Below are 51,161 nucleotides of genomic sequence, written 5' to 3'. Positions count from 1 at the left end.
CCTCGTTGATGTAGGCTAACCGGGGGAGGGGGGGGGGGCCGATAACAACACCGAGATACCTCACGACAGCCTCGGCGGGCTCACGCCCGCCGAATTCCGCCAGTACCACGAACCGGAAACCTCTAATTTAGCCTGGCATTGAATTACGGAAAGTCGACACCAGCAGCAGGCGAGTAGCAAGGCTGATGCAGGGATCGTCATCGATGCACCAGACCAGGCATCCGGCCAGCCGGGAGTCCATCTGCGGCTCCTCCGGCGGACTGACCGGCAAGGAGCCGCAGCCGACATCGCCCGCACCAAGCGCTAAAGATGATGACCCCAGACGCGGCTTATGCCGCTACATTAGACGCGTGACCTGAGCAGGAATCGGTGGGTCATTACATGACTGCAGATCAAGGTATGCGACGAGGTCCGATACGTCGTTGCCCTGCTTCGTAGCGACTGGCTCCGGCTGCGACTCGAAGGATAAATTCTCTGTACACGGGCTCGGCGTCGAATCGGCGCGATATCTCAGCTTGGAATCCAGCCAACTCCAACGACGCGTTCATCCATCTGTCTTGAAGGGAAGAGCATTCAGATTCTTCCAGTAGTGGTGACGCCCACGCGGAGTGGTACATTTCTTGGGTTGCGCTGGCTAATGCTTCGGCCACGCCGTAATGGCGGCATAACTCGGAGTAGGCGCTGCCGAGGCTGCTACTTGGGGTGTACCGAAGTGGTTCATAGGTATCTTTCAAGATGGTTGATTCAGTGCGCTCTTCGGCTGCGGAGTCGGCTCGGAAGCGGATGATATGACTCTCAATGGGCCAATCCGTAGTGGAGCCAATGTTGATATCAACCCCCCCGCGGTGCTGTCGTCGGCTAAGCGCTTCGTGCGTATGGCCAGAAACATACGTCCACCCCGTTGGGCTGCGCGAGCTCATTAGGCGGACCAAGCGCGTGCGGTCTCTTCGCTTGATAGAGTCGAGCGGGAAGTGGCCGGCAACGATGACGTGTCGTGCACCGGGAATCTCCGACAGCAGTTTCTCTATGACGTCGATCTGCTCTGTGCCAATCATGCCGTGAGTGCCGGCGTTCGTGAGTGGAAACGACAGGCCGCCTCGTGCAATAGCTCGCACAGATGTATCTATCAGTACCAACGTATGGGTCGTGCCGATATCCACGGCCTGAACAGAGAAGGACTGCCAAGAACGCGCGTAGTTGGCACTAGCACCCTCATCTTTGGGGTAGGGCTTGTACCATACGCCTCTAGAGCGGTAGTTGAGGTTGGCTAGTGACGATCCTGGTACGGCGGTGCCGGAAAACGTAAGCCCATCATTAGTAGTTGGTCCTTCGAAATTCTCGATTAGCCCATGTTTGGATAAGCTGGCTGAGTAGCGGGCGAGCCACCGAACCTTATTCATGGGTGTTCCAGCTGGAGTGTTAGCAAGACGTGGCGCATAACAGGCGTCCAGCCAGTTGCGACCACGCAGGCTCGTGTCTTTAAAAACTGGGGTGGCGCTTGGAGTCCAAAAGGCTTCGTCGACGGGTAGGTTTGAGTTCATCATCGCGCCCGGTTTCCAAGCATGTTCGCCGATGGGGCCATATGAGTTCACTGTACCCATCAGGTAGCTGTCGTGGTTTCCGTGTGCCATGAGCCGGATCGTGTTCGGACCCGTCCGATCGAACTCGGAATCGAACTTATCGGCTTCTCCGCTGCATCCGATGTTGGTCCCGTCGCCAAGGACCACTGCTAGTTGAGTGCGATCTCCGAGATTCGAGATTCCTCGTTCCAAAGACTGACGGAGAGTGAAGGGGGCGAGGATGTTGACTTCGGGTGGTCGAATTGCAACTTTCGAAACCCAGTCTGCTGTCCCAGTCATCTGCTTTAGAGATGTGCCGTAGAGGTTGTGTATCTGGCTGTCGGCCAAAAAAAATATCGGCACATCGGACTCTGTTTGTGATGTCGTTGAGGCCATTGCTGGAAAGGGACCAAGAACCGCTAGGCCGAACAACGCGATCAGATGCTTATGCATTAATGCTCCTTGTTGTTATTTACGGCAGAGGGGGGCTATCAAGGTAGTCAACGATTGACTGGATGAGAGCGCCTCGAGGGAAGTCATTGTTGATTCCCAGTGGCTTCATCTCAGTGGCGGTGCTTTCGGCAAAGGGCAGAGCGATGGACCAGTGATCGGCCCGAAAAATTCCTAGTACTGTGCTGCGAGGGATAACTGCATCTTCAAGTAGAACTTGGCCGTCATTACGCTCATCAATTCGTGACAGTAGACTATGGAACGGCCGTAAGAAGGGGGTGACGGGTATGTCATCCGCGACCGCTGCGATGCTGTAGCTAGGGAAGGGTGGATGGTTTTCCAGAAATGCATCAGCAACATTTCGCGCTTCTGTGTACGTCAGACTTTGTACTCCTCCGCCATCTTGCGGCGAACATGCGCGGAATGGCGCTTTCCTTGCTAAGCGGCGGTAAGCAGTAGAGCCATGATTGGCTATCGGTGACCCACCAGCTGTTCCTGCAATGGAAACGAAGGCGGAAACTCGATTCCGCCAAGATACGGACTCGAGTCTGCTAGCTGCCAACATGAAGTCACTTGCACCTTTGGAGTAGGCGATCACTATTGCTCCACTTGCGATATCACCTAAGTCTTCAAATTTTTCTTGGATGATGCTCGCATTGAGAAGCGATGAGCCCCTTCCCGATACGGGAACCACATAGATCTGATGTCCCTGGGACCGCAGATCTGCGTAATCCGCGGAGAATGGGGTGACCCACGGTGCTACGCATTCGCTGAAGATCCCCGGAATGATGATGATTGTCTTGCTACTAGCGCGGGACGATGCATTGCGCGGAGGATCAAGGTGTTTCGTGGAGAGGGTTCCAGATCCTGACATGTTCCATAGCCATTTGTCGCAGTAATTGGGTGGGCTATGTTTTGTCTGGGAGAGGTTCGCGCAGAACAGCTCGGAAAATTCTCGGCGGTTATCAACCACGCCGGCATTGCCCCAGTTGCTCCGTATAGTGGGAGTGGATATGTCACGCACTCGAATGCCTGGATAAGAGCACGCGCTGGCAAGTAGTGAAACAACAGCTATTGCGGTGACCCTTGGTCGCCACATGTTTGAAAATAGCATGCCCCCCCCCTCCTGCCTTGGGTCGTCGCCTATCTGCAGTATCTTGGCGGATTCTGCACTGCCACTTTGTTTGCTGACAACTACTATTCTGGGTCGCTGCTCTCAGCGGGTTCCACTGCGGCCGGGTTACGATAATTGAGGGCTCTGGTGACCTGATTGGATATCAGGTTCTATATCAATAGCAATGCTGTTGCGGCTCAGTGGCAGTGCTGTGGCGTTTTACCTTTCAACATTAAAGGTCCGCGACTTCTGGCCGATAACGCCTAAGGCTTTCCGTGCGCCTGGAGCTTCACTGACATGCAAGTCGTCGTCATCCTGATTGTGGTGATCATCGCCCTTTTGCTACTCGCTGGCCTGCTTTATATTGCTGCAAAAGGTGCACGCTTCCTCGGCAAGCTCCTGCTAATGACCGCCATAGGCATTCCCATGTTGGCTGGAAAAAGCAGTCACGCTGTTTCCGGTTGGATGGGCGCCAGCTGGCTTGCCGATCCGATTCTCTTCATTGCTGCCTCGCTTTCCGCGGGCATTCTGGCAGTCACTGGCCTCTACATTCAGTCCGCCGGCTTCGCTGTGATAGCCCTAATGGGGCTAGGTGTGGCCATTGTTCGTCAGCGTACCAGTAGCAGCACGCGAAGGCTGGCTTGGCAGGATGTACTACGCAGCCAGCGCATTCGGTACGACGTGGCATCCCACGTGGGGTTGTGGCTTACGATGCTCACCATAGGCCTTACGGTCGCCGCTCCCGCCGCAGGACAGGAAGGATTTTGGCTGCACGCTGCCGCGTTGACCTGTTGGCTCGTTACGATTGCCACGCTTGTCTTCACCATGACGCGCTACAGTCAGCTGTCAGCTCTAGCTAACCAGCTTGAGCGGACAGTCCGCAATCACCGCGGGGTTCCTCTGGATGGACTAATTGCACAGATGGGGCGGACTTACACGACGCTAGGTGATGAGTTGCCTCGGCTCGTGCGGCAGCATGTAGCCTTTGCCACGCTCAACGGGCGTATGGTTGAGGTTGAACTCAATGGTCGCCGTTTTCTGTTTTGTGCAGTGCAGTACAGCGGTTGTCGCGATGCCGTGGAAGCGGCATTTATCCAAGGCGTACGTTATCCGAGGGCAGCGCTGCAAAGCATCGTGAAGGCGCATCTTGCACTCGAGCACGATGATGGTGCTGACCTGCTTGTCCATCATTTGCGTTTGGGCGAGATGCATCAATTCGAAGATGGCAGGGCCTTCGTGCCGTACGTGAGCAACGAACACTTGCTGCGGTGCAGTGGTTGTGGCTCGTCCCGGTGGTTGGATAGGCCTGCCGCAAACGACGACGGAGTGGATTGGTTTTGCAGTCGTATCTGTCAACAGACTGACCGTGCCTGCCTGGAGATCCATCAGCAAGAACCGGCAAGCTTCCTCAACGATGCTGTTGTCAATGGTTTTGTGCTGATGGGAGGCACCGATGCTTGGGTGGCCAATCACAAACTATTTGCTGCAGGCGGGCAGGGGCATGGCCACGCTGCTGAGGTGGCAAATACCTATCTGGATAGGTTAAAGGGGCGCTTTGCCAAGGTCGTTGGCAACAATAATGCCAAGAACGGTGCTGACCGTTTGGTTGACGGTGAGCTGCTGCAGACAAAGTACTGTCGAAGCGCGGCAAAAAGCGTAAATCAGGCTTTTGATAACAAAAATACGGGCGACTATCGCTACTACGCGGCTGACGGGACGCCGATGAAGCTGGAGGTCCCGGCAGACCAATATCAGGCCGCTGTGAAGCATATGGAGGCTAAGATCCAGGCCGGTAAGGTGCCGGGGGTCGACGATCCTGCTGCGGCAAAGGAACTGGTGGTCCAGGGAGGGACTACTTACGAGCAAGCGAAGAACATTGTGCGCTTCGGTAGGCTGGAGGGGCTAGCTTTCGATGTTGTCGATGGCGCGGTGGTTGGTATTAGTGCGGCATCGGTGAGCTTCTGTTTGAGCGCAGCGTTGATCTATTGGCGCAACGGCGATGGTAAGGCGGCGCTGCAAGCGGCTGGTTGGCAGGCGGCGAAGGTCGGGGCGACGACCATGGGATCCTATGTCGCCATTCAACAGTTGCACCGCGTGGCGCCTGTGCAGGCATTGCTGAAGACGATAGACGTAAGTGGCTTCCCGCCAACGTTGCAAGATATGCTTGCTACGGGCATGGGGGTGAAGAAGACAGCGTTGAATCGTGCCTTGGGTGGGGTGGCGGTGTCGTCCGTGGTTGCTATCGGCATGGCATCCGCTCCGGACATCTACCGAATGATGCGTAAAGAGATTACCGCGGCCCAGCTGAAACGCACTGTGGTTGGTGCAGCTGCGGGCACGGCGGGGGCGTTCGTAGGTTCGGTCATTGGCGGCGCTATCGGTGCACCGGTAGGCCCACTTGGTCTATTCATCGGCCGTGCTGGTGGCGGAATATTGGGCGGCATGGCGGGTAGCTTCACTGCGGATTGGTTCTTTGCTGAACAACGCGAGCGCGAGCAGGCCCAAGCTAATCAGCGCTTCCGCGCGCATCTGTCCTACATGGCGCTGACCTTCGCGCTCACAGAGGCAGAGCTGCAGGTCACCGTGCGCAATTTTATGTTGTTGTCGAACAAACAGACTCAGCAGCGCATTCTCTCGGGCGAGTACGAAGGTCGTGCTTACTTGAACTCCTTGCTCAAGCCGTTGGTGGTGGGGGTGGTGAAGCAGCGCGATAGCCTGAAGCTTGGTGCGCATGTGGTTGAGGCTGAGTTGGCCGGGCCATTAGGTATGCAGGAGCGTGAAGTGGCTGCTTGATGAAGTGACCCACCCCCGATTACCGGTGCATTTCAAAGTGGAAAATCCGGCGTTCTACGGCACCTTGGAGTTCGCTTGGGACCCGTGTTTCAGGGCGAATTCCTCCGGGGTTTTCCATCCTGGTGCACTGTGGGGACGTTCCTCGTTATAGAAGTGCCGCCACCCTTCGGTCCTGCTCCGCGCGTCGGCCAGTGACAAGAACCAATGCTCATTCAGGCATTCCTGCCGAAGCCGGCCGTTGAAGCTTTCTACAAGCGCGTTGTCGGTCGGCGTGCTGCGTCGTGAAAAATCCAGCTCGACGGCGTTCTCATATGCCCAACGATCCATTACCTGTCCGGCGAACTCGCTACCGTTGTCTACCTTTATTGCGCCTGGCGATCCTCGCTGGGCTGCCAGCCTTGTCATTGCCTCGGCTACATGTTCGCCACGTAGCGACTGGTCCACGACGATGGCCAGACACTCATGCGTGAAGTGATCCGCAACACTCCTGCTGCTTGGGCAGCTGTCTGTGTTTCATCGAACATATGAAACCGCCACCCAAAGCGGACATCACGGGCGCCGACTCAGCGCCATTTCGTCGGCGATCCGGGTGATTCATCGGCGGCTTCTGTGACTTGGTCGCAAACGGGTTGCCACGCCACCCCCGCGGATGGCAGCTTGCAGCGGCGGTCACGTCGACCTGGAGCCCCGCATGACCCCCGTTGCCCTGTATTCGTCCGATCCGGCCCGCGGTTGGCTGCCCTGGGCTTGGCTGACGCCGATCCTGATGATCATGTTCAACGCGGTACCGATGATCGCGCTGGACGGGTGGATGCAGTCGCAGTATTGGTCGACGCCGCGCGGCGATCCGATCGGCCTCCCTGGCTTGTATGCGCTGCTGTGGATCGGCTTCGCGCCGACGCTGGCGGTCGTGCTCGCCTGGGTACGCTTCGTCGAAGGGCGCTCGCTGGCGAGTATCGGGCTGACCGGTCCGGCGCCGCTGAAGACCTTCCTGGGCGGACTGGCCGTTGGATTCGGCACGATCGCGCTGGTCGCAGTCGCGATCTGGATGGCTGGTGGCATGCAGGCGGCGGGCTTTGGGCAGGCCTGGCAGTCGCCCGTCAGTCTGCTGCACATCGGTCTGCTGCTATTGAGTTTCATGTTCCAGGCGAGCGTGGAGGAAGTCATCTTCCGCGGCTGGATGCTGTCGGTGGTGGCGCGCAAGACCAATGTAGCGGTGGCAGTGCTGCTGGTGTCGCTCGTTTTCTGCTTCCTGCATTTCAGTCCGCACCAGCCGCCCCGGGTCATGCTCGGCACGTTCCTGTTCTCGCTGTTCGCCTGCGCCTGGGCGCTGCGAACCGGCAACATCTGGGGCGTGATGGGCTGGCACGCGGGGTGGAACTGGTTGCTCGCGACCGGCTTCGAACTGCCCGTCACCGGCATCGATGCGCACTTGCCGGCGCTGCTGGTGGCGCTGCGCCCGCAAGGCCTCGACACCCTGAGCGGTGGCGCGGAAGGGCCGGAGGGCAGTTACCTGTGCAGCGTCTTCTTCGTCGCCGCGATCGCGTGGATCCAGTGGCGAAAGACGCGCGGAGCTCAGGACTTCTCGCCGACCAGCAGGTGACGCCACTGCCGGGGCGGCATCGCTCCGTCGTGATGCAAGTGCCACTACCGGCTGGAACCGAGACTGCCTTTGCTGAAGTGTCAACAAAGGGTGATCTGGCTTCCTCGATAAAACTCGACTAGGCCCACCGTCGGCTTACGTTTCGCGACGACTGCTCCTGGCAGGCAGCGGACGCGCGCACTGCGCGAGTCTCCTTGGGAGTTTTTTACGCAAAATAGCGTTGCTTCAGTCGGAGCGCGACATTCACCAGGATGATCAGCACCGGTACTTCGATCAAAGGGCCAATGACGGCGGCGAATGCGACGGGTGAGCCAATACCGAATGCAGCTACCGCCACAGCGATCGCAAGCTCGAAGTTGTTGCCAGCAGCTGTGAACGCGATTGCAGTGGTGCGCGGATAGTCTTTGGCGATCAACTTGCCCATGAGGAAGCTCACGGTGAACTGGACCACGAAATAGATCGCCAGCGGAACAGCGATTCGCAAAACATCCCATGGGAGTTTGACCACATCGCCCCCCTTCATGGCGAACATCACCGTGATCGTGAACAACAGGGCGACCAGGGTTATTGGGCCAATGGCAGGCAGGAATGTCTGCTCATACCAATGAAGCCCCTTCGATTTGGTCAACGCCCGGCGTACCAGATACCCGGCAGCGAACGGGATGCCCAGGTAGATCAGGACGGCCTCAGCAACTGGCCAGAATCCAACATTGAGTACGACTCCCTGCAACCCCAACGCAGGCGGCAACCAGGAGAGAAAGAACCAGGCATAGACGCTGAACAGCGCGATCTGGAACAGTGAATTGAATGCGACCAGTCCGGCGACGTATTGGTTGTCACCTTTTGCCAGCTGGTTCCAGACCAGCACCATCGCGATGCAACGGGCCAGGCCGATGAGAATGAGACCGGTCATGTAACCCGGTTGGTCGCGCAGAAAGATGACCGCCAAGGCGAACATCAGCGCCGGGCCTATCACCCAATTCTGGACCAGGGATAGCGTCAGCACACGCCTGTCCTTGAACACAACGCCTAATTGCCCGTAATCCACTTTGGCGAGCGGCGGGAACATCATCAGGATCAGGCCGATGGCGATTGGCAAATTGGTGGTGCCGACGCTCAGTGCGTCTATTCGGTGCTGCAGGCCTGGGAAGGCGACGCCCAGGCTCACGCCGACCACCATTGCCAGGAATATCCAGACAGTCAGGAAGCGATCAGGGAGTGACAGGCGCTCGCCAGGCGCCTGTGCTTTATCGTTCATCAGCACCGCGGCGGAGTGCCACAGGTTTTGTCGCCCGCGCAGCAGTTCTCTGTCAGGTAGTCGACCAGGCTGGTCATCACGTCGAAATTGGCGCGATAGCAAACGGTGCGGCCACGCTGCTCGGAAGTGACCAAGCCAGCGCCGGCCAGCTCCTTCAAGTGGAAGGATAGGGTGGCGCCGGGAAGTGTCAGCGCCTGGGCGATCTCGCCGGCCAACTTGCCATCGCGACCTGCCTCTACCAACAGGCGGTAGATCGACAGCCTCGTTCCATGACCAAGAGCGGCCAGAGCTAGTGTTGCGGACTTATGTTCCATAAAACTAGAATAATGGAAATGATTACCTGGGGCAACCATGCTCGACCTTCCAAATATCCACCCCGCCTCCCTGCAGCAGCCCATCAGTTCCGACCTGGAGATCGTCAGCGTCAGCAAGCACCGGCTGCGCATCCTGATCCTCTACGGCTCGCTCCGTCCCCAGTCCTATAGCCGCAAGCTGGCCTTGGAGGCACAGCGCCTGCTGCAACAATTTGGTGCAGAGACCCGGTTGTTCGATCCCCATGACCTGCCGATGCTGGACGCGGTGCCGGCCGATCACCCCAAGGTGCGCGAACTGCGCGAGGCCTCTCTATGGTCCGAAGGACAGGTCTGGATCAGCCCGGAACGGCACGGGACATTGACCGCCGTCCTGAAGAACCAGATCGACTGGCTGCCGCTGGAGGAGGCCGGCATTCGCCCCACCCAAGGCCGCACGCTCGCGGTGATGCAGATCAGCGGCGGTTCGCAATCCTTCAATGTGGTGAACGCGTTGCGGGTGCTGGGGCGTTGGATGCGCATGATCACCATCCCCAACCAGTCGTCGGTACCGAAGGCCTGGCAGGAGTTTGATGAACAGGGACGGATGAAGCCATCGGCGTACTACGACCGGGTCGTCGATGTGATGGAGGAACTGGTGAAGTTCACGCTGCTGGTCAGGGATCGCAGTGACTATTTGGTTGATCGCTACAGTGAGCGCAAGGGTGACGCAGCGGCAGCGGCAGCGGCTCTTGCGGCGGCCTCCGGCGCCAACTCTCCTCAAGCGGCCGCAGGAGCCCGAGCATGAAGGCAACCATCTACCACAACCCCAGCTGCGGAACCTCCAGGAACGTGCTGGCTTTGATCAGGCATGCGGGCATCGAGCCAGTGATCGTCGACTATCTGACCGATACGCCGTCCAGGGCGCGATTGGCTGAGCTCATCGGCAAGGCTGGATTGACCGTTAGAGAAGCAATCCGGCAGAAAGGAACGCCCTACATTGAACTCGGCCTGGACGATGCGGACCTTGCCGACGATCAGTTGATCGACGCGATGCTGGCGCATCCTATCCTGATCAACAGACCGTTCGTGGAAACTGACCTGGGAGTGCGACTTGCTCGCCCGTCAGAGGTGGTCCTTGCAATCCTGCCGGCGGTAGTTGGTCCCTTCGTGAAGGAAGACGGCGAGCTGGTCATCGGTGAGCATGGGAACAGTCCCGCATCTTGATCTTCACTGATACGCGCAGCCGTTGCAGAGCAGACGATGAAAACTTTCAAGACAATTTCCGTGAACGTTGCTGTCTTGTCCTTGCTGAAGGACGCCGCGCTGCCCGTAACCGACCTTGAGGACAGTGTGCGTAGGGTTTTCGGTGGTCTCTACGAAGAAGATGAACTCATCGGTGTAGTGGGTGTAGAGCTGCATCCACCGGCAGGCTTGCTACGTTCCTTGGCGGTCGCGCAGGGCCATCGAGGACTTGGCTACGGCTCGGTGCTGGTGCGCCATGCAGAACAGCTAGCGACCAATGCTGGCATCACCGAGCTGTTTTTAATGACGACCACGGCAGTTGCCTTGTTCGAGCGCTGCGGCTACAGATGTCTGCCCCGGGCGGCAGCGCCGGAATCAATCCGCACGTCTCAGCAGTTCGCTGGCTTATGTCCTGGAACTGCGGAATTCATGATGAAGCACTTATAGCGTCGATGTCTCCTTATTGCCAGAAGCAGCCTTTCGTAGCAGGCACTCAGGGCGATTCATGGAGCAGCTTCGACCTGGAAGAGCTGCTACGCCTGGCCCGCATCGGGGTCTGCGACAAGCTGCTGAAGCTGATCTTTGCTATGAATCCCGACTTTCTTGAAAAGAAAAATCATGTCCTCGATCGCCGAAGGACTCAGAACAAAGTCAGGCTCATCTCTGGATGATGGGTCGATAACTCCGGTTTCTACTTGATTCCAAAGGCGTCGAGCGGCTCTTCTCGTACTGCAATAGCCGAAGTGGTTGCACGCCATCTCTCTAATACGTGCTGCAAGCAGTTCCTGGTAGTTCAACACTGCTGAGCATTCTTGAAAGTGGCGTGCAAGCCGTATTGCAGTGCCCTTGTGTCCCATCTCAATCGCAATCTTGAGCAGTTCCTCCGGCGTTGGTGTGCCTGACGCATGTCGATAGGCGAGACGTGTCGGAAGATGGGAGCTTGCGGGACCACATGTTGGCAGCTGCAAGAGCGAGTGCCTGGACTGAGTGAATCCGAGGAGCAGCCTTGCCGTCGCGCGATGGCGCAGTTGCTGGCTTGGCCAGTGCTTTTGTTTTCAGTGCGCTCCCCGCGATGACTTGCGCATGTATCGAACGTTTGGCTGGAGCGCCACCGTTTTGCTACGAAGATTCAGGTTTCGTTCTGTTTGTCACTCTCGCTCTTACGATAATGTGATGAGTGTCCCGTTTTTAACATTTCAGGGGTACAGCGCATATATGATGCAGCGGCGAACAAATCGGTACGCGTAGCCTCTGGGGGAGGGGTCTTGAGAATTCTGTCTGTTTTCGGCACTCGCCCTGAGGCGATCAAGATGGGGCCATTGGTGGGGGCTTTGGCGAAAGCACCCGGTATAGAGTCGATCGTGGCTACCACTGGTCAGCATCGTGCGATGTTGGATCAGGTGCTGGGGTTGTTCCAGATCACGCCGGATCATGATCTCGATGTCATGGTTGGCAATCAGACCTTGAACGGGCTGTGTGCACGCCTGTTCGAGCGTCTGGATGAACTCTATGCACGTGTCGAGCCTGATCTGGTGCTGGTGCACGGTGATACAACCACGGCCATGAGTGCGGCGATGGCCGCATTCCACCGTCGCATCCGTATCGGTCATGTCGAAGCGGGTTTGCGCACTGGAAACCTGCAACAGCCGTGGCCGGAAGAGCTCAATCGCCGCGTCGTTGATCTGGTCAGTGACCACCTGTTTGCGCCGACGCCTGAAGCGGCACGGAACCTTGCAGGCGAGCGGCCGTCTGGGCAGCTCATCGTGACCGGCAACACCGTGATAGATGCCTTGAAGCAGACCGTGGAACGCATTGAGCGCGATGCCGGGCTGCGTGGTGCGATCGACGCTGGGTTGCCGTTGCGCGAGGGCCGGCGCCTGCTTCTGGTCACCGGACACCGTCGCGAGAGTTTTGGCAATGGTTTTGCCGAGATCTGCGCGGCGTTGGCTGCATTGGCACGCGAGCCGGGATTGGACATCATCTACCCGGTGCACCTCAATCCGAATGTGCAGGGGCCGGTGCATGCGCAGTTGGCGGGGCTGGAAAATGTCCATCTGCTGCCGCCGCAGGATTACCTCAGTTTCGTAAGGCTGATGCAGCTTGCCGATGTGGTGCTGACCGATTCCGGTGGTGTCCAGGAAGAGGCGCCTGCACTGGGGCGACCGGTGCTGGTCATGCGCGATGTCACCGAGCGCCCGGAGGCGGTAGCGGCGGGTGCGGTAACGCTCGTCGGAACCTCCGCCATACGCATCATCGATGGTGTTCGCCAGGCGCTCGCTGCGCCGGCAAAACCCGCCATGTTCAATCCGCTTGCCAGCCCCTACGGCGATGGCAATGCGAGTGATCGCATCGTAGCGGCGCTGTTGGGGGCGTCGTATTCCGAGTTCATGCCACAGCTGTCGTTGCGGGCAGCGCGGGCGAACGCACCACATCTTATCGAGCACGCCGAATGAGCAATCACGCATACCGAGCTGGAAACTTGAGTACGTCGCTATCGTTGGTGGCGCTTTCCATGGCCGTTTCGCTGCAGGCCTTTGCCGCCGATTCGGTCAGTGGTCAGTTCCGCGAATGGGGCGCAAATACAGTTGTTTCACGCAGTATGACGCTGCGCGACCTCGGTTTTACCGAGCCGGTCAGCCTGCGCGGGCAGGACAACCAGCGCGAGCTCTACCTGCCAGTGCCGGCGGGTGTCGCCACCCGCAATGCGCAGTTGCAGTTGGATGCGCGCTATCTGCGTGGCCATCCGGGCCGTACCTCGAACCTGTTGAGCATCGACGATGATGCCGTGGCCGCGCGCACCATCACCGACGCACAGGGCGACCTGAGCCAGTTGATCGGCATCGATGGTTTCCCGCGCGCAAGCGGTTTCGTGCGTTTCGGCATCGGTTGGTGGTCGGTGGTCTCGGATTACCAGTGCACGGACCAGAGCGCCCCCGCCAATGTGCTGCGGATTGGCCCGGATACACGCTTCAGCTATGAATTTGATCGGCGTGCGATTGATACCGTTGCCAAGGCCTGGACCGCGTTGCCGCGGCAGGTACGTTTGCTGGTGGATGGCCGTCAGCTGGATGCGGGCAGTTACGACACGGCGTGGCGGGTGGGCGCCGTGCTGGAAGCAGCTGGCAAGCGGGTAACGGTGCAGGCATTGCCGAAGGTCGGCGACACGGTGGACACCAGCGGCTTGCAGATCCCCGCGAGCCTGGCGTCGGTTCCGGCCTATGCGGCGCTGTCGTCGGCAAGCGCGCAGCACCGTATTGCCAACGAAGCGGAAATCGGCGCGTTGCTGTCATTGGGCAAGGACGGTGTGCTGCCGATGGATGTGGCGGTTGCCGGCCCGGGGCTGCAGGGTGCGGTCAAGCGCGCATTGGATGCGCTGGGCAGCCAGGTGGCTGCGACGGATGCTGATGGTGCAGCCGCGTTCAATGCGTGGCGCAAGGACAGCATGGCGACGCTGGAAGCCACCCTGCCGGGCAACGGTGTGGTCGCCGGCGTGGTCGCCGGTCAGCCAGTGCTGATGGTCGGTACCGGTGCCGCGGCCGAAGTGGCGGGGCTGTTCAGCGCGCAGTGGCGCGCCTATGCACTGGGCCAGAACCTGCAGGTTGCCAAGGCACAGCAGCTGATGACCGACAAGGGCGTGGTGTTGCTGGACCGCCTGGGTGCGTTCTCCGGCACCCAGGACATCATCGCGCGCAGTGATCGCACCGCCAATGCCGATCTTGGCCTGTTGTCGGGCGAGGGTCGCTTGCCGAAGGAAGTGGTCATTGACGTATCGGCCGCGCCCAACGCGAGTGGCGAAGGCGCAGTAGCGTCGATCTTCTTCAATGATTACCTGCTGGGCGCCAGGGTGTTGAACGCCGACGGCAAGCCGCAGCGTATCCGCGCAAATGTGCCGCTCTACGCAATCACGGCACGCAACCAGGTGCGTGTTTCCTTCCTGCGGCAGCCGGCGCGCCCGTACTGCCACGACCCGGCGACGGCGTATCCGGTGACGGTGCTGCCCAGCAGCCATATCGTGCTGGCCGAGCGTGGTACCGCACCGGATTTCGTCGGTGCGGCTGCTCATCTTTCCGGCCCGCACAAGGTGCTGGTGCCGGCTGCGTGGTTGCAGAATGCGCCTGCAACGCTGCAGACCGTCATCCGCGTCAGCGCTGCGGTGGGGGCATCGGCGGAACGCGCGACGTTGGAAGTGGTGAAGGACAAGAATGCTCCTGCCCAGAGCCAGTCGTATCTCGCGTTCAACGTGCCGCCGCAGGGCAGCACGAGCGCGGCCTCGGTCGAGGGCGGTCAGCTGCGCATCACCAGCAAGGATCAGGAAACGGTGCTGGACTTGGCGGGCCTGGATCGTGCAGCGCTGGTGGAAGTGACCGGTGATGGCGCCAACACCGGCGTCGTCTACCGTGAGCTGGGCAACGGCATTGCAAGCATCGCCGAACCGTTCCGGTTGGTACGGGGCTCGGTGGCGCTGCTGGATGGTCGCGGGCTTGTACAGGATTTTGATCGCGAGGATCCCGAAGGACTGCGTATTGCCGTGGATGGCAATCCGCAGCCGGTTTGGCAGCGGCACATGGTGCTGTTGCTGGTACTGGTGGGAGTGATCGTGTTGATGCTGCTGGCTGCACGCATTGCGCAGATCCGCCGCCGTCGCAAGACCGACGGTGCGCACTGACCGGTCATGAGCGCCGTTCTCTGGAACATTCATCTGGCCAACTACCACGCAGCCCTTGAAACGGCTGCGGTGGTACTGGCTGTGCTGATCCTGCTGTCGAGCCTGGACGACCTGTTCATCGACGTCTGGTACTGGACGCGGCATCTATGGCGCAGGCTGACGGTACTGAAGCGTTCCTCCTACCGGCCGCTGTCGGTCGATGCCCTGATGGAGCGGCCGCAGCAGCCCATCGCGATCATGGTGCCAGCCTGGGCCGAGTACGACGTCATCGCCCAGATGGTGGCGAACATGATCGACGTGCTCGATTACCAGGAGTACGTGATTTTCGTCGGTACCTATCCCAACGACACGCAGACCATTGCCGAAGTGGAGCGTATGCGCCGACGTTACCGCCGGCTGCAGCGGGTGGAGGTGCCACACCCCGGGCCAACCAACAAGGCCGACTGCCTGAACTGGCTGGTGCTGTCGATCTTCGAGTACGAAAAGCGCAATGACATCGAGTTTGCTGGCGTGGTGTTGCACGACAGCGAGGACGTGCTGCATCCGTGGGAGCTGCGTTTCTACAACTACCTGCTGCCGCGGAAGGACATGATCCAGCTGCCGGTGACGTCACTGGACCGGGAATGGTACGAGCTGGTCGCCGGCACCTACATGGACGAGTTCGCCGAGTGGCATGCCAAGGACCTGGTGGTGCGTGAAAGCCTGTCCGGCACCGTTCCGTCGGCGGGCGTCGGTACCTGCTTCTCGCGCCGCGCCTTGCTGGCGCTGAGCGAGGAAACAAACAACCAGCCCTTCAATACCGACAGCCTCACCGAGGACTATGACATTGGTGCCCGCCTTGGGCGGATGGGCATGCACTCGATCTTTGCCCGCTTTCCGGTGGAATTCCGTGTGCGGCGCCCGTCGTCATGGTTTGGTTGGGGCGGTGCACGCGAGCGCACGGTGAAAATGGCGTTGTGCGTGCGCGAGTATTTTCCCGACAACTTCCGCGCTGCGTACCGGCAGAAGGCGCGCTGGGTGCTGGGCATCGGAATGCAGAGTTGGGAGACGCTTGGCTGGGGTGGCAGCCTGGCCAACCGTTACCTGTTGCTGCGTGATCGCAAGGGCATCATCACTTCGTTCGTCAGCATTTTGGCCTACATATTGTTCGCGCAGTTGCTGCTGTTCTGGTTGTTGAAGGTGACTGGCGTGTGGACGATTGAATTTCCCACGGTGTTCCAGGCCGGTTCCTGGCCGATGCGCATCGCTTTGTTCACCACTGCCGCGTTGGGCATGCGTGTGCTGCAGCGCATGTATTTCGTCAATCGCCTGTATGGCTGGGAACATGCGTTGATGTCGGTGCCGCGGATGATCGTGGGCAACGTCATCAACTGCGCGGCCACGGCGCGTGCCTGGCGTCTGTTTGCTGGTTACCTGCTGCTCGGCAGGCAGTTGGTCTGGGACAAGACCATGCATGACTTTCCCAGCAACTCCCAGTTGGTACAGACGCGCCGACGTCTGGGCGAGCTGTTGGGCGTATGGCAGGCGGTGGAGCCTGCACGCCTGCAGCAGGCGCTTGATGAGCAACAGCACGGACGACAGCAGCCCTTGGGTCGAATCCTGGTGTCGCAGGGTTGGTTGGACGATGAAACGTTGGCCGAAGCGATTTCCTTCCAGGAAGAGCTGCCGCGCGCCAGCATCGACGTGGACTACCTGAAGCAAGGCTATTTCCCGCTTTCGGTGGATGCGTGCGTGCAGTGGCGGGTACTGCCGTTGCCCAGTGCCAGCGCGGATGTACTGCGCCTGGCTGTTGCCAGCGCGCTGCCCGAGGCGACGCTGCAGGTACTGGCCCAGCACGCCAAGGTGGAGCAGGTCGAGCAGTTTATTGCCCGCGAAAGCGAGATCAATGCCGGCCTTCGTTTGATCTGCGGCGCGGACTATCGGATCAATGCCGTGCCCCTGCTGGGCGACCTGCTGGTGGAAATGAAACTTATCTCGCGCGAGCACTTCCAGGCTGCCCTGGACGAGTACCGGCCGCATCGCGACGGCCGCATCGGTGACTACCTTGTGCGTCGTGGTGTTGCCAGTGAGCAGGCCATCGCTACCGCCGTGGAAGAACAACAACGACGTGCCGATGGAGCGCGTCTGCACCCGGATGTGTTCCTGGCATGAGCATGAAGTTGCTGAAACCCCTCGTTGCTTTCGTCCTTGCCGGTGCCAGCGTGACGGCGCTGGCGCAGGAATTGCCGTTGTCGGGCGCTGCGTATCGTGTGGCTGAGCAGGCGTATGCGGCGTATGCCCGCGGTGACTATGCGGAAGCCGCGAGGCAGGCCCGCGAAGCGGTGCGTTTGCGCCCGGATGTGCAGCGTCTGCACGACCTGCTGGCGCAGTCGCAGGCCCGCGCTTCAGGCCGTGGCGCCACCAATGCCCCACGCACGCCGGGCCGTGCCACAGCGGCAGGCACGCCACGCCAGGCTGCCCGCCGACAGGCGGCTGCCGCAGCGCCGGTGACGCAGACGCCGTTCGAGAAGGGCTATCCCCTGGCCACCGAGGCCTACGCCAGCTACTACCGAGGTGAGATGGCGCTGGCCGAGCAGCAGGCCGAACAGGCCTTCCGGATCGATCCGACCCAGGGCACCTGGGCCATGTTGTGGGTGGATTCGCTGGAAGCCCAGGGCAAGCCGGATACCGCCTTGCAGGCGTTGCAGACCGCAGTGGACCTGGGGGCGCAGAACATCACTGACCTGGAGGCGCGAAAACTGCGCATCAAGCGTGCGCAGGCGGTGGCGCCGGCGCAGGCAGGTTACGCGGCCATGATGGCGTTTCGTCCTGCCGATGCCGTGGCACCAGCCCGCGAAGCGGTGGCATTGGCGCCGGAGTCGGCAAGTCATCGGTTGCTGCTGATCAGCGCATTGATGCTCGACGATCAGCTGGAGGACGCCGTGCAGGCCGCCACGGACGCACTGGTGCAGGACAGTGAAGACATCAATGCACTGGTGTTGCGTGGTTACCTGCTGCAACGGCTGGGGCGTGATGCCGGTGCCAATGCCGACTTCGACCGCGCACTCGCACAGGATTGGCTGGATGAGCAGCAGCTGCACAACATCCGGCTGCTGGCGGTGGATGCAGCCTTGGCCGCCGGCGACGCTGAGCGTGCCGGGGTATTGCTGGGTCCAATGGATGCCAACGACGAGGCGGTGATCAGCCGCCGTACCGCCTCGCGCAAGCGCTCCTTGGCGCGGGAATTGGATGCAACCCATTTCCCCGCGCCACTGCAGGCCTGTCGTGACACGCCTTATGGCACGCAATGCGAGATGCGGCCGGCGGACCAGACCCTGGATACACCGGCGGCCCGCGCCTATGCAGCCTATGGCCGCCAGCAATGGGCTGAGGCCATCACCCAGGCACAGGCGGCCGTGCAGGCGGCCCCGGATGATCCGGCCATGCAGCGACTGCTGACTTCGACGCTGGCAGCGGGCAATGCCGGCCAGCGGGCGCAGGCCGTACAACGATTGAATACAGGCCTGCAGAAGGAGCCAGACAACGTCGACATGCTGATGCAGCGCGCCAACCTGCACCAGCGTGCGGGGGAGGCCGAGCTTGGTCTGGCTGATCTGGAAGCGGCAGCGGCCACGGGCAAGGCACCGCCAACGATCGAGCTCGACCAGGCGTATGCGCGCATTGGCATGGGTGAGCGCGGGCAGGCATCACAGCAGATCCGGAAATCGCTGGAACGCTCCGAGCGCGGTGAACTGGCACTGACGCCAGAGCAACGGCGCTATGCGCGCAGTTCGTTGACCGAACTGGAACGACGCTGGGGCATCACCGCCAGTGTCGGCTGGCGCGGTGCGCGGCAGACCACGGCCACGCTGGGCGGGGCGGCGCTGAGCACGCCCGGCGATGCGGCCTTCAGCTCGGTTGAAGCCTATTGGCGGCCGATCGCCTACCAACCCAACGTTGAGCTCTACGCGCGGCTCACCAATGTGTTGTACGACGGCGGCGGCAAATACGAAGCCTTGCGCAACATCGACCCCTGTACCGGCGAGGATATCGGCGGGCTTGATGACACCCGGAATGGCATGACCACGCGCACCGCGACCGGTTGGCCCAGCAGCATCGCAGCGCTGGGTGCACGCTTCCGGGTGCCGGACACCGGGCTGGGGTTCGGTATCGAGCGACGCCAGTTCATTGGCTCCGCCAACCGCCATGGTGGGCTCTACGCGCAGACAGCAGCCGAGCAATGCCGTCTATCCGCAACCGTGGGCAGCGGAGAGGCCGTGCAGGGGCGTTACCAACTTGACGATGCCGCCGGTGGCTGGATGACCTATGTGTCCTATGGCTGGTACCACGGTGCTGCCAGCAGTCCGGATGACCGCAGCTGGCCGAGCATGCAGCTGTACGCGCAGGGTGGTTATGCGTGGAGCAACAACGATGCGGACTTCCGCGTGGGCCGCGTGGACTTCAACGGCACGCACGTGCAGGAAGTACGTTCCAGCGGCCAGCTCAAGCGCAGCCAGCTGTTTGCCTCCAGCGAGTTCCGCTTTGGCTGGAGCTATCGCCCGCGTACGGCCAGCGACAACTGGACCATTAATCCTTTTGCGGTGGTGGGGGCTGACTGGTACCGGCAGCGTGATCGGGCAGAAGGCGTGGTCTATCCGGACGGATCACGGCAGAGCTTCCGGCTGGCTGCCGAAGATGGCGACCTGGCGCTCGGCGCTGGTGTCGGCATTGGAGTGCGTCGACTGTTCCGCGAGGACCGCCTGCATGGGCCGCGTTCGTCGTTTGATGCCAGCGTGCAATACCGCTTCGCGCTCAATGGTGACCAGGCAGAACGGAACCGCGGCCTCTTCATCAACATGACGTTGTCTTACTGAGCATGACGATTGGATTGGGAAACATGGGCATGAAGAAAGCAGGATGGATGAGGCGTACCGCCGCTGCGATGGCGCTGGTTGCAGCAACGCTGGCTGCACCGCTGCAGGCGCAGCAATCGGACGTGGTTATCGTCGGCAAGGAAGGTTGGCTGTTCCCGGCATGGGGCAGCTTGAGTGAGGTGGATGAGGCTGCAGTGCAGTCCTCGACCGCGCTCATTGCCGAAGCCAAGCAGGCGTTGGCGGCAGGTGGCGTGCAGCTGGAAGTGCTCGTACTGCCGGACAAGGTCACGTTCTATGAAGATCGGCTGCCCGAGGGCAGGGTGATCAGTGATTCAGTGACCAGGCGCTACGAAACCATCCGCAACGCATTGCAGGCGGCCGGCGTGGATACGCTGGATGCGCGCAAGGTTTTGGCCGATACCCGCGCCAGCGGCAAGGATGTGTTCTACCGCAGCGATCAGCACTGGACCCAGCCGGCGGCCGACGCCATCGCCGACGCCATCGCCGCGCGCATCAAGCAGAAAGTGCCGAACCTGGCCGGTACGCCAGGCACCGGCATGCCGTTGGGCAGTGAAACCCGTGAGCGCCGCTATGGCGACCTGGCCGAACTGTTCCTGGACCCCGCGCAACGCGCGGCAATTGGCCGCGACACCTTCGTGGTACGACGTGCAGCCGAGGGCCAGTCGTTGCTGGACGACGACAAGGCACCGGTGCATGTCACCGGTCATAGCATGGTACAGGCGTACTTTGGTTTTCCGCAGAAGCTGTCCAACGACATCGACCGTCCGGTAACGGTGAACTGGAAATCCGGCAATGTCGGGCCGTGGGTGGTGTTGCTGGAATATCTGGAATCGGCCGAGTTCCGAGACAATCCGCCGCAGGTATTGGTGTGGCAGATGTTCGAGCCGGTATACGGATTTGGCCCGGCTGCGCAGGGGCAGTGGGACAACGCCTCGATCATGACTGCCGCGCAGTGGCAGGCACGACTGCACAAGGCGCTGGGGCGTTGATTCGATGAGTACTCGTCCTGGCGCGCCGGCGCCATTGCCGGCCGCAGCCCCGCCGCGTGCGCACCGTGCCACGTCCTGGGTGGTGTTCGTGCTGCTGCTTGGTGGTTTCTGTGCCGGCGCCTGGATGTTGGCCAAGGCGCAGTTGCCGGCGGACAAACTTGCACCGTCGCAGTGGACGGATGGCGCGGCGGGCAAGGTCATCAACGACGCGTTGAAACTGCCGATGCAAGGCAGCGCCGATACCTGGAATGCAGCCTTGCGCTATCGCCTGCTGGGCGACACCGGGGCGCAGGTAGCAATGGGCTGCCCAGGCTGGTTGTTCTATCGCGACGGCTTGCGTCCGCAGCCGGGTGTGGGCAACGAGGTGCTCGAGCAGCGGATCAGGTTGATGCGGCACTGGTCGCAGCAATTGCAGGCGCAAGGCGTGCAGCTGCTGGTGGCGGTGGTGCCGGATAAATCGCGGGTCGAGCAGGCGCATGGCTGTGGCCTGCGCCACTGGGCACCGATGCGTGAGCGTTATGGCCGCTGGCAGCAGGCGCTGCAGGCCGCTGGAACTGGCGGCGTGGATCTGCTGCCGGCGTTGCAGACCGGCGATGCGCCGGTGTTTTTTGCAACCGACGTGCACATGAATCGCACGGGCGCACAACGCGCTGCCGATGCGGTCGCCGCGCAGGCCCTGCCGCTGCTTGGTGGGCAGGGCACGCAGGCGTTCGAGGTGGGGCCGCTGGGTGCGCCGCAGCCGCGCATGGGCGACCTGATCGTGCTGGCTGGCCTGGAACACGCACCGCCGGCATGGCGACCGGCGCTGGATATGGAGCCGGAACAGGTGATCGCGCCGCTGCGTGGTGGTGGACTGCTGGACGACACCCCGCCGGTGGAGGTGCTGCTGCTGGGCAGTTCCAATGGTCGCCGCAGCCTGTTTGCCGAGCGTCTCGGCAAGGCCTTGGGTCGCGAAGTATGGAACCAGAGCCTGGATGGCGGCCAGTTTTCCGGGGCGCTGCTGGCCGCATGGCCGCAGCGGGCACAATGGCCTCCGAGCCTGAAACTGGTGATCTGGGAATTTTCCGAGATGGCGCTGTCTTTGCCGTTGACCGACGGCGAGCAGGCGGCATTGGCCGATATCGACTGAGCGCCTGACGACGATGCTGTTCAACTCTTTCCTGTTCCTGCTGATTTTCCTGCCCATCGCGCTCGGCGTGCACTACCTGCTGGGCGCGTTGCGGCCTCGGTTGGCGGCGCTGTGGCTGTGCGTGGCCTCGCTGTTGTTCTATGGCTGGTGGAACCCCCAGTTCGTGGTGCTGTTGTCGGCCTCGATCTTGTTCAACTACCTGGTCAGCCTGGCTATCCTGGGTCTGGCCAAACGTCCGCGCATGCAGACGCTGGTGACTGGCCTGGGCATCGCGGCGGACCTGTTGCTGCTGGTGCACTACAAGTACGCTGCAGCGATGGTGACTTTCGTCCATGACCTGGGTTTTGCGGTCGGGCCAATGGATGCGCTGATCCTGCCGCTCGGCATTTCCTTCTTCACCTTCACCCAGATCGGTTACCTGCTTGATTGCCGAAGTGGCGTGGTCAATGACCGCAGCCCACTGAGCTACGTGCTGTTCGTGACGTTCTTCCCGCATCTGATTGCCGGCCCGATCCTTCACCACAAGGAGATGATGCCGCAGTTCAGCAAGCCGGAAAACTACCGTTTCAACGCCGACAACCTGTCGGTGGGCGGCATGCTGTTCGTGATCGGTCTGGCCAAGAAAGTTCTTTTGGCCGACAGCATCGCACCGTATGCCGACGCGGGGTTCGCGGGTACCGGTGAGCTGCAGTTCTGGGGTGCCTGGGCCACGGCAATCAGCTACGCCTTGCAGCTGTACTTCGATTTCTCAGGCTACTCGGACATGGCACTGGGCCTGGCGCGGATGTTCGGAATCCGCTTCCCGCTGAATTTCAACTCGCCGTACAAGGCCACCAGCATCATTGATTTCTGGGCGCGCTGGCATATCACCCTGACCCGTTACATCACCGCCTATCTGTACTATCCGGTGGCGATGGCGGTGACGCGTTGGCGCAGTCGCCATGGCCTTCCCGGTGGCCCTGCTGCCGTGGCAACCGCCGGAGGCTTTGCCTCGTTGATCGTATTGCCCACCGTGTTTGCGATGGGACTGGCGGGTATCTGGCATGGCGCTGGCCTGCAGTTCCTGATCTTCGGCCTGCTGCATGCAGGCTATCTGGCCATCAATCACGCCTGGCGCATCTTCCGTGGCGGACCCATGGCCGCGGCGCGGCGCAAAAGCAATTGGTTGCAGCACGTGGGTTACCTGATGTTGACCTTCGCTGCAGTGCTGGTGGCGCAGGCGTTCTTCCGTGCCGATGGCGTGGCACAGGCGTGGCAGCTGGTGCAGGGCATGGCCGGCGTACGTGGCTGGGAGAGCATGGAGAGCCTGGGCTACCTCGCCGGCATGGGCGTGGCCGATGGATGGCGCCTGCTGGCGGGCCACCATGTGCAGTTGCTGTACGTTGCGGTGTTGTTGGCTATCGTGTGGCTGGCACCCAACGCGCACCAGATCATGGGCGTGTACTCGCCAGCGCTGGCCAAGCCTGATCCGGCGCCGCGCACGTGGATGCGTTGGCAACCCAATTTCCAATGGTTGCTGGTGATGTTGTGCCTGCTCGCGCTGTGCCTGCTCAACCTGCACAAAGAAAGCCGTTTCCTTTATTTCCAGTTCTAGGCAAGGAGTAAAACGATGGACATGCAAGCACTGCAGGCCCAATTGATCGACACCGTGGAGGCCGTCATCGGCGTACGCGTGCAGCCCGACGAGTACATGGAGTCGCTGTTCGACTCGATGTCCAAGGTGCAGTTGATGGTGGAAGTGAAGGACCGCCTCGGCGTGACATTGCCGGTCGATGAGATCGATACGCTGGTCGAATCGGTGCAGGTGCTGGCTGACTACGTGGCCTCGCGCCGCAACGCCTGATCACTGGACCGGGAGCGGCAGCCATGCGTTTTGATTTCGAGCATTGCCGGTTCGCTGAATGTGACGTGGCCGCTGCCGCGCCGGCGCTGTACAGCAGTGACGGGGTGATGGATTGGGGCAGCCTGCAAGCTGCTACCGATGCCTGGATGGCGCGTGCGCAGGCCGCCGGTGTCAGCGCGGGGCATGCGCTGGTGATCAGCGGGCACAAGCAGGCGGCCTTTGTGGTGGCCATGCTGGGTTGCCTGCGCCTGGGCGTGACCTACGTGCCGGTGGATACCATCAACCCGGAGGCGCGCCTGCACAAGATCACCCGGCTGGTACATGCGCAGGCGGTGTATGACGCTGGTGCCGATGTATTTCTGCCCGGCGCGGCGCAGCCAAAGCCGCTGGCCGAGCGCGATCTGGCTTACATCATGTTCACCTCCGGCAGCACCGGCGACCCCAAGGGTGTGCAGATCGGGCGCGACAGCGTGGCGCTGTTCACCGGTTGGATCCGTGATTGCCTCGGGTTGGGGCCAGCTCCGGCTTTCATGAACCAGATGCTTTTCAGCTTTGATTTCTCGCTGTTCGACCTGTGCGGCGCGCTCGGCCTGGGTGGTAGCTGCGTATTGTGTCCGCGTGAGGTCATTGCCGACAGCAACCAGTTCATCGATCACCTGCGGAATGCACAGGTGGCGGTGTGGGCGTCCACGCCGTCGTTCGTACGCCAGCAGATGCTCAACCCACAGTTCAATGCCGAGCACCTGCCAGCGCTGAGCATGTTCGTGTTCGGTGCGGAATCGCTCACGCCTCGCGTTGCCGAGGAGCTGTGGGCTCGGTTCCCGCAGGTGCGGATCATCAATTCCTACGGGCCGACCGAGGCGACCTGTTCCACCACCTGGGTGGAGATCGACGCGGCATTGCGCGCAGCTGCGCCCAATCCATTTCCGATCGGCGTGGCCAAGCCATACGCGGAAGTGTTCATCGACGATGGTGAAATCTGCATGGCCGGGGACCATGTGATGCGGGGTTACCTGGAGCGCCCGGACCTGGATGCAGAGGTGCTGTTCGAGCATCACGGCAAGCGCGCCTACCGCAGCGGTGACCTCGGCGACGTGGACGCACAGGGACGGGTGTATTTCCGCGGTCGCAAGGATGACCAGATCAAGCTCAATGGTTATCGCATTGAACTTGCCGAAGTGGATGCGGTGCTGTCCACCTTGCCGGGCGTCATTGCTGGCGCCACCGTGGCGATGCGCCGTCCCGACGGCACGCTGGTGCGGATGGTGGGGTTCGTCGAACTGGCAACGCCGGGGGAGGGAGCGCTGCAGGCGTTGCCACCGGCGTTGCAGGATTGGAAGGCGCAGCTCGCCGAGCGGGTGCCGCCCTACATGATTCCGTCCGAACTACTGGCGGTGGACAGCTTTCCTTCGACGGTCAGCAACAAGGTTGACCGCAAACAATTGGAGCAGCGCTACGCATTGGCGCGTACGCTGCGCACGCAGGAGCCAAAATGATCACGTCCACCAAATGGATGCTTGCCGCAGCGTTGTCGTTGTCGCCGATGTTTGCCAGTGCACAACATGCAACCGGAGAAGGCCGCTTGGCGCAGTTGTACGCCGCGCGTCCGCCGGCCGGGTCGGCCTTCGTGCGTGTGGTCAATCCCGGCACTGCCACGCTGACGGTGGCAACGGGCAGCGGCGCCGCACAGCAGGTGGGTCCGGCCAGACGTGCCACGCGCTATGCCATCGTTGAAGGTGGCAAGCCGTTCACCGTGCGCGTAGCGGGCCAGGCGCGCACGCAGCCTGCGGTGGCGGCCGGGAGCTTCACCACGCTGGTGCTGGATCCCGCCGGAGTAGCCCGGCCGCTCCAGGTGATCGCCGATGGCGGTGGCAGTACCGATGCACTGAAAGCGGAGATCCGTTTCTACAACCTTGCCGGTAGCTGCCCGCAGGCCAAGCTGGCAATGGTCGACAACGGCCCGGTGGTGTTCAATGCAGTGCCGGCAGGCAACGGCGTTGCCCGCGCCATCAACCCGGTCAAAGCACGCTTGGTCGCTGGTTGCGGCGCAAAGGACAGCGCGGCGTTTGAGTTGCCGGCTCTGCAGCCGGGGGATCGCTACAGCCTTTTCCTGACCGGCAACGCCGGCGCGCCGGTATTGCAGGGGCAACCCGGCAGTACCGATGCAGCAGGGCGCTGAACCATGCCCGCGCGCAGCATCTTTGGTGAAGACCACGCGTTGTTTCGCGAGCAGGTCAGGCGCTTCATCGCCGAACAGATCCTGCCGAACTACGCGCGTTGGGAACAGGACGGCATCACCCCGCGTGCGTTGTGGCGCGCGGCCGGCGACGCGGGCCTGCTCAACTGCCAGTTGCCTGAACCCTATGGCATGGGCGGTGACGTTGGCCACGCCGCCTGCGTGATCGAGGAACTGGCACGTGCCAATTGCCTGGGGATCGGTTTCTCCATCCATTCGGACATGGTGGCGCCGTATCTGCTGCAGTACGGCAGCCAACAGCTGCGTGACACCTGGTTGCCGGCCATGAGCCGCGGCACCGCCATCGGCGCCATCGCAATGACCGAGCCCGGCGCCGGCAGTGATCTCAAGGCGATCCGCAGCCGTGCTGAGTTGCGCGGAGACCACTACCTGCTCAATGGGCAAAAGACCTTCATCACCAATGGCGTCAATGCCGATGTGGTGGTGGTGGCTGCCACGGTTGCGCCGGAGCTGGGGGCGCGCGGGCTGACATTGTTCTGCGTGGACATGCGTCTGCCTGGTGTCAGCAAGGGCCCACCGATGGCCAAGATCGGGCAGCACGCGCAGGACACCGCCGAGCTGTTTTTCCAGGATGTGCAGGTGCCGCTGGACTGCCTGCTCGGCGAGGAGCAACGCGGCTTTGAGTACATGGGCGAGCAACTGGCCGGCGAACGCCTGGCCATTGCCCTGCGCGCGGCGGCCTCGGCCGAAGGCATGCTCGATGAAACGCTGGCATACGCGCGTCAACGCAAGGTGTTTGGTCGCCTGCTTGTTGATCACCAGAACACCCGCTTCGTCCTGGCTGATGCGGCGTCACAACTGGCCATGCTGCGCAGCTTCCTGGATCACTGCCTTGGCCTGCAGATGCAAGGCGTGCTGGATGCCAACACGGCGGCCATGGCCAAGCTCAACGCAACCGAAATACAGGGCCGCGTGCTGGATGCATTGCTGCAGCTGCACGGAGGCTACGGTTACAGCAGCGAGTACGGCATCGGCCGGGCCTGGGCAGATGCGCGTGCGCTGCGCATCTTCGGCGGCAGCAGCGAGATCCTGCGCGAAATCATCGGTCGTGCGCTGTAGCTGCTACAGCCGCCAGGCACGCCGCAGTGCTTCTGCTTGCGGCGTGTCCTGGGTAAGCCAGGGCTCCAGTGCGTAGACCAGCACATTGCCGGCACCGCTGTTGCGTGCCCACTGCAGCTGCTGTTGTACGCGTGCGAAATCGGCACTCTCGCCGCGAAACTGGGTGCCGTCGCCCCCCGCCGTTGGCAGTTCGTGGAACAGCTCGACGATGGCATCGAACGCGACGCCGCGCTCTTTGAAAAAAGCCAGCAAGGGCGCCAATGCCAGGTGGTCGTCTTCACCGGGCACGCCGACGCCATCCTGGATCATCGGCCGCAAGGTGGTCGTGGCCAGCACGCTTTCCCACAGGCTGACCAGGCTGCCATCGGTGGCCAGCCTGCTGTAGTAGGTGGATATGGCGCAGTCACCGCCGCGTGCCACTGCCGCCCGCTGCAAAGCCTGCAACCACTCCGCCAGCCATTGACAGCGTTGCGCGTCGGCCCAGTGGTATTGCTCCAGCTCATATGGCACGTACCAGCCGGCGAAGCGTCGTTGGCGCGGCAGGGTGGATTGCTGCAACCACTCATGTGCGCGTTGCAGGCTTTCTTCAAAGAAGGCGCGAAGCGCGGTTTCATCGGCGCTGATTGCCTGCCACCAACGTTGCTCGAATGGCAAGCCGACACGAATGTTGATGCCTGCCTGGTCGGCTGCGTTGAACAGCATGCGGAAACTGAAATCGGACAATTGCCAATCACCTTCGGTGCCGCCGAGGATGCCGCTCCATTGCACGACCAGCTGCCGACAGCCCACGCGCCGGGCCAGGTTCATCGACCGTTGCCAGTCCGCGGCTGTCCAGTTTGTGTGGTCCAGCCAAGGCTGCAGGAATGTGCCGTCTACCTGTTCCGGAAGCGAGCACCCCGGCAGGCCGGCCAGGGCCGCCATCGTTGGCGCCAACAACGCTGCCTGCAGCAAGCGGCGACGTCCAGGGGAGGTCGGCTTGGACAAAGGAGTTTCTATCATCGTGCGTATGATCGCAGGCTGGCGGGGACCATGACTACACAGTTCAGTGTTTCTTCCTGAACGTCAAGCCGGGTTGGAGCGTCATGGGTGGTTTGATATGACTGATCAACAACCGTGGCAGATGAAACACAGGCGTGGAAAACGTGTGTTTGCGCGGCGGTGCGGCATCGATGTTGATCGTACATGTCGCCTCCGCGTGAACCTGATCCAGACACTATCGGAGATCTGCGGTGGCGCAGGTTCCAAGGGAAGCGGCGACGTGCAGGCAGGAAATCACTCAAAGCCGATGGCGCCGCGGCTGATTGCCGCCATCGGCCTGATCGATACCGAGCGGAAGTGCCTCTGGTGGAAGTTCCAAAACCCTTCCCTGGCATGGGCCGGTCATGATGAGGCTCCCGTGTCGATGCATTACCGCGCCGACTGCGGCACCCGTCGCAGCCTGCTGACGTCATACCCCATCGCCTTGATGCGCTCCACCGCGCCCTGGTAGTCCGTTTCCGAAACCTGCGGGGTGCGCGCCATGTACCAGACGTAGTCGCGCTTGCTGCGGGCGACGATGGCCTGGCTGTAGCCCTCGTCCACCCAGGCGATGATGTATTCGGCCTGGATCGGCCAGATGAACTGCATGCCCCAGACTGCGCCATTGCCTTCGGCCTCGACCTTGCCGATGGGGTGCATTGATTTCAGCGGCGCCCGGAAACTGCCCTTGCGGTAGGTGAAGGTGGTCTGGATACGTCCGTCGGGCCGCGGTGCATAGCTTTCAACCGCATCGAAGGCGTAGCGTTCCGGACGCGACGGAATATGCGCGATCACATACCAGTCGCCCATGAAGCGCGGCACATCCACCGATGCCGGGCGCGGGATCGGGCGCGTGTCCAGGTTGCTGCAGCCAGCGCCGAACAAGGCGATGGACAGCATCGACAGCAGTGGGAGGGTTCGCATGCGCGTGTCCTTCTTCAGCGGGGACGGAACAGGTAGTGCGCCACCAGCCATTGCTGGCCGTCGTCGTAACCGAACAGCTCCGCGCAGGCCATCCAGAACATGCGCCAGCGCTGCCACCAGATACGTGCCGCGGCATCACTGCCGTAGGTCTGCGCCAGCAGCGGCATGAGCTGCTCGCGGGCGGCATCCTGGCGCTGCAGCCAATGGTTGGCGGTGCGTTGATAGTGGCGGCCATCCAGCAGCCAGCGCTGCTGCAGCTGCATGTCACGCTGGAAATGCAGCAGGGTATCGGCAGCCGGCATCAGCCCGCCGGTGAAGAAATGGCGCCCCATCCAGTTGTCCTCGCCCATCGTGTCGAACGGATACATATGCGTGCGATGGGCAAAGATATGCACGAACAAGGCGCCGTCCGGCTTCAGCCAGCGCGAGATGCGGCCAAGCAGGCGTTCGTAGTTGCGGATGTGCTCGAACATTTCCACCGAGACACAGCGGTCGAACGTGGCGGCAGGCAGCTGCAGTTGGTTGACGTCGATGGTCAGCACCTCGACGTTGTCCAAGCCACGTGCCTTGCACTGGGCGAGGATGTGCCTGCGCTGGCTGTGTGAGTTGGAGACTGCGGTGATGCGCGCGCCAGGATAACGCTCGGCCATCCACAAGGTCAGTGAGCCCCAGCCACAACCCAGCTCAAGGATGTGCTGGCCATTGGCGAGCCCGGCGCGTTGCCCGTACAGCTCCAGCATTGCGTCCTCGGCCTGATCCAGGGTCTCCGTGCCGGTGTGGTAGTAGCAGCTGCTGTACTTCAAGCGGTGGCCAAGGCAGGCCTGGAAGAACGCAGCAGGTACTTCGTAGTGCTGGCGGTTGGCAGCATCCACATGCAGGGCGAGTGGACTGCTGGACAACTCGGCGATGCGCCGGCTGAACCGCTCCGATTGCGCTTGCAGGCCTTCCTCCGATTCCTCCTCCAGTCGCTGTGCGCACAGGCGGCGGATACCCCAGCGCAGTGCGGCATCCGGCAGCCAACCGCGCTCGGCCCAGCCGGTCAGGCCGGGCTCGGCATGGATGGCGGAATCCAGTTGCGTGGCTGCATTCATGGTGATTGCTCCTTGGCGGTGCGGGGAAACCAGGGGAAGAACATCGGGGTGCTGCGCTGGTAAGCGCGGTAGTCTTCACCGCGGCTGCGTAACGCCTGCTTCTCGGTGAACGGCACGCCGCTCAGGTAGCGCAGGAACAGGTACATCAGCACCGGCCCGGTCCACGCCAGCCACCACAACGGCGAGCCGACGGCCAGCAGCACGTAGGTGAACCAGTGCAGCCATTCGAAGAAATAGTTCGGATGCCGCGAGTAGCGCCACAGCCCCTGCCGACAGGTGCGGCCTTTGTTGGCTGGCGCTGCACGGAAGCGCGCAAGTTGACGATCGGCGATGGACTCGCCGAGCACGCTCAGCAGCCAGACCAAACCTGCTGCCATCACCCAGATGTAGCCATCGGTGCGCGGATTGCTGGCCACCGCGAGGAACGGCAGCGCGAACAGAACTATCAGCAACGCCTGGGCAATGAAGAAGCCGAAGATCTTGCCCTGATGGCTGTGCCAATGTTCGCGCAGATACGTGTAGCGACCATCTTCGGACTCGTGTCGCACGCGCTGCCATAGATGCAGGGCAAGCCGGCTTCCCCACAATCCGCCGAGCACGGCCAAGCTGATGCGCGGCAACGCTGCGCCGTCGCCAAGCCACGCGAGCAGCAGCGCGGCGGCAGCCAGGCCCTTGGCCCAGAGCACATCGACGATGCCGATGTTGCGATGGCGGCGCTGCCAGGCCCAGCCCCAGAGCATGATCGCCACGGCGTACAGCAGTACCCAGCCCAGATTGTTCATGTGCAAGCACCTGTTGGTTGCCCTTGGGTTGAACTGCGGGTCCACCTGCGCGCGTTCGTGACCAGCAGCGTCAGCGCCACACTCCAGCCGATGCCAAGCAGCAGCAATCCATGCCAGGCGGGCGCGGCAAAATGCACGGCGTCAAAGCCGCGTGCAGCGGATAGATAGGCCAGCGGCGCCAACAGCAGGCCGAACGTTGCTGGCAGCGCCCAATGCCGTTGCAGGAAGGCCATCGACGAGGTCAGTGTCATCGCGAACGCGGCCCACAGCGCCATGATCCAGGGCGGCGGCGCCCAGCCGAACGGCGCAGCGGCATAGCCGACACGGCTGCTTACCGCCGCGAGCCCATCGACCAGCCAGGCGCACACCAGTGCGAGCAGCAGCAGGCGCAGCTCGGTCCGCGGCTGCGCGGCGCTGTAGAGCTGGCTGACGATGTAGAGCACGGAGGCCAGCAGCGCCGGCCACTGCCAACCCCGTCCGGCGCCGGCCACGGCGCACAGCCAGACCAGTTGGTTGCCGAGCAGGTTGAGAAGGGGCCGGCGCATGTCAGCTGATCAGCCCGGCGTTGGCGGCGGGTTGATGGCCGGGCCGGGCCAGCAACAGGTGCGAGACGCCGATCGAACGTTCCAGGAAGCCGCCCTCGCAGTAGGCAAGATAGAACTCCCACAGCCTGCAGAAGCGTGCGTCGAAGCCCTGTGCGTGTACCGCAGGCAGCTGCGCCATGAAGCGCTGGCGCCAGGCGCGCAGGGTCAAGGCATAGGAGTAGCCGAAGTCGTGCTGGGCCACCAGCTGCAGGTCGCTGGCGCGGGTCTTCGCCGCCAGGATCGCTGCGATCGAGGGAATGAAGCTGCCGGGGAACACGAAGCGCTTGATGTAGTCCACGCTGCGCCGAGCCTGTTCGTAGCGATGGTCCTCGATGGTGATCGCCTGCAGCAGCGCAACGCCATCGGGCTTGAGCAGGCGCTGCAGCGTGGCCATGTAGGTGTCCAGGTATTCGGCACCGATGGCCTCGATCATCTCGATCGAGACCAGCTTGTCGAACTGGCCCTCAAGATCACGGTAGTCCTGCATCAGCAGGGTGATCCGGTCCTGCAGCCCGGCCTCGTGCACGCGTTGCACGGCCAGTGCGTGCTGTTCGGCCGAGATCGTGGTGGTGGTGACATGGCAGCCGTAGTGCCGTGCGGCGTGCAGGGCGAAACCACCCCAGCCGGTACCGATCTCGATCACGCGGTCGCCGGCTTGCAACTGCAGTTGCTGGCAGATGCGATCGAGCTTGCGCTGCGAGGCGTGCTCCAGCGAGGTGCTCTCGTCGGCGAACAATGCCGACGAATACATCAGGTCTGGCGACAGGAACAGCGCGAAGAAATCGTTGCCGAGGTCATAGTGCGCGGCGATGTTGCGGCGGCTGCCTTCGCGGCTGTTGCGCCGCAGCCGGTTCCAGCCACGCAGCAGCCAGCCACCAATACGCGCGGGGCCGCGTTCCATGCCATCCAGCAGGTCGCGGTTGCGCACCAGGATGCGCACCAGCGTGACCAGGTCATCGCAACGCCAGTCGCCGTTGATATAGCTCTCGCCAGCGCCGACGCTGCCTTGTGCAGCGACCTTGCGATAGAACGCGGGATCATCAATGGTCACCGTGGCCTGCAGCTGAGCGGAAGCATCGCCGAGCACCACCTCGCCGAGCACGTCGTGCACGCGCAGGCAGCCCTCACGCAACGGTGCGAGTTCGGCCAGCAGCCGGCGCCGCAGCAGTGCATCCAGCGCACCGGGCTGTGGCAGGGCCACCGAGGAAGTCATCTGGTTCATCGCGTTTTCTCGGCGAGGGAAGGATGGTCATGGACCGGGTTGCGCTTGAGCCACAGCCGCAGTGCCTGCCAGTGGATGGCGGCGACCACCTGCAGCGTCATCAGCGGGTAGCAGGCCAGCACCCGCGCCAAACCGGCGCCATTGAGCGGGTGGCGCTGCATGGACTGGGTTGCGTCGAACTGGCGCTTGCCTTCGCGCCATACCTGCATATGCACCTGCAGGTCGTCATCGGGCGCGGTGAGGCGCCAGTCGTAGCGGCAATCCATCGCCATGAACGGCGAAACATGGAAGCACTTGTCGAACTGCCAGCGCAGCGCCCGGCCGTTGCTTAGCGCGGTTGCCGCGGGCAGTACATAGGCGTGGCGTTCTTTCCATGGCGTGTTGGTGATGTCCGCCACGATGCAGTCCAGGCTGACGCCATCGGCCCGGTAGCAGTAGTAGAAGCTGACCGGATTGAACACGTGGCCCGCAACGCGCAGATGGGTAAGCAGGCGCACCGGTCCGGCCGGCCGATGGCCAAGCACGGTTGCAGCGTGGTCTCTCACCGCATCGGCCAGCGGCTGCGCCGGATCGCCGAAATAGTCGCTGCGGCGGAACTCGGCCAGGTTGCGACGGTTCACCGACCACAGCCAGCGCCCGGCAAAGACCTGCTCCAGTTCGTCCAGGTCCAGCAGCAGCTGGGCGATCGGATAGCGGAACGCATGTGGATGCGGCAGATGGCGACGATGCACTACATGGCCGAGGTAGATCGCGCTGCTGGTCATGCGGTCGCCTCCGGCTGCGGCAGCCAGAATGCGTTGGGCCTGCGCGCAGTCAACGCATCCACCACGCGGCGGGCACTGCGTATGCCATCTTCGTGGAAGCCCCAGCCCCAGTACGCGCCGGCGAACCAGGTGTGGCGCTGGCCCTGGATATCGGCCCAGCACTGTTGTGCCGCCACGGCGGCGTGGTCATGCACCGGGTGTGCGTAGCGCATGCGCCGCAGCACCTTGGCCGGATCGATCCGTGCGCTGTCGTTGAGTGTCACTACCAGCGGCGTATCGCCTGGAAGTCCCTGCAGCAGGTTCATGCAGTAGCTGACCGTGCATGGTGCGTCGGTTGCGTCCGGCACGTGCGCATTCCACGCTGCCCACGCCTTGCGGTTGCGTGGCAGCAGGGACGCATCGGTATGCAGCACCACGTCGTTGTGCTGGTAGTTGATGGCGCCCAGTATCTGCTGCTCAAGCGGGTCCGCGTCATCGAGCAGGCGCAGGGCCTGGTCGCTGTGGCAGGCCATGATCACTTCATCGAAGCCCTCAACGCCTGCGGCGCTGTGGACCCACACCCCGTCCGCTTCGCGCTCAACCTTCCAGACCGCGCATTCAAGCCGTTCGCGCACTTGCCAGCGTGCCCGCAGGGCGTCGATATAGCGCGCCGAGCCGCCTTTCACCACGCGCCATTGCGGGCGTCCGCTGATCTGCAGCATCTGGTGGTTGGCCATGAACTGGACCAGGTAGCGTGCCGGGAAGTCCCGCACGGTTGCGGTCGGCGAGGACCATAGCGCTGATGCCATCGGCAGCAGGTGTTCCTCGACGAAGGCCTCGCCGTAACGCTGGCTGCGCAGGTACTCGCCCAGCGTGGGGCCGGCACCGCCATCCAGCAGCGCCGGTGCATCACGGTAGAAGCGACGCAGGTCACGCAGCATGCCCCAGAAGCGTGGCGACAGCAGGTTGCGCCGCTGGCAGAACAGGCCATCGAGCGAGGTCGCGTTGTATTCCACGCCGCTGCGCTCGCTGCACATGGAAAAACTCATCGTGGTCGGTTGCGAATCCACCCCAAGCTCATCGAACAGCGCGCTCAGCAGCGGGTAGTGCTGCGGGTTGAAGACGATGAAGCCGGTATCCACGGCCATCGGTATCCCGTCCACCTGCAGCGCATGGGTATGGGTGTGGCCGCCGAGGTAGTCATTGGCCTCGAACAAGGTGACTTCATGCGTGCCATCCAGCCACCAGGCGCTGGCCAGCCCGGCAATTCCCGAACCAATGACGGCGATACGCATGTCAGTTCCTCGCCTTGGCCAGCACCCAGGCCGGGATTGGCTTGAGCTCCTTGACCAGGCCCAGCAACGCCATCAACCGCAGGCCATACCAGGTCAGGTCGATCTCCCACCAGCGGAATCCCTGGCGCACCGTGCCGGGAAAGAAATGGTGGTTGTTGTGCCAGCCCTCACCGAAGGTGAGCAGCGCCAGCCAGAAATTGTTGCGGCTGTCATCGCGGGTGTCGAAGCGACGGTGACCGAAGCGGTGGGCCAGTGAATTGATGGTGACGGTGGCGTGGAACAAAACCACGGTGGAGATGAAGAATCCCCAGACCAGCAATTGCATGCCGGAGGTCTGCAGGGCCGGTGCCCAGCGTTCAAGCGTCGCGCCCAGTGCGTACAGGGCGGCGGCGAGCAGCAGTGGTACCACGGTGTCGAAGCGGTCCAGCCAGCGCAGTTCCGGGAAGCGGGCCAGATCCGGCACGCGCTGCAGGTCGGTGGCGAAGGCTTCGCGGGTCAGGAACCAACCGACATGGCTGCGCCAGAAGCCTTTCTGCTGCGGAGAATGTGGGTCCAGCGGCTGGTCGGCGTGCCGGTGGTGGTGCCGGTGGTGCGCCGCCCACCACAGCGGTCCGCGCTGCACGCTGGAGGCGCCGACAAGGGCGAACAGGAACTGCACCGCGCGCGATGTCTGGAAGGTGCGATGGGAAAAATAGCGGTGATAGAACGCGGTGATCGCGAACATCCGCACGGCATACAAGGTCAGCGCGACAGCAACTGCCGTCCACGACGCCCCGGTCCAGATCACCCCCAGGCAGCCGATGTGCAGCAGCGCGAAGGGCAGGGCGCGCATCCAATCGATGCGGTCGGCCAGCTGCGCATCACCAACGACGTCAGCGCTATCGGCGGTGTCGAACCAGCGCTGGATCGTACGCAGCAGGGCCACGCGTCGGCGGGGAAGGGGCGCTGCGGATGCCATGGCGCGTATCTCGAGAGGTTTCCTACCCTTCTCTACGGCGCGCGGCGCTGATTGGATGCAGCGTAATGAAGATTCCATCAGGATCCGCCCCGCGTGGCGATACAGCGCGGCACCAGCACCTGCTGCAGCTCGGCCTGCCATTGCGCCTGCGGACGCTCCACTGCCTTCTGTGCGAAGCGCACCGTCACCACCGGGTAGTCACCGCGGGCATCGCGCAGGTTGCTTGTTCCGTGGAACTCCAGCAGGCGCCGATCAGCATCGGCATAGACCAGCGCCAGACGCGGCGCGACCACCCCGTACCAGGCATCCAGTTGCACCTGGATAGACTGGGCATCGAGCCCCTGCCAGCGGATGCTGCCGACACGCTGCACCTGCACCGGGTAGTAGCGTTGGCGGCCGGGGACCAGGAACTGCAGGCTGAGCCGCTCGCCCTGCATCAATTGCTGCCAGTGCGCGCGCACGGCGGCGTCGAACCCTGCATCGATCACCGCATCGGCCGGAAGCGGAAGCCGCTGCGCCCGCGTTTTCGCCGCCGCGTCCTCTTTCCAGTTCAGTTGTACGACGCCTCCCGTCGCAGCAACGCTGGCGGTCTGGCCACTACGGCGATCCTCCCAGCGATAGCTGGGTGCCTGGGCGGAACCGTTGACCTGCATGTGCTTGCGCGCGAAGGGCTGGCCGTCGGGGCACAGGTAGTGCACCCAGCGCTCGGCTGCGTCCCCGGCGCCGCGTTGCCAATGTACCTCGCGGTAGGCCACTGCCCCGTCGCGGGTCGTGGCAACGCCTTCACCGCGCAGCAGCGGCGCTGCCGACGCCATGAAGGGCAGGAACAGCAACAGGCAGGCCATGCGCATTGGGGCATCCCGGAATGAGCTCTCCCTGCCTACGGGCGAGGCCAGCCGCTGGATGCAGGCACGGCGGTGCATCCAAACGCCGCCACCACGCGTAGGAAGGACAACACATTCACTGCAGCCCTGCCCACGCAGATGTACCCTGATCCCCGCAACCTCCCTTCCCCCTTAGACACCGCCCGGATCGTGTCCAGTTCACAGCAGCTGAGCAAAGAGCCAATGAACTGGGCCGGTGACATGGACGGTGTGGCGCGGCTGCGCGATCGCGACTGCTTCATGCGCATCTACGACCACTTCATGCCACGCCTGTGCGTCTACCTGCGTGGCCTGGGTGCGCCGGAGGCGGTGGCCGAGGAGCTGGCGCAGGAGTGCCTGCTGCGCTTGTGGCTGAGGGCCGCGGAATTCGACCCGGCACAGGGTGCGCTGAGTACCTGGCTGTACCGCATCGCGCGCAACCTGCACATCGATCGTGTCCGCCACGAGCGCAGCTGGACACTGGTGCAGGCGGCGGTGGAGAACGCGGCCGCAGCCGATGTGCTTGATCGCAGCAGCGCCGAGCAGTTCGCCGATCATGCGAGATTACGCCAGCGCATCAACGAGTTGTCGGCGGTGCAGGCGCGGTTGGTGCGGATGTCCTATTTCGAAGCAAAGAGCCACGGCGAGATCGCGCAGGCGTTGGGAATGCCCTTGGGTACGGTCAAATCACATCTGCGGCGGGCCTTCCTGCTGCTGCAGTCCAAGGTCGGAGGTGCGTCATGAATCCGCACCACCACCTGCACGAATCCACCTTGATGAGTTACGCCGCCGGCGCACTGCAGGCGCCGTTGAGCATTGTTGCCGGTACCCATCTTGAGCAGTGCCCGCACTGCCGTCAGCGTCTGCGTGATGCCGAGGCGGTCGGCTCGGCGTTGCTGGAGCAGACCCAGCCGGTGCTCGACGATACGCGGCGCGAGGCACTGCGCGCCGCCATGCTGGCGCAGCTGATGGACGTGGCCCCGCCCGCGATGCCGCCACCGGCGCGGCAGGCACCGCCGGAGCGGCCACAGGCCGACCCGGAGTATCTACCGGCATCGCTGCATCCGTATTTCGGCGACTCGTTGGCGAGCCTGCGCTGGCGCTGGATGGCGCCGGGCGTGCATTGCATCCGTGCACGGCAGATGCCGTCGCTGATCATGTTGAAGATCGCGCCGGGTAAATGCCTGCCCATGCACAGCCATGGCCGCAGTGAACTCACCCAGGTCCTGCGTGGTTCGTACAACGACGCGCTGGGGCTGTTCGCGCCCGGCGATGTGGCGGACCTGGATGCCGAGGTGGAACACCAGCCGGTGACCGCGCCCGGTGTGCCGTGCATCTGTGTTTCGGCACTGGATGCACCGCTGGTATTCAGTGGCTGGTTGGCACGCAAGGTGCAGCGCTTCGTCAAACTCTAGTTCGTACGGAGGGGTCAATGGTGAACGATGGTGGGCGCCTGAAGATCGTGTTGACCGGAGCCAGTGGACTGGTTGGTCAAGGCGTCGCGTTGGCCTGCGCTGGCTCCGTGCATGTAAGGCGCACGGTCGCGCTGGTGCGACACGCCGACGGCCTGGTCACGGCAACAGAGGAGTTGGTGTTGGAGAACTTCCTGCAGGCCCATCGTCGCCAGGCCGACCTGGTGGGCTTCGATGCCTGCTTCTATTGCGCCGGCGCTCCGCCCCTGGGCACAGCGGAAGACGCGTACCGGCGGGTCACGCTGGACACCACACTGGCTGTTGCGCAGACCTGGTTCGCAGCCAATCCACAAGGAATGTTCCTGTATGTATCGGGTGCGCACGCCAATCCAGAAAGCCACTTGATGCCGCTGCGCATCAAGGGCGAAACGGAGCGGGCACTGGCCCGGCTGACGGGACGTACGGTGATGCTGCGGCCGGGTGGCATACGGCCGGTCGCTGGCACCGGCAGCCGGCATGCGCTGTTGAAGCCGCTGTATGTGGTTGGTGGACCAATGATGCAGCTGGCAACAGCTGCCCTGCCGTCGGTGTTTACCAGCAATCTGGTTCTGGGCCGCGCGATGATCGCGTTGGCACGCATGCGTGATCCGCCCGCCGAAGTGGAATGCTCGCAGATCAATCAGCTCGGGAATGCCGACGCAGCCTAGGCCTGCTGCGGCAGCACGCCGACGCACGGGCTTTGCCGTTTACAGCAGCCCGGGATTCGCCTGCCAAACCGCGTAGTTGAGCATGCTGGCAAAGCCCACCCAGGCAAGGTAGGGCAGCAACATGCAGGCCGCGACCTTGTGGATACGCCAGAACGCAATCAGCGTGCCGACGATCAACATCAATAGCAGCAGGATATCGGCGAAAGCCAACGCGCCCTGTTTCCAGCCGAAGAACAGCCAGCTCCACAGCGTGTTGAGGCCGAGCTGCAGCAGGTACAGCGTCAGGGCCGGTGTCGCCGCACGCCAGCCGCGCTCTCGCCAGACAAGGAATGCCGCCAGCGCCATCAGCGCATACAAGGCGGTCCACACCGGCCCGAACAGGCTCGCCGGTGGCGCCCATGCAGGCAGCGCAAGACTGGCGTAGAAACTGGCGGCGGAGATGGAGGCCCGCGCACCAAGCGCTGCGGCGAGGAAGGTGACCAGGAACCAGCCAGAGAAGCCAAGGAGCTGTCTAGGTATCTGCATGGCGCTTGCTCGTCCTTTCCGGCGTGATCAGATGCCGCTTGTACGCAGCAGTGCAGGGTTTGGATGCAGTGATGACAGCCAATGATGCTGATCGGTGCCTGGATCACCTCGGCAGGCCAGCCCACCTGCCTTGCATCCTGGCCTGAATCGGGACGGTTTTCAGGACGCGCACGGCTGCATGTGGCAGCCGTGCCGTCCCGGCGGTGGTTACTGCTTGTCGATCGCGGAGATTCGTGTCTTGCCGATTCGCCTGCCTTCCAGATCAATTACCTGCAGGCGCCAGCCAGTCGACTCAACGGTATCGCCAGCCACCGGCAGCCGCTCCAGCGCATGCAGGAACAAGCCGGACAAACTGACATACATCGGGCTTCGTTCCAGCGTGATGCCGGTGATGCGCTCCACGTCTTCAATCGACATGGACGCATCCACGATCCAGCTGCCGTCCACCTGTTCGGCGCCGAAGTCGGCGTCGCGGGTATCGGCAAGATCGCCCGCAATCGCCGCCAGCAGATCGTTGGCGGTGACCAGGCCCTGCACGCTGCCGTATTCGTCGACCACCACCGCCAATGGAATCGGATGCTGCTTGATCCGCTCCAACGCACGCAGCGCGGTCGCGCCTTCCGGCAGGGTCAGCGGCTCGCGCAGGTAGTCGGCCAACACCAAGGGCTTGCCGGCGAGCACGCCCGCCAGCAGGTCGCGGCTCTGCACCACGCCTTGCAGGTTATCCAGCTCGCCATCGGCCACCAGCAGACGGGTATGCGGCGAGGCCATCAGCTGCGCGGTGGTGTGCTCCGGTCCCTTGCCCAGATCGATCCATTGGATATCGGCACGCACCGTCATCACGCTTGCGACCGAGCGGTCGGCCAGGGCCAGCACGCCGCGGATCATGTCGTGCTCGGATGCCGCAAGACCAGATGGCAGCTGATCCGCTGGCTCGTGGCTCTCACCGGCAACGGCCTGCGTCGGGCGTGAGCCCAGCAGCTTGAGCACCGCGTTGGAGGTGCGCTGCCGGAAGGACAGGTTCTGTGCGTGCTTCTCGCGGTTGAACTGCGTCCACTGGTTGAAACCCTCGATCAGGATCGAGAAGGCGATGGCTGCGTACAGATAGCCCTTGGGAATCTTGAAGCCCAGGCCTTCGGCCACCAGGCTGAAGCCGATCATCAACAGGAAGCCAAGGCACAGGATCACCACCGTCGGATGACGGTTGACGAAACTGGTCAGCGGCTTGCTGGCCAGCATCATCACGGCCATCGCGATGGTCACCGCGGCGAACATCACGCCGAGGTTGTCGACCATGCCGACCGCGGTGATCACCGAGTCCAGCGAGAACACCGCATCCAGGATGACGATCTGCGTCACCACCAGGCCGAAGCTGGCGTATACCTTGTTGTCGCCGGCTTCATGCGAGCGTCCTTCAAGCCGCTCGTGCAGTTCCATCGTCGCCTTGAACAACAGGAACAGGCCGCCGACCAGCAGGATCAGGTCGCGGCCGGAGAACGCGTGGTCGAATACGGAGAACAGCGGCGTGGTGAGCCGCATGATCCAGGACAGCGTGGCCAGCAGGCCCAGTCGCATCAACAGCGCCAGGCTCAAGCCGATGAGGCGGGCCTTGTCACGCTGGTGGGGAGGAAGCTTGTCCGCAAGGATCGCGATGAAGACGAGGTTGTCGATGCCGAGGATGATTTCGAGAACGACAAGTGTAGAAAGACCCATCCAGATTGTTGGGTCGGATAACCATTCCATGCAGTGTTGGGGTAGCGGAGGAACCCCGATCATCGCACGCTGCGGCGACGTGATTCATTCAAGTCAGCCGATTTGTACGATTGTTCATTTGCGCATTCATGCGATTTCAGTGGCGCTGAATTGTCATGCAGGCAACGACAAGCGCAGCTGCAGGGAGTCCATCAAGACCTGCCACATCGCGTCGCGCCGGGCTTTCATCGGTTCCGGTCCATCGTAGACAATTTCAACGTACAGGCTCTCGACGATGCCGACGTAGGTGAGGCCATAGCGTTTGGCGTGGTCGTCTGACAATGGCGTGGATGAGCATTCGTGCAACTGGCGTAGGAAACCCTCACGGACAAGTTCAAGAAACTGCACATACGTCCGGCCGATGATGTCCCTGTACGTTGCCGGTGGCAGGAACACCGTGCGCAACAGATAGCGCAGGTGCACCGATTCCTCGTAGCGGTGGGCAATGGCGCGCACATAGACCGCGCCTGGGCCTGCCGCTGTGGCCGCGCCGGCCAGCGCCTGCACCACGTAAGCGCTTTCGATTGCCATGGCGTCTTCCAGCACCTGCAGATACAGCGCGTCCTTGCTGGCGAAGTGCGAGTACAGCGAGGCTTTCCTGATTCCGATGGAGGCGGCGATGTCATTCAGCGATGCGCCGTCGTAGCCATGGATGGCAAAGTGGGCGACGGCAGCTTCACACACGCGATCCGCTGCCGGGGATCGATTGCTCATTGATGTTTTCTCCTGCAGGTCCATCAGTGTTGCAGATCGACCTGGATTCCGCTCCTGCTAACCATCCGTGCGCTGGCGCAGGTCAGCGCTGCGGCGACGATGCCGGATGCCGCCAGGAGGCCCAGCCAGTATGCAGGGCCATTGGCGGCCATCATCGCAGTGAGCGGTGTTGCGATGGCACCGAGCATCAGCGGTACCGCACCGAGCACGGCGGCGCTGGCGCCCAGCGCGGTGCTGCGGGTTGCGAGTGCGATCGACATCAGGGTCGCTTCGGCAATGCCAAGTCCACCAAGTGCCAGGAACATGCCCGCGATGATGCCGGGCAAGCCGGTCCCGCTGAGGCTGGAAACCAGTCCTATCAGAGCACCGGAAAGCATTGCCAATACCCCCGTCAAAGCCAGCGTATCGATGCGGAAGCGGGTTACCAGCTTGGCGCTGCCCAGCGCGCCAAGCAGCACTGCCAGGCCCGTTGCACCGAACAACAGACCGAAATCACGCGGGGAAATCCCGTAGTTGGTCTGGTACACGTAGGAAGCGCCACCGATGTATGAAAAGAGGAAGAAGAACACCAATGCCAGCGACAGGCCTGGCAATACGAAGCTCCGTGAGGACAGGATCTCGATATAGGTGCGCAACACGCCAGCCATGTTGAGTGCGGAACGCTTCTCGCGCGGCAGGGTTTCCTTGAGGTTGAGCAGGCAGTTGGCCAGCACCACGGTGCCGAGCAGTGCCAGCGTCACGAACACCGCCCGCCAACCGTAGCTGTGGCCTATCAGTCCGCCAACGGCGGGGGCCAGTACCGGGCCAAGCCCCTGAATGGTCATCAGCAATGCGAACAACTGGGCCGCCGCCACGCCCTCGGCAATATCGCGCACGCTGCTCATCGCGGTGACCAAGGCCAGTGATGCGGCAAGCCCCTGGATGAAGCGAGCCAATACCAGACTTTCCACAGAGCCTGCTGCTGCAGCCCATAGCGAGCTCGCCACGAACATCAGCACCGCCACCAGCAGCGGCCGCAGCCGGCCCAGCGCGTCGATGACCGGTCCGAATACCAGTTGGCCGGCGCCCATTGCCAGCAGGAAGACGGTGAGCGTCAGTTGCATGGTCGAGAAAGACGCGCCCAGTTCAGTGGCCATCACCGGCAGCGACGGCAGGTACATGTCGATGGCAGCGGGCCCGAGCAGGGTGATCAGACCAAGAGCGAGCGTGATGTTCGAGCGTGGCTGGGGACTAGGGGCAGTGGTCATTGCAGGTTTTCCGGAAGACGTCTGTTGTTGCTTCGGGTCGATTCAATCAAAGACTACCTATCGGTAGGTAGTCTCCGGGGCGTAAGATAGGCTGTGCTTCCCGGGGTGTCAATTGTTCAGGGCTTCAGCTGCAAGCCGGCCGCTCGGGCACGCCGGCGTTGCGATCACGTGATTGGGTAAACGAGCCACACCGATGCAGGGTCTGGCTTGTGGCTGACGAGCTACGGCGCCAATCCAAAGACGAGCCGGCAAAGCAGGCCGTCGTGGGTTGTTGGGCGGCCTCAGGTCCGTTGGCAATCATCGCTGGCACGTTGCTGCAGGGCCCGGTTGGAAACGCGCGCATCCGTAGCAGCAGTCAGCGCCGCAGCGACGTCAGCCGTCATTTCAATTCCCGGTGATGCAATGCTGCTGTCATCTCCGCGCGCCACCATCTGCCGCTTTATCGGCGGCGGGACCTTGGGTTGTCGTGAAAAGCGCCAGGATCTGGGAGCAGGGCTATGAGCTGCGCCGACGCTTGCTGCGGGGATTCTTCCTGCGCCGGGGCTCCCACGCCGATGATGCCGAGGATCTGGCGCAGGAGGTCTACCTGCGGCTGCTGCGTCGCAGTGACGACGATGCCGAGGCCATTGCCAATCCAGAAGGCTATCTCTTCGCGGTCGCCGCCAACCTTGCCCGCGAGCACGCGCGCACGCAATCCGCGCGTCCACCGCTGGACGATGTCGATCTGCTTGCCGAGGTGCTGAAGAGCGAGGAAGACATCGAGGGCGAGTTCGAGCAGGTGCAGCGTTGGAGTGATATCCGCAGCGCCATCGCGCGCTTGCCTGCCACCACCCGCCGGGTGATGGAGCTGCACTATCGCGAAGGCGTGGAATGCCTGCAGATCAGCGCGCAGCTTGATGTGTCCGTGCACATGGTGCGCAAGCATATAGGCAAGGGGCTGGAAGCCTGCCGGCAGGCCCTTGGCACCAGGGAGGGTGCATGAACCCGGATATCACCGATTGCATGGATGGAAGTGTTGCCGAGCAGGGCGTGCAGTGGTTCCTGATCAACCGCGACGGGGCGCTGAGCGACGTACAGCGGCGCGCATTCCTGGCCTGGCTGCGGCGTTCACCGGAGCATGTGCGTGCCTATCTGCGTGCGCTCGATCTGCACCGGCAGGTAGGCGAGGCGATGCCGGCAGCATCTTCCGACCTGCTCGAAGGCATGCTGATGGAGGCGGGCGCACGCCGACCGACGGCCAAGGTGGTGCCCTTGTTTGCCAGAAACGCTGTCAGCAACGCAGTTCCGGCGCGACGTGGACGGCGCCGCTGGGCTGCCTTGGCCGCGGCTGCCTGCCTGGTGCTGGTGCTGGGGGCGTCATTGTCACGCCTTTGGCCGCAGGAGCAGGTGTTGGCAGCAGGGCACGGTGAACTGCGTGAACTGGTGCTGGCAGATCGCACCGAGGTGCGGTTGAACGCGGACAGCGCCATCCGTGTGCGCATGGGCTGGTTGGATAGACGGGTGGAGCTGCTGCGCGGTGAAGCCAGTTTCGATGTGGCACCGGACCGCCGCGCATTCGAGGTGCAGGTAGGCGAGTTGCGGGTGCGCGATATCGGCACCGTGTTCGATGTGTCGCGGCGGCTGCAGAACACCCGTATCGGCGTGGTCTCCGGCGAAGTCGAGGTCTGGCGGGGTGACTCGGATCAGCAGCGTCTTGCCCGGCTGGTCGCGGGCCGCGTGGTGCTGGTGGACAACGATACCGGTGCGGTGCAGCCCTTGGACATGCCTGCATCGATGCTGCTGGATTGGCAGCATCGCAAGGTCTCCTTCCTGGACGAACGTCTGGATGAAGTTGCGGCAGCATTCAATCGCCATAACCGGGTGCAGGTCGTGATCGAGGACGACGCAGCGGCGGCCATGCGCCTGTCCGGCAGTCTGGATGCAGACCGTATCGTGGCGCTGCAGGCATTCCTTGCCCGCGACCCGCGCTTCAAGGTGCAGCGCCGTGGTGACACCGTGCATGTCCATAGCCGCTGAAGGCAGCGCGTTGGGCCTGTAAGAAAAAATTCATCGAATCAGCGTTCTCCACTTCGCCGCAGCACCGCTCTTACTAGGGGAAGCCGACGTCACCTGCCGACGCGGTACATGCAATCTCCCTCCTTAGGAACCGTGATGCGGAAGAAGCTCTACCTGTCGGTCGTACTTGCACTATCACCCTGCATTGCCGTGCCGGCACTTGCCGCCACGGATGGACTGGAAGCGAAAGTGACGACCGCGATCCCGGCGCAATCGCTGGGTCATGCGTTGGAGCAGTTGTCGCGCAGTGCCGGCGTGCAGTTCCTTTACTCACCCACCGGCGCGCCGCGCATGGCAGCGGCGGTGCCGAGCGGCGCCACCGTCAAGCAGGCGCTGGAGGTACTGCTGGCTGGCAGCGGGTTGAGCTACAGCGTGGTGGACGGCAACGTCATCGCCATCGATCCAGCGCCCGCCAAGCCAGCCCCTGCGCAGCCCGCGCCAGCGGTGCCACGTGCTGCAGAGGCGGCCGCCGCGCCTACCCTGGGGACGGTGACGGTGATTGCCGCACATGAGGTCATCGACCAGAAGAAGCAGTCGCCGGTGATCAAGGATTCGGTGATCTATGACGAGATGGACAGCTATGGCGACGAGACCCTGGCCGAGAGCCTGATGGCCGCGCCGGGCTTGAGCGCGGTGGAGGACGCCGGCGAGCCGCGTTACGTCACCGTGCGCGGCGTGCAGGCCAACCTCAACTACACCACCATCGACGGCATCGCCATTGCCAGCGTCGGCGGCAGCGGCTCCGGCGAGCGGATGAACAACCTGCAGCTGATTCCCAGCGACATCGGTACCCGCACCGATATCTACAAGAGCTTCAGTGCCGAGCAGGCACCGGATGCCATTGGTGGCGTGATCGACATCATCAGCCGCAGCGCGTTTGATCGCTCCGGGAAATATGTATTCGCCGACGTGGCGGGTATCTACTCAACCGCCGAGACCGATGTCGGCCGCAGTGCCGGCGGTGACCACAAGACACTTGGGCACTTTGGCAAGAGCGCCAAGATGGTGTTCTCCAACCAGTTCGGCGCTGACCAGCAGTTCGGCATCGTCGCGGTGGCCCGCTATGAGCAGCGTTCGCGCAACAGCATCAAGCGCTGGGTCGAGTCCAACTACTACTTCAACGACGCGGGCAAGTACCTGACCGATGGCACCACCGCGCCTACCGAAGCGGCCGGTTGGAACGGCCTGCGTGCACCGGGAAACTTCAGTACCGGCACCTATACCAACTTCATCACCAACTTCGGTGGCTCGGCCAAGCTGGAATGGAAGCCGAGCGACGATCCCTTCTACGCGTCGTTGTTGCTGTACTCGTACCGCTTCTACGAGAACTCGACGATGAACAAGACCGATCTGTATTCCAACGCGAAGTTTGCGATCCGTGATCAGACCGCCGATGGCGGCACCACCCAGATCAACAGCATCTACATCAAGAACCGCCACGATCGCTGGGACCGCAACAACCGCGGTGCGATCGCCAATTTCAACTGGGATATCGGTGCGCTGACCAGGCTGACCCTGCGCGGCGGCCACACCGAGGAGACCTTCGACAATACCCAGGTCTATTGGGGCGTGCGCGCCTACCCGAGCAATCTGTTCGTGGACTACGCCAATGACAAGCACGGTTTCCCGAACGCCGTGGGCGTGTCCGACCCGAGCCTGCTGACCAGTTCCAGCTTCAAGCTCAATCCGGCACAGGCCTATGTGTCGCCGCGCGAAGCGAAGGAGACCATCGACAACCTGCGCCTGGATTTCAGCCACAACATCGATGCCGATGCGCGCGGATTCGGGCTGGCCGCGGGCGCCGAGTACCGCCACCTCAACATCTGGCAGGACATCGATTTCAACTACTACAAGACCAGCGCGACCTTGAATGACTACCTGTATCCGGGTTCGACGCTGCTTGGCTCGGTGCCTGGCTTTCCGCTGATCGACAACAGCAAACTCACCGAGGAGCTGGTGCCGACGCTGGACAACAACAACTCGGCCTATCCGAACGCGAACTTCACCAGCGACTACAAATACGTCGAGGACATCGCCAATGCCTATGTGTCCGCCCACTATGCATGGGATCGGCTGCTGCTGATCGGCGGCCTGCGCTACGACCACACCCGCTTCGATGCGTTCAGCCCGTACAGCAACAACGGCGGCAGCACTTACACCGCCGATTTCCTGAAGACCAGTGGCGGCTACAGCGACCTGCTGCCTTCGCTGAACGCCAGTTTCAAGCTCAGCGAGAACCAGCGCCTGCGCTTCTCGGCGAGCCGGACGTTGGGCCGCCCGACTCCAAGCAACATCGCCCAGGCCACCAACAGCAGTTGCGCGGACGATGACGATGGCCGGGGCTATTGCACGATCAAGCAAGGCAATGCCGGGCTCGATCCGCGCCGCTCGACGAATCTGGACCTGGCCTGGGAGAAGTACTTCAACGGCAACAACGGCATCGTCTCGGTTGCCTTGTTCGACAAGGTGATCAAGGACGACATCTATACCTTGACCACCTTCGAGGATATCGGCGACACCACCTACCGGGTTACCCAGCCGATGAACACCGACGAGTCGCGGCTGCGCGGCGTCGAGTTCGCCATCGCCAACCGCAACCTGCGTTGGGGACGTCACCGCTTCGACATGTTCTTCAATGCCACCGGCCTGGACGGGCAGACCAACTACAGGATCAGTGACGGCACATCGCGGCGCCTTGATCGCCTGTTGTACCAGCCGGATTGGTCGCTCAATGGCTCGGCGATCTGGCGCATGCCGTGGAACAGCGCCCAGCTGCGGGTTTCCGGCAACTACCGCAGCCGCATGCTGGTCGACTTCGGTGATACCGAATGGCTCGATTCCTATTACGACCCGTACATGACCTTCAACCTGGCTTTCAGCCACAAGATCAGCAAGCACGTCACGCTGAAGTACGAGGCCAAGAATCTTTTCAACATGCAGCCGACGTACAGCACCGGTCCGAACGGTCGCTTCCGTACCGAGATCGATGACTACGGCCGCTTCTACTACTTCCACATCATCTACAACTGAGGACGCGGCCCGTGGACAACTTCAATCGCAGGCGTTTCCTCGCGCTGTCCGGTCTGTCGGCGTTTGGTGCGTGGATGGGCACCGCATCGCTGGCCGCACGGGCCGACGCCAGCGCGCTGAATCCGCGCAACCTGCTGGCATCGCCGCGCTTTGCCAGCTCGCCGTTCACGCTCGGGGTGGCGTCCGGTGACCCCAGCCCCGATGGCATGGTGTTGTGGACGCGGCTGGCGACCGAACCCTTGGTCTTCGGCGGCGGCATCACGCCGCGGCCGATCCCCGTGCAATGGCAGCTCGCTGCCGATGATGGCTTCCGTCGCGTGCTGCGGCAGGGTTCGGCACTTGCGCATCCCGAGCTCGGTCATGCCTTGCATGTGGAGCTGCAAGGGTTGGAGCCTGGCCGACCGTATTGGTACCGTTTCACCGTTGGCGGCCATGAAAGCGCGGTAGGCCGCACCTGCACCTTGCCTGCGGCAACGGCGCAGGTGGACAGGGTCCGCTTCGCGGTGGCTGGTTGCCAGCACTTCGAGGAAGGGCATTTCACTGGCTGGCGCTGCATCGCCGAGGAGCCGCTGGATTTCGTCTTCCACTATGGCGACTACATCTACGAGGGCGAGAGCCAGCCTGGCGTGCGGCGGATGAATGGTCAGCCTTTCACCAACCTGCGCAACCACGTTGGGCCGCAGATCTACACCCTGGATGACTATCGGCGGCGCTATGCGCAGTACAAGAGTGATGCCGACCTGCAGGCCGCGCACGCCGCCGCACCGTGGTTCGTGACCTTCGATGACCACGAGGTGGACAACAACTGGGCGGGAGCGGAGGACCAGGATGGAACCCCGAGCGAAGTGTTCCTGCTGCGGCGCGCACAGGCGTTCCAGGCGTACTACGAGAACATGCCGTTGCGCCGTTCTGCATTCCCGGTCAGCGGGCATATGCAGCTGTATCGGCGTGCGCGCTACGGCAACCTGATGGACCTGCATCTGCTTGATACCCGCCAATACCGCAGCAAGCAGGTGGACATGGCCGCGCGCGAGCAGGTCGAGTCGCCGGCACGCAGCATCGTCGGTGCGCAGCAGGAGCGCTGGTTGTTCGATGGGCTGGCGGATGCGGCGCCACGTTGGCATACCATCGCCCACCAGGTTTCGCTGGGCAATTACGCGCGCGAGAAGGATGGACAGGTGGTGTCATCGGATGACCAATGGTCCGGCTATCTGGATAGCCGCCGGCGGCTGCTCGGCCATATCCAGACGCTGGGCTTCAACAACGTGGTTGCCGCATGTGGGGACGCGCACCGGCACTACGCGAGTGACCTGGTGCAGGACAACGCCGATTCCGGGGTGATCTCCAGCGAATTCCTGGCCACGTCGATCAGCTCCGGCGCCGATGGCCAGGGCGTCGATGCGATGGCGCGCACTACGCTGCAGCACAGTCCGCACCTGAAGGCCACCACCGACAAACGCGGCTATGTGTTGTGCGACGTGACCCGCGACGCCTGGGTGGGCGACATGAAGACGCTCGACCAGGTCATGCAGCCCGACGGCAAGCTGGAGAGCTGGAAGCGCTATGCGGTGGCGCATGGTCGGCCGGGCTTGCAGGAGGCCTGAGAGCACCGTCATCCGCTGAAACTCACGGATCATCTCGCTGCCAGCAATGCGGGCGTGATGTGGGAAGCCGTGGTTCCAGCGGATGGCCCGTTCCTGTGCGCCAGGGCTCCCTATCGTCACCGTGTCGCTGATAGGCTACGGCGGCGACCACAGGAGCAGGCCATGAGAATTTCACGCAAGGCGGTTTTCAGCGGATTACTGGCTGTAGGTTCTTTCGCAGCGCAGGCGCAGGCGGCACAGCTCGATGCGCAGTTGCGGGCAGCGGCGACGGCCCAGCAGCCAGCAGTGATCGAGACACTGCGCGAGCTGGTGCTGATGGAGTCCGGTTCCACGGATCATGAGGGGGTCGGCAAGGTGATGGCCTATCTCGACAAGCGGCTGCAGGCGCTGGATGCGAAGGTGGAGCGGGTCCCGTCGGCAACCGGCGGCCCGGATCTGGTGCGTGGCACCTTCAACGGCACTGGCAAGTTGAAGGTGATGTTGATCGCCCACGCCGATACGGTCTACGACCGCGGCATCCTTGAGAGGGAGCCGTTCCACCAGAAAGGCAACCTGTTGTATGGCCCGGGTATCGCCGACGACAAGGGTGGCATCGCGGTGATCCTGCATTCGCTGGCCTTGCTCAAGGCGCGCGGGTGGAACGATTACGCGACGGTTACGGTTTTGTTCAATCCGGACGAAGAGATCGGCTCGCCGGGCTCAGGTGAAACCATTGCCAAGCTGGCCGACGAGCACGACGTCGTGCTGTCCTTCGAGCCATCGGCGGCCAAGGCGGTGATCGAAAGCGAAGGCGTGTTGCTCAGTGCCGCCGGCACTTCGCAGGTGCGGATGACGGTGCAGGGCTTGTCCGCACACGCAGGTGCGGCGCCGGAACAGGGCCGCAACGCACTCGTCGAACTGGCCCACCAGATCATCCAGACCAAGGATGTGGCCGTCGGGGTGCCGGGTGCGCAGCTCAACTGGACGACGGCCAATGCCGGCACGGCGCGCAACCAGATTCCGGAACGCGCCGAAGTGGGTGGCGATGCACGGGTCACTCAGGCCGACAGCAATGCCAACCTTCTGGCCGCATTGCAGGCCAAGGTCAAGCAGAGCCACGTGGTGCCGGATACCACCACCACGGTGACGCTGGAGCCGCTGCGCCCGATCTACGTTGCCGGTGAGCGTGGTCGAGCGTTGGCGGACCTGGCGCAGGAGATCTATGCCGAACTGGACGGGCGCAAGCTGCTGATGCATCCCACTACCAACGGTGGTACCGATGCGGGCTTCGCTGGCCGCTCTGGTCATGCCGCGGTGCTGGAAGGCCTGGGGCTCGCAGGCTGGGGGTATCACGCACGCAATGAATTCATCGAGATCGACTCGATCCCGCCACGCCTGTACCTGGCATCGCGGATGTTGATCGAGCTTGCCAAGCGCGCGCCGAACTGAATTCTCGGCGCGTCAGTTGGCCTTGTGCAGAGCAAACCGGGGTCAGAGTGGGGTTTCGACACGAAACCCCACTCTGACC

At 62.7% G+C, this 51,161-nt stretch carries 43 protein-coding genes and 1 pseudogene; 25 read left to right on the top strand and 19 right to left on the bottom strand.

Translation table 11 applies throughout. The features are described 5' to 3' along the window. Positions 1-392 precede the first annotated feature (392 nt). Both QMX78_RS03175 and QMX78_RS03170 read right to left on the bottom strand, forming a co-directional pair. Positions 393-2,012, bottom strand: a complete 1,620-nt coding sequence (locus QMX78_RS03175) for a hypothetical protein (RefSeq protein ID WP_282266464.1) — start codon at positions 2,010-2,012, stop codon at positions 393-395. 19 nt (positions 2,013-2,031) lie between these two features. Continuing rightward, positions 2,032-2,982, bottom strand: coding sequence for a hypothetical protein (locus QMX78_RS03170; RefSeq protein ID WP_282266460.1), 951 nt, complete (start codon positions 2,980-2,982; stop codon positions 2,032-2,034). A 438-nt stretch (positions 2,983-3,420) separates the two neighbouring features. On the opposite strand from QMX78_RS03170, the gene QMX78_RS03165 reads away from it, so the two are divergent. Continuing rightward, positions 3,421-5,916 carry a hypothetical protein gene (locus QMX78_RS03165; protein WP_282266458.1) on the top strand — a complete coding sequence of 832 codons (2,496 nt, stop codon included), beginning with the start codon at positions 3,421-3,423 and terminating at the stop codon, positions 5,914-5,916. A gap of 54 nt (positions 5,917-5,970) precedes the next feature. Here QMX78_RS03165 and QMX78_RS03160 read toward each other — a convergent pair. Next, positions 5,971-6,408, bottom strand: a pseudogene (locus QMX78_RS03160) (integrase core domain-containing protein); the annotation flags it as partial. Positions 6,409-6,607: 199 nt separating this feature from the next. On the opposite strand from QMX78_RS03160, the gene QMX78_RS03155 reads away from it, so the two are divergent. Continuing rightward, positions 6,608-7,519: a type II CAAX endopeptidase family protein gene (locus tag QMX78_RS03155; protein ID WP_282266456.1), complete on the top strand. Its 912-nt coding sequence runs from the start codon at positions 6,608-6,610 to the stop codon at positions 7,517-7,519. Between the two features lie 205 nt (positions 7,520-7,724). Here the strand turns inward: QMX78_RS03155 and arsB are convergent, their stop codons facing one another. Continuing rightward, positions 7,725-8,777: an ACR3 family arsenite efflux transporter gene (gene arsB / locus QMX78_RS03150; protein ID WP_282266454.1), complete on the bottom strand. Its 1,053-nt coding sequence runs from the start codon at positions 8,775-8,777 to the stop codon at positions 7,725-7,727. After that, positions 8,777-9,091 carry a metalloregulator ArsR/SmtB family transcription factor gene (locus QMX78_RS03145; RefSeq protein WP_282266465.1) on the bottom strand — a complete coding sequence of 105 codons (315 nt, stop codon included), beginning with the start codon at positions 9,089-9,091 and terminating at the stop codon, positions 8,777-8,779. Before QMX78_RS03145 ends, arsB begins: the two co-directional genes overlap by 1 nt. A gap of 37 nt (positions 9,092-9,128) precedes the next feature. On the opposite strand from QMX78_RS03145, the gene arsH reads away from it, so the two are divergent. The 15 genes from arsH (at position 9,129) to QMX78_RS03070 (ending at position 27,129) form a co-directional block, all read left to right on the top strand. Further along, on the top strand, positions 9,129-9,875 hold the full coding sequence (gene arsH / locus QMX78_RS03140) for an arsenical resistance protein ArsH (protein WP_282266452.1): 747 nt from the start codon (positions 9,129-9,131) through the stop codon (positions 9,873-9,875). Next, positions 9,872-10,294, top strand: coding sequence for an arsenate reductase (glutaredoxin) (gene arsC / locus QMX78_RS03135; RefSeq protein ID WP_282266449.1), 423 nt, complete (start codon positions 9,872-9,874; stop codon positions 10,292-10,294). The genes arsH and arsC overlap by 4 nt, the downstream gene beginning before the upstream one ends. Before the next feature lie 36 nt (positions 10,295-10,330). After that, entirely contained in the window at positions 10,331-10,759 is a 429-nt protein-coding gene (arsN2, locus tag QMX78_RS03130) for an arsenic resistance N-acetyltransferase ArsN2 (RefSeq protein ID WP_282266447.1), read from the top strand. A 5-nt stretch (positions 10,760-10,764) separates the two neighbouring features. Next, a complete protein-coding gene (locus QMX78_RS03125; RefSeq protein WP_282266446.1) occupies positions 10,765-10,983 on the top strand; it encodes a hypothetical protein in 219 nt (72 codons plus the stop codon). 594 nt (positions 10,984-11,577) lie between these two features. After that, positions 11,578-12,765 (top strand): UDP-N-acetylglucosamine 2-epimerase (non-hydrolyzing), encoded by a 1,188-nt coding sequence (wecB, locus tag QMX78_RS03120; protein ID WP_282266444.1) that lies wholly within the window; start codon positions 11,578-11,580, stop codon positions 12,763-12,765. Positions 12,766-12,824: 59 nt separating this feature from the next. Then, on the top strand, positions 12,825-14,978 hold the full coding sequence (locus QMX78_RS03115; RefSeq protein ID WP_282266443.1) for a cellulose biosynthesis cyclic di-GMP-binding regulatory protein BcsB: 2,154 nt from the start codon (positions 12,825-12,827) through the stop codon (positions 14,976-14,978). A gap of 6 nt (positions 14,979-14,984) precedes the next feature. Continuing rightward, positions 14,985-17,129, top strand: a complete 2,145-nt coding sequence (locus QMX78_RS03110) for a glycosyl transferase family protein (protein ID WP_282266442.1) — start codon at positions 14,985-14,987, stop codon at positions 17,127-17,129. A 2-nt stretch (positions 17,130-17,131) separates the two neighbouring features. Continuing rightward, positions 17,132-19,831 carry a hypothetical protein gene (locus tag QMX78_RS03105; protein WP_282266440.1) on the top strand — a complete coding sequence of 900 codons (2,700 nt, stop codon included), beginning with the start codon at positions 17,132-17,134 and terminating at the stop codon, positions 19,829-19,831. Between the two features lie 29 nt (positions 19,832-19,860). Next, entirely contained in the window at positions 19,861-20,841 is a 981-nt protein-coding gene (locus QMX78_RS03100; RefSeq protein ID WP_282266438.1) for a twin-arginine translocation pathway signal, read from the top strand. A 4-nt stretch (positions 20,842-20,845) separates the two neighbouring features. Continuing rightward, positions 20,846-21,970 carry a cell division protein FtsQ gene (locus QMX78_RS03095; RefSeq protein ID WP_282266436.1) on the top strand — a complete coding sequence of 375 codons (1,125 nt, stop codon included), beginning with the start codon at positions 20,846-20,848 and terminating at the stop codon, positions 21,968-21,970. 13 nt (positions 21,971-21,983) lie between these two features. Then, a complete protein-coding gene (locus QMX78_RS03090) occupies positions 21,984-23,564 on the top strand; it encodes an MBOAT family O-acyltransferase (protein ID WP_282266434.1) in 1,581 nt (526 codons plus the stop codon). Positions 23,565-23,579: 15 nt separating this feature from the next. After that, positions 23,580-23,813 (top strand): phosphopantetheine-binding protein, encoded by a 234-nt coding sequence (locus tag QMX78_RS03085; protein ID WP_282266432.1) that lies wholly within the window; start codon positions 23,580-23,582, stop codon positions 23,811-23,813. Positions 23,814-23,836: 23 nt separating this feature from the next. Continuing rightward, on the top strand, positions 23,837-25,309 hold the full coding sequence (locus QMX78_RS03080; RefSeq protein ID WP_282266430.1) for an AMP-binding protein: 1,473 nt from the start codon (positions 23,837-23,839) through the stop codon (positions 25,307-25,309). Further along, the gene (locus QMX78_RS03075; RefSeq protein ID WP_282266428.1) at positions 25,306-25,992 is read left to right on the top strand and encodes an alginate O-acetyltransferase AlgF; all 687 of its coding nucleotides are present in this window, start codon (positions 25,306-25,308) and stop codon (positions 25,990-25,992) included. Before QMX78_RS03080 ends, QMX78_RS03075 begins: the two co-directional genes overlap by 4 nt. A 3-nt stretch (positions 25,993-25,995) precedes the next feature. Then, positions 25,996-27,129 carry an acyl-CoA dehydrogenase family protein gene (locus QMX78_RS03070; RefSeq protein WP_282266427.1) on the top strand — a complete coding sequence of 378 codons (1,134 nt, stop codon included), beginning with the start codon at positions 25,996-25,998 and terminating at the stop codon, positions 27,127-27,129. 3 nt (positions 27,130-27,132) lie between these two features. Here the strand turns inward: QMX78_RS03070 and QMX78_RS03065 are convergent, their stop codons facing one another. The 10 genes from QMX78_RS03065 to QMX78_RS03020 all read right to left on the bottom strand — a co-directional run bounded on the left by QMX78_RS03065 (position 27,133) and on the right by QMX78_RS03020 (position 36,596). Further along, positions 27,133-28,128: a DUF4434 domain-containing protein gene (locus QMX78_RS03065; RefSeq protein ID WP_282266423.1), complete on the bottom strand. Its 996-nt coding sequence runs from the start codon at positions 28,126-28,128 to the stop codon at positions 27,133-27,135. 408 nt (positions 28,129-28,536) lie between these two features. After that, on the bottom strand, positions 28,537-29,070 hold the full coding sequence (locus tag QMX78_RS03060) for a lipocalin family protein (RefSeq protein ID WP_282266421.1): 534 nt from the start codon (positions 29,068-29,070) through the stop codon (positions 28,537-28,539). Between the two features lie 14 nt (positions 29,071-29,084). After that, positions 29,085-30,161 carry a class I SAM-dependent methyltransferase gene (locus QMX78_RS03055; RefSeq protein WP_282266419.1) on the bottom strand — a complete coding sequence of 359 codons (1,077 nt, stop codon included), beginning with the start codon at positions 30,159-30,161 and terminating at the stop codon, positions 29,085-29,087. Beyond that, positions 30,158-30,943 carry a DUF1295 domain-containing protein gene (locus tag QMX78_RS03050; RefSeq protein ID WP_282266417.1) on the bottom strand — a complete coding sequence of 262 codons (786 nt, stop codon included), beginning with the start codon at positions 30,941-30,943 and terminating at the stop codon, positions 30,158-30,160. Before QMX78_RS03050 ends, QMX78_RS03055 begins: the two co-directional genes overlap by 4 nt. After that, positions 30,940-31,488 (bottom strand): DUF2878 domain-containing protein, encoded by a 549-nt coding sequence (locus QMX78_RS03045; RefSeq protein WP_282266416.1) that lies wholly within the window; start codon positions 31,486-31,488, stop codon positions 30,940-30,942. The genes QMX78_RS03050 and QMX78_RS03045 overlap by 4 nt, the downstream gene beginning before the upstream one ends. Position 31,489: 1 nt before the next feature. Beyond that, on the bottom strand, positions 31,490-32,749 hold the full coding sequence (locus tag QMX78_RS03040; protein ID WP_282266414.1) for a cyclopropane-fatty-acyl-phospholipid synthase family protein: 1,260 nt from the start codon (positions 32,747-32,749) through the stop codon (positions 31,490-31,492). Next, a complete protein-coding gene (locus tag QMX78_RS03035; protein WP_282266412.1) occupies positions 32,746-33,513 on the bottom strand; it encodes a DUF1365 domain-containing protein in 768 nt (255 codons plus the stop codon). Before QMX78_RS03035 ends, QMX78_RS03040 begins: the two co-directional genes overlap by 4 nt. Further along, positions 33,510-34,787 carry an FAD-dependent oxidoreductase gene (locus tag QMX78_RS03030; protein WP_282266410.1) on the bottom strand — a complete coding sequence of 426 codons (1,278 nt, stop codon included), beginning with the start codon at positions 34,785-34,787 and terminating at the stop codon, positions 33,510-33,512. Before QMX78_RS03030 ends, QMX78_RS03035 begins: the two co-directional genes overlap by 4 nt. 1 nt (position 34,788) lies before the next feature. Beyond that, positions 34,789-35,745 carry an acyl-CoA desaturase gene (locus tag QMX78_RS03025; protein WP_282266409.1) on the bottom strand — a complete coding sequence of 319 codons (957 nt, stop codon included), beginning with the start codon at positions 35,743-35,745 and terminating at the stop codon, positions 34,789-34,791. Positions 35,746-35,822: 77 nt separating this feature from the next. Next, the gene (locus tag QMX78_RS03020) at positions 35,823-36,596 is read right to left on the bottom strand and encodes a hypothetical protein (protein ID WP_282266407.1); all 774 of its coding nucleotides are present in this window, start codon (positions 36,594-36,596) and stop codon (positions 35,823-35,825) included. 132 nt (positions 36,597-36,728) lie between these two features. On the opposite strand from QMX78_RS03020, the gene QMX78_RS03015 reads away from it, so the two are divergent. From QMX78_RS03015 to QMX78_RS03005, 3 genes are read left to right on the top strand one after another with little or no spacing between them, the layout of a single operon-like run. Continuing rightward, positions 36,729-37,352 carry a sigma-70 family RNA polymerase sigma factor gene (locus QMX78_RS03015; RefSeq protein WP_282266405.1) on the top strand — a complete coding sequence of 208 codons (624 nt, stop codon included), beginning with the start codon at positions 36,729-36,731 and terminating at the stop codon, positions 37,350-37,352. Further along, the gene (locus QMX78_RS03010) at positions 37,349-38,023 is read left to right on the top strand and encodes a ChrR family anti-sigma-E factor (protein ID WP_282266404.1); all 675 of its coding nucleotides are present in this window, start codon (positions 37,349-37,351) and stop codon (positions 38,021-38,023) included. The genes QMX78_RS03015 and QMX78_RS03010 overlap by 4 nt, the downstream gene beginning before the upstream one ends. Positions 38,024-38,040: 17 nt before the next feature. Further along, positions 38,041-38,727, top strand: coding sequence for an oxidoreductase (locus QMX78_RS03005; protein WP_282266403.1), 687 nt, complete (start codon positions 38,041-38,043; stop codon positions 38,725-38,727). Between the two features lie 39 nt (positions 38,728-38,766). Here the strand turns inward: QMX78_RS03005 and QMX78_RS03000 are convergent, their stop codons facing one another. The 4 genes from QMX78_RS03000 to QMX78_RS02985 form a co-directional block, all read right to left on the bottom strand. Beyond that, positions 38,767-39,252, bottom strand: a complete 486-nt coding sequence (locus QMX78_RS03000) for a TspO/MBR family protein (protein ID WP_282266402.1) — start codon at positions 39,250-39,252, stop codon at positions 38,767-38,769. Between the two features lie 207 nt (positions 39,253-39,459). After that, positions 39,460-40,995, bottom strand: coding sequence for a TerC family protein (locus tag QMX78_RS02995; RefSeq protein WP_282266399.1), 1,536 nt, complete (start codon positions 40,993-40,995; stop codon positions 39,460-39,462). 123 nt (positions 40,996-41,118) lie between these two features. Beyond that, a complete protein-coding gene (locus tag QMX78_RS02990; RefSeq protein WP_282266398.1) occupies positions 41,119-41,718 on the bottom strand; it encodes a TetR/AcrR family transcriptional regulator in 600 nt (199 codons plus the stop codon). A gap of 23 nt (positions 41,719-41,741) precedes the next feature. Then, positions 41,742-42,965, bottom strand: coding sequence for a multidrug effflux MFS transporter (locus tag QMX78_RS02985; protein WP_282266397.1), 1,224 nt, complete (start codon positions 42,963-42,965; stop codon positions 41,742-41,744). Between the two features lie 466 nt (positions 42,966-43,431). Here QMX78_RS02985 and QMX78_RS02980 point away from each other — a divergent pair, with 466 nt between their 5' ends. From QMX78_RS02980 to QMX78_RS02960, 5 genes are all read left to right on the top strand, one after another. After that, positions 43,432-43,947: an RNA polymerase sigma factor gene (locus tag QMX78_RS02980; protein WP_282266395.1), complete on the top strand. Its 516-nt coding sequence runs from the start codon at positions 43,432-43,434 to the stop codon at positions 43,945-43,947. Next, positions 43,944-44,981 carry a FecR domain-containing protein gene (locus QMX78_RS02975; RefSeq protein WP_282266393.1) on the top strand — a complete coding sequence of 346 codons (1,038 nt, stop codon included), beginning with the start codon at positions 43,944-43,946 and terminating at the stop codon, positions 44,979-44,981. Before QMX78_RS02980 ends, QMX78_RS02975 begins: the two co-directional genes overlap by 4 nt. Positions 44,982-45,116: 135 nt before the next feature. After that, entirely contained in the window at positions 45,117-48,050 is a 2,934-nt protein-coding gene (locus QMX78_RS02970) for a TonB-dependent receptor (RefSeq protein ID WP_282266391.1), read from the top strand. 11 nt (positions 48,051-48,061) lie between these two features. Continuing rightward, on the top strand, positions 48,062-49,654 hold the full coding sequence (locus tag QMX78_RS02965; RefSeq protein WP_282266389.1) for an alkaline phosphatase D family protein: 1,593 nt from the start codon (positions 48,062-48,064) through the stop codon (positions 49,652-49,654). 162 nt (positions 49,655-49,816) lie between these two features. Continuing rightward, complete coding sequence (locus QMX78_RS02960) at positions 49,817-51,082, top strand: glutamate carboxypeptidase (protein WP_282266387.1); 1,266 nt, start codon at positions 49,817-49,819, stop codon at positions 51,080-51,082. The last annotated feature ends 79 nt before the right edge of the window (positions 51,083-51,161 follow it).

Origin of the sequence: Stenotrophomonas sp. PS02298 (assembly GCF_029959445.1) — a bacterium.
Classification (GTDB): Bacteria; Pseudomonadota; Gammaproteobacteria; order Xanthomonadales; family Xanthomonadaceae; genus Stenotrophomonas.
Note: the sequence above shows the minus strand (reverse complement) of the source record. Positions and strands in the feature narration are given on the sequence as shown.

Bases quoted from the DNA above. Each gene is read 5' to 3' on its own strand.
- QMX78_RS03175 (WP_282266464.1), bottom strand. From the start codon at position 2,012: ATGCATAAGCATCTGATCGCGTTGTTCGGCCTAGCGGTTCTTGGTCCC.
- QMX78_RS03165 (WP_282266458.1), top strand. From the start codon at position 3,421: ATGCAAGTCGTCGTCATCCTGATTGTGGTGATCATCGCCCTTTTGCTA.
- QMX78_RS03155 (WP_282266456.1), top strand. From the start codon at position 6,608: ATGACCCCCGTTGCCCTGTATTCGTCCGATCCGGCCCGCGGTTGGCTG.
- arsB (WP_282266454.1), bottom strand. From the start codon at position 8,777: ATGAACGATAAAGCACAGGCGCCTGGCGAGCGCCTGTCACTCCCTGAT.
- QMX78_RS03145 (WP_282266465.1), bottom strand. From the start codon at position 9,091: ATGGAACATAAGTCCGCAACACTAGCTCTGGCCGCTCTTGGTCATGGA.
- arsH (WP_282266452.1), top strand. From the start codon at position 9,129: ATGCTCGACCTTCCAAATATCCACCCCGCCTCCCTGCAGCAGCCCATC.
- arsC (WP_282266449.1), top strand. From the start codon at position 9,872: ATGAAGGCAACCATCTACCACAACCCCAGCTGCGGAACCTCCAGGAAC.
- arsN2 (WP_282266447.1), top strand. From the start codon at position 10,331: ATGAAAACTTTCAAGACAATTTCCGTGAACGTTGCTGTCTTGTCCTTG.
- QMX78_RS03125 (WP_282266446.1), top strand. From the start codon at position 10,765: ATGTCTCCTTATTGCCAGAAGCAGCCTTTCGTAGCAGGCACTCAGGGC.
- QMX78_RS03115 (WP_282266443.1), top strand. From the start codon at position 12,825: ATGGCCGTTTCGCTGCAGGCCTTTGCCGCCGATTCGGTCAGTGGTCAG.
- QMX78_RS03110 (WP_282266442.1), top strand. From the start codon at position 14,985: ATGAGCGCCGTTCTCTGGAACATTCATCTGGCCAACTACCACGCAGCC.
- QMX78_RS03105 (WP_282266440.1), top strand. From the start codon at position 17,132: ATGAAGTTGCTGAAACCCCTCGTTGCTTTCGTCCTTGCCGGTGCCAGC.
- QMX78_RS03100 (WP_282266438.1), top strand. From the start codon at position 19,861: ATGAAGAAAGCAGGATGGATGAGGCGTACCGCCGCTGCGATGGCGCTG.
- QMX78_RS03095 (WP_282266436.1), top strand. From the start codon at position 20,846: ATGAGTACTCGTCCTGGCGCGCCGGCGCCATTGCCGGCCGCAGCCCCG.
- QMX78_RS03090 (WP_282266434.1), top strand. From the start codon at position 21,984: ATGCTGTTCAACTCTTTCCTGTTCCTGCTGATTTTCCTGCCCATCGCG.
- QMX78_RS03085 (WP_282266432.1), top strand. From the start codon at position 23,580: ATGGACATGCAAGCACTGCAGGCCCAATTGATCGACACCGTGGAGGCC.
- QMX78_RS03080 (WP_282266430.1), top strand. From the start codon at position 23,837: ATGCGTTTTGATTTCGAGCATTGCCGGTTCGCTGAATGTGACGTGGCC.
- QMX78_RS03075 (WP_282266428.1), top strand. From the start codon at position 25,306: ATGATCACGTCCACCAAATGGATGCTTGCCGCAGCGTTGTCGTTGTCG.
- QMX78_RS03070 (WP_282266427.1), top strand. From the start codon at position 25,996: ATGCCCGCGCGCAGCATCTTTGGTGAAGACCACGCGTTGTTTCGCGAG.
- QMX78_RS03065 (WP_282266423.1), bottom strand. From the start codon at position 28,128: ATGATAGAAACTCCTTTGTCCAAGCCGACCTCCCCTGGACGTCGCCGC.
- QMX78_RS03060 (WP_282266421.1), bottom strand. From the start codon at position 29,070: ATGCGAACCCTCCCACTGCTGTCGATGCTGTCCATCGCCTTGTTCGGC.
- QMX78_RS03055 (WP_282266419.1), bottom strand. From the start codon at position 30,161: ATGAATGCAGCCACGCAACTGGATTCCGCCATCCATGCCGAGCCCGGC.
- QMX78_RS03050 (WP_282266417.1), bottom strand. From the start codon at position 30,943: ATGAACAATCTGGGCTGGGTACTGCTGTACGCCGTGGCGATCATGCTC.
- QMX78_RS03045 (WP_282266416.1), bottom strand. From the start codon at position 31,488: ATGCGCCGGCCCCTTCTCAACCTGCTCGGCAACCAACTGGTCTGGCTG.
- QMX78_RS03040 (WP_282266414.1), bottom strand. From the start codon at position 32,749: ATGAACCAGATGACTTCCTCGGTGGCCCTGCCACAGCCCGGTGCGCTG.
- QMX78_RS03035 (WP_282266412.1), bottom strand. From the start codon at position 33,513: ATGACCAGCAGCGCGATCTACCTCGGCCATGTAGTGCATCGTCGCCAT.
- QMX78_RS03030 (WP_282266410.1), bottom strand. From the start codon at position 34,787: ATGCGTATCGCCGTCATTGGTTCGGGAATTGCCGGGCTGGCCAGCGCC.
- QMX78_RS03025 (WP_282266409.1), bottom strand. From the start codon at position 35,745: ATGGCATCCGCAGCGCCCCTTCCCCGCCGACGCGTGGCCCTGCTGCGT.
- QMX78_RS03020 (WP_282266407.1), bottom strand. From the start codon at position 36,596: ATGCGCATGGCCTGCCTGTTGCTGTTCCTGCCCTTCATGGCGTCGGCA.
- QMX78_RS03015 (WP_282266405.1), top strand. From the start codon at position 36,729: ATGTACCCTGATCCCCGCAACCTCCCTTCCCCCTTAGACACCGCCCGG.
- QMX78_RS03010 (WP_282266404.1), top strand. From the start codon at position 37,349: ATGAATCCGCACCACCACCTGCACGAATCCACCTTGATGAGTTACGCC.
- QMX78_RS03005 (WP_282266403.1), top strand. From the start codon at position 38,041: ATGGTGAACGATGGTGGGCGCCTGAAGATCGTGTTGACCGGAGCCAGT.
- QMX78_RS03000 (WP_282266402.1), bottom strand. From the start codon at position 39,252: ATGCAGATACCTAGACAGCTCCTTGGCTTCTCTGGCTGGTTCCTGGTC.
- QMX78_RS02995 (WP_282266399.1), bottom strand. From the start codon at position 40,995: ATGGAATGGTTATCCGACCCAACAATCTGGATGGGTCTTTCTACACTT.
- QMX78_RS02990 (WP_282266398.1), bottom strand. From the start codon at position 41,718: ATGAGCAATCGATCCCCGGCAGCGGATCGCGTGTGTGAAGCTGCCGTC.
- QMX78_RS02985 (WP_282266397.1), bottom strand. From the start codon at position 42,965: ATGACCACTGCCCCTAGTCCCCAGCCACGCTCGAACATCACGCTCGCT.
- QMX78_RS02975 (WP_282266393.1), top strand. From the start codon at position 43,944: ATGAACCCGGATATCACCGATTGCATGGATGGAAGTGTTGCCGAGCAG.
- QMX78_RS02970 (WP_282266391.1), top strand. From the start codon at position 45,117: ATGCGGAAGAAGCTCTACCTGTCGGTCGTACTTGCACTATCACCCTGC.
- QMX78_RS02960 (WP_282266387.1), top strand. From the start codon at position 49,817: ATGAGAATTTCACGCAAGGCGGTTTTCAGCGGATTACTGGCTGTAGGT.